We start from the raw sequence: 53,680 nt of genomic DNA, 5'->3' as shown, positions 1-53,680 counted from the left end.
GCGCAACCGGACCGGTGGGTCGGCCGACAACATCGACCAGACCTTCACCGTGAACCTGTCCAGCGAGGTACGCAACGGCACCTGGAACCTGCGCGTCCAGGACGCCGCCAGCGCCGACACGGGTTACATCAACAGCTGGACGCTGACCCTCTAAACCATTGCTGCAGATCACGGTTATGCATGCTTCCCGTGCCACTTTTGACATGCGTAACCGTGATCTGCAGCTAGAAGCGGGCGTCAGAGCCAACCGCGACGTGCCGCGATGACGCCGGCCTGGAAGCGGTTCGCCGCACCGAGCAACTCGTGCAGGCGGCTGATCCGGCGGCGCATCGTGCGTACGGACCAGCCGAGCTGACGGGCGATCGCCTCGTCCTTCAGACCACTGACCAGGAGGGTCAGCAGGGCGCGGTCGTCTTCGGCGAGCGGGTCCTCGGCCGGGGCGTCGAGCGGCACCGCCTGCCGCCAGGCCAACTCCCAGTAGTCGACCAATGCGTCGAGCAGGGTGGACGGCCGGATCACCGCGGCGCGTACGCGGGTGAGGTCGAGCGACAGCGGCATCAGCGCCAGGCGGCGGTCGGCGATGGCGACCTTCACCCGCAGTCCGGGGAGCACCCGGGCCTGCTCCCCATGCCGGACGAGCTCGCGGATGTCGCCCAGTACGCCGGGCCACTCCAACGCCTCGGGGGCGTAGATCGCGCGGTACTGCACGCCCCGGGCCATCGCTGTCTTCTCTACCGGATTGGAGGTGGTCAGGGCGTACGGGGGGCGGTCGAGCGTGATGATCTCCTCCCGCGCCTCCTGCTGGAGCTGCACGAACCAGCGGCCCAACGCCTCACTGCCGTCCGCGATCTCGATCTCCTCGCCGCGTCCGCTGTGGGCCGAGGCGAACAGAGCCGAGAGCCGGGCGGCCGCCGCCTGCACCTGATCGAGCTCCGCCGCCCGCGTACGCACCAACGCCGTCACCGCGGCCTGTGGTTCGATCGCGGCGTACCGACGGCGGGCGCCGGCGAGCCGGCCGACGAGTCCCTGCTCCCGCAGCCGATCGAGGGCGCGCGCGATCCGGTCGGCCGAATGCCCCAGATCGGCCGCGAGGTCGGCCGGGGAAGCCTGATGCCGAGCGAGGATCGCCCGATAGACCTCCTCGTCGAAGGGGTCGACACCGGCCGCGGTCAGCTCTCCAGACATGGGCAAGATCTTGGCCCACGTGTGCCACCGGCAGCAATGGGCCAGAGCAAGATCTTGCCCGGCCACCCCGCTCGTCGGTAGGCACAACACCCATGAGGTCCACCCCACCCCGATCCCTCGCCGTCGCCGTGAGCGCGGTCCTGGCGTTCGGCGGCCTGTCGGCGTACGCGCCGACCGGTTCCGCCGCCGCGCCCGACCCCCTGCGACGGGTCATCGTCACGCTGGACGGAGCAGCCGCCGCGACTGCGGCCCCGGCCGGCTCCCTCCGCAACGCCCGGGGCACTGGTGCCGACCAGGTCGGCCAGGCTCGCCGGGCGCTGTCCGACCGGCAGCACTCGTTCCTCGACGCCGCCCGGGGCAAGGGCGTGCATCCCAAGGCGGAGCACCAGTTCACCCTGCTCGTCAACGCGGTCGCGATGACAGTGCCGGCGTCGGAGGTCGCGACGCTGGCCAAGCTGCCGGGCGTCACCGGCGTCTACGACAACCTGCCTGTCCGTGCGTACACCGACGTCAGCGTGCCGCTCATCGGCGCGACCGACGTCTGGCAGCAGCCGGACCCGAGCGGTACGCCGGCCACCGGCACCGGCGTCACCGTCGCCGTGATCGACAGTGGCGTGGACTACTCGCACCCCGACCTCGGCGGTGGCTTCGGCCCCGGGCACAAGGTCGTCGGCGGCTACGACTACGTCAACGACGACGCCGATCCCATGGACGACAACGGCCACGGCACGCACGTGGCGGGGATCATCGCGGGCAAAGCCGCAGCGCCCGGTGGGATCACGGGTGTCGCACCCGGTGCACGGCTTCTGGCGTACAAGGTGATGAATGACCAGGGCTTCGGCGAGACCGAGGACATCGTCGCGGCGATCGAGGCCGCGAGCGACCCCGCGAACCCGAACCGCGCGGACGTGATCAACATGAGCCTGGGCGGGTACGCGGACGGCTTGGACCCGCTGGGCCTCGCTGCCTCGGCGGCCAGCGCGGCCGGGATCGTCGTGGTGGCCGCGGCCGGCAACGACGGACCCGGCGCGATGTCGGTCGGCAGCCCAGCCGCGGCGGACGGCGTGATCGCGGTCGGCGCGTCGGTGAGCAACCTGCGCCAGCCGGTGGTCTACCGCGACGGCGCGAAGGTGCAGACCTACCGCGGGCAGATCTCGGCGAACCCGGCGGCGAGCCCGGTGAGCGCGCCGGTCGTCAGTATCGGCTACGGAACGCCGGAGGAGATCGACGCAGCCGGCGACCTGCACGGCAAGATCGCCCTGCTCAACGGGCACGTCGCGCACGACTTCAACGACCTCTGGCAGGAGCAGATCGACCTCGCCAAGGACCTGGAGAAGCGCGGCGCGATCGCGCTGCTCGGCGGCCAGGACGCGGGGGGCGGACCGGTCTTCGCCGCGACCTCGGGCGTCCCCGCGACCGCGTCCACCGGCAAGATCGCCGCGCGTCTGGGCGTGACGGAGTCCGGTGACCTCTACCGGATGGACTCCATCGTCGTGCTGGGCATGGACGAGACGCAGTATCCCGAGCTGGCCGCGTTGCTGGCGCAGGGACCGTTGACGCTGCAAATCCGCAGCGAGGACGCGACCGACCAGATCGCGTCGTTCTCCTCGCGGGGCCCGTCGTTGCGGTGGGGGCTCAAGCCGGACATCGTCGCGCCTGGCTACGAGATCCGCTCGACCGTCCCGACCAGCATGTTCGGGCCGGGCCAGTACCGCCTGTCCGGCACTTCGATGGCCGCTCCGCACGTGGCGGGCGCGGCGGCGCTGTTGCGCCAGCTGCACCCGGACGAGTCAGCCTCGCAGCTCTCGGCATCGCTGATCGGCTCGGCGAAGCCCCTGGCGGAGTCACCGACGACTGTGGGGGCGGGCCGGTTGGACGTAGCGGCGGCAGCTCGGTCGGTGCTCTCGGCGACCCCGTCGACCCTCTCGTACGGGCTGGCTGACCTGTCTGCCGGCACCGTCGGTGGGACTCGTTCGGTGGCGCTCCACAACGAGTCGGCGAAGGCGGTGTCGGTCCGCTTGACGGCGAGCAGCCGGGACGTCTCGGTCAAGCCGGATCAGGTCACCGTTCCGGCCGGCGGCACGGCCACCGTGACCGTGACGCTGAAGGCGAAGCGGCCGACGGCCGACACCGAGATCTCCGGCTACGTCACGGCGACCTCCTCGGCCAGCCGGGTCACCATCCCGTACCTGCTGGTCGTGCACCCGTTGGTGGTGCAGGCATCGCCCGACCCCAGCGATGGGCATACGACCGTCTGGGTGCAGTCGTGGACCGGGTTGACCGCACCGCCGGTGATCACAGTGGACCGTCCGCGGGGCCGGTCGTACACCGTGAGCACTCGGCAGAATCCGTCCGGTGGCTACCTCGCCACCCTGGACGAGTCCGCTGACGGGGCGTACGCCGTCACGGCACAGGCCACGGCGGTGTCCGGCCAGCGGCTCATCGGCTGGGGCGGCTTCGAGGTGACGCCCGAATCCACCCGGGGTGCCGCCTGGAAGCCGATCGGGCCCTACAGCGGTGGTGGCTTCCTCGCCACCGGGCCGTCCGGCTCGGGCATCCTGGCCACGGAGAACACCACGTCACCGTGGGTGACCGGCGACCAGGGCGCGACCTGGACGCAGTCCGCGCGGCTGCCGATCAGCGGAGCCGGGGGCCTGCTGGAGCCGGTCGCGGATGCGAACAATCCCGACCGCATGTGGTACGCCGTCAACGATCCCATGTCCGGTGGGCGGATTCTGCGTACCGATGATCGCGGCAAGACCTGGGAAGCGCTGCCGCTGCCGCCCAACGGCTGGATCGGGCAGCTTACCGCCGACCCGCAGACCAAAGTGCTGGTCGCCCTCGTCGGGGACAGCCAGCTGCAGGTGAGCTGGGACGGTGGCGACAGCTGGACGGCGTACGACACCGGGGTGGCCGAGCCGGTTACCAAGATCGGCCTCAGCCAGGGCGATCTCTACCTGGGCACGACGGGCGGCGTCTGGAAGCGGCCCGGCATCGCCGGTGCGGCGGTCAACGTCTACGCCAACACCCGGTACGTCTCGCAGCTCGTCGCCGACGACGGCATGGTGGCGGTTCTGGTCGGGCAGACCGGCGTGGTGGGCTCGCACGACGGCGGCCAGACCTGGACCACCCTGTACGCCAAGTCGTTCGGCCCGTACGAGCTGCGCCAATCCGGCGGTGACCTCTACGTCATCACCTTCACCGGCGACGGCCTGATCGGGCACGATCACGGGCGTACCTGGGAGCGGATCGCACCGCCGTCGCGGGCGTCGATCGACCGCGACTACGACCGCTGGGGGCAGTCGACGGTGGTCACCAACACCGCCGGGGTCTACACCCTCGGTTCGGACGGCTACCGAAGGCTGGGCGTGCAGTCGGCCAGTGTGACCGATCTGGCCGTCGCCGGGTCGGACCTCATCGCCGGGACCGGCAGCGGGATCTACCGGACGGCGATCCCGGCGGCCAGTCCCGAATGGGGCGCGGCCGACGGCGAGGGCTACGTCGGGGCGGAAGTCCCACTGGTGGCGGTCTCGCCGCAGGACCCCAAGATCGTGTGGAAGGTCCGGACCAACGCCTTCGGCGGCTTCGACGTGGACCGCAGCGGCGACGGCGGCGTCACCTGGGAGACCAAGGGACATCAGGAGGGCATCCCGCTCGCCCTGCTCGTGCACCCGGCCGACCCGGACCGTGTGTCGGTCAGCTGGGGCCGCATCGACGCGGTGGCCACGTTCAGCACCGTCGACGGCGGCCAGACCTGGAAGAACCTCTACCAGGACCGGTACGCCACGGCGCTCGCCGGCGACCCGGCCAAGCCGAACCGCATGTGGTACGGCACCCCCGAAGGGCTCTACCGGTCCGACGACGGGGGTGTGACCTCGACGAAGGTCCTCGACGGGCAGGTCAACGCGATCTCGTTCGACGGTCGCCGGATGGTCGTCGGCGGCGACACGCTCCGGGTCAGCACCGACGGCGGCACCACGTTCCGCGCCGGCGACGCCGGGCCGCTCGACCTGTGGGTCTCCGACATCGTGCAGGTCAACGGCGTGTACTACGCGGCGACGACCAGCTACTCGGCGTACGGGGTGCTCAAGGGTGGCCGGGGCGTGTTGCGCAGCACCGACGGTGGGCGTACGTGGCACAACGTGTCGAACGCGCTCCAGAACCTCGACGTGCTGTCGCTGGCGGCCAGCGCCGACGGGCAGTGGCTGTTCGCCGGTACGCGCAACGGCGGCGTCCACCGGCTCGCACTGCGCTGATCGGGGTTGGGCGCTGGATCAGGGTTCACGGTCGAATCTTGCGCCAAGATTCGACCCAGAACCCTGATCCAGCGCCCAAAAAGCGCAGCGTCAGAGGAGGGCGGCGTACGCACCGGCCGACCCGACGAGGGAGTCGTGCGTACCGATCTCGGCGATCCGGCCGTCCCGCATGACGACGATGCGATCGGCGGTGCGGATCGTCGACAGCCGGTGCGCGACGACGAACACGGTACGCCCGTGGACCAGCCGTTCCAGGGCCTGCTGGATGAGCCGTTCGCTCTGGGTGTCCAGGGCGGACGTCGCCTCGTCCAGGATCAGGATGCGGGGGTCGCGGATCAGCGCGCGGGCGATCGCCAGCCGCTGCCGTTGCCCGCCGGACAGCCGGGCCCCGCGTTCGCCGACGACGGTGTCGACCCCGTCGGGCAGGGCGTCGATGAAGTCCAGCGCGTTGGCGTCGGCCAGCGCCTCGCGTACGCGCTCCAGGGGCACTTCGGGCAGCCCGTAGGCGACGTTGTCCCGGACGGTGCCCTCGAAGAGGATCGGCTCCTGGGGTACCACCGAGACGAAGGTCCGGTACGACCGCAGGTCCAGCTCCTGCATGTCCCGCCCGTCGAGCAGGATGCGGCCGGAGGTGGGCCGCAGGAAGCCGATGACCAGGTTGAGCACAGTGGACTTGCCGGCCCCCGATGCGCCGACGAAGGCGATCCGTTCACCCGGCGAAACCGTGAGGGTGAAATCCCGGACCGCCGCACCCGATCCGCCTGTGTATGCGTACCCGACGGATTCGAACGAGACCTCGCCACGCACCTGGGTGACCTTGACCTTGGCTTCGTTGGTCTCCAGGTCCGGCTCTTGCAGCACCTCGCCGACGGACCGGACCGATTCGAGGCCCCGGACGAAGACCGGGCCGAGACTCATGAGCCCGGTGGTGGCCGCGGTGAGGGTGCCGAAGAACGCGCTGAGCATCACGACGTCGCCGGGCGTGATCCAGCCCGAGTACGCCGCGAGCGCCGCGCCGGTGAGGCAGCCCGCGCCGAGAACGTTGAGCGTCGTCCAGGCGAGCGCGCCGAACCGGCCGTTCAGCACGTCGACCCGCAACCCCGCCTCGAAGACCCGCCACAGCGTGCCGTCGACCCGGCGCAACGCGGCCCGTTCGAGACCGTGTGCGCGAGTGATCGGGATGAGGGTGGTCATCTCGGAGACGCGCGTCGACAGCTGCTCGACCTCGCGGCGGAACCGTTCGTTGTCGGTACGCATCCGCCCGCGCAACTTCATCGCGAGGAATGCGGCGCACGGGACGATGACCAGGAAGACCGGCAGGAACGCGGGCGCCCGGAAACCGATGACGATCAGGCCGCCGAGCAGCATCATCGCGGCGCTGAGCCCGGTGTCGCCGGTCTGCTGGACCATCTGCTCGACGTTCTCGACGTCGCGGATGACCTTGTTCTGCAACGCCCCGGCACTCATCCGGGAGTAGTAGCCGATCGAAAGCTGCTGCATGCGGTGGCACAACGCGGATCGCAACCGGGTGCCCATGCGGCGTACGCTGCCCGCCCAGCAGCGGACATAGAGGACGTGGAACGGATAGTTCAAGCTCAGTGAGGCGATGAGCAGACCGGCCGACAGCCACAGCTCGCGGACCGGGCGGTGCTGGACGACGACGTCGATGAGATTGGCGGTCACGAGCGGCAGCAGCCAGGTCGGGCTGTGCTTGAGGGCGAAGGCGAGGACGCCGAGCACGAGCCGGCGGCGGTCCTCCCTCAGCAGGTACGCCACACTGCGTACGGGGTGTTCGCCGGAGTAACGGTGATCAAGGGGGTCGGCGTGTGCGGACACGACGTCGATCTTCACCCGCGACCGACCCGGCCCGGCAAGGGCCGCCCCGTGTTTCCGCACACCCGTCCCGTGTTTCCGCACACAAGGACCAGCTCGCGCCGCCCGAAGGGTGGACCGGACTACAGCGCGTCGGCCAACTGGTCGAGCAGAGCCACGAGCTGGTCGCCGGTCGCGGTGTCGAGCTGGCCGTCGTCGACCAGATCGGTCACCTTCTTGCGGAAGTCGTCGATCTTCCCGCCCGCGTCGTCCGGCTCCTCGTCGACCTTCTCCCGCAGATCCGACAGCTTCCGTTGCAGGTCACGTGCCCGATTTGCGGGGAGATCGGCGGCCGAGACCACCGCCGCGATCTCGTCCAGCAGCTCGTCCGGCGACTTGGACTCCGCAGTGGACGGTGATGGGCTCGGTTCCGCCGAGGGCGAGGTGGCCGACGCACTGGAGTTCGAGCCGGAGCCCTGCGGTGGAGTGGTCGGAGACCGATCCAGGAAGCTGTAGACCAGCATCGCGACGAGCAGGACGACCAACGCGCCGCCGGTGACGAGGAAGGCCGGGAGCAGCCACGAGCGCCGGGCCGGAGCCGGTGGCAACGACGCGACCATCGTCGGCGGGGTCTGCGTTGCTGGGACCGCTCTTGCGACGCCCGCGGCGAACGGCCGGGACGTGCTCGACAGGTCGGCGGCCAGCTCGGCGGCGCTCGGTCGCCGAGCCGGATCGGTGGACAGGCACGCCATCGTCAGGGCGGCGAGCTTGGCCGGAACCCCGGGCCGGTCGATCGGGCGTACCTCGGCGGGCGGGGCGGCGAGCGCTTGCTGCCAATCGGCGTACGCCCGCGGCGGGTGGCCGGTGAGCAGCTCGTAGAGCACGACTCCGAGGGCGTACACGTCGGCGGCCGGGGTGGCCGTCCCGGGCTGCATCCGTTCCGGCGCGGTGTAGGTGGGCGTGCCGATGAGCCGCCCGCCGTCCGCGTCGGGACCATGCGCGAGCGTCGCGATGCCGAAGTCCAGGATCTTCACTCCGGCCGTGGTCAGCATGATGTTGCCCGGCTTGACGTCGCGGTGCACCACACCCAGCCGGTGCGCCTCGGCCAGACCCGCCGCGACCTGCGCTGCGATCGAGGCGGCCTCAGCAGGTGGCAGGTGACCGGAGCGCAGCCGGTCGGCCAGCGTCGGACCCTCGACGTACTCCATGACCAGGTACGGAATGTGCCCGTTCGCGGTGGGCACCTCGCCGTAGTCGTGCACCTGCGCCACGTTCGGATGGGCGATCCGGGCGATCGCGCGGGCTTCTCGCAGCGTCGCCTGCCACAGCGTCGGATCGGCGGCCAGCGAGGCGTCGAGCGCCTTCACCGCGACGGGGCGGCCGAGCACGGTGTCGGTCGCGCGCCAGACCTCCGACATCCCGCCGCGTCCGATCAGTTCCCGCAGGATGAACCGCTCGTGAATCCGTTGGCCTGGGGTGAACGCGGACATGGCGGACAGTCTGCCCGGCGGATCAACGTCCGCGCCACTCGGGCGGTCCCGCCGCCGTTTCGCCCGGCTTTGGCGCTGGCGGCTTGGCGCTGTCGGCTTGGCGCTGTCGGCTCTGGCGCTGGATCACGGATCTGGGTCGTATTCGGCCCAAGATTCGACCCGGATCCGTGATCCAGAGCTAGCGACCAAGGGTCAGTGCGGTTTCCACGGCCCAGTCGACCGCGGCCGCGATGTCGCCCGCCGGGTACCGGACCGCCCGAATAGTCCGATCAGCGGCGATCACGAGGATCAGCCGCTTCAGCCGATGCCGCTCGCCCGCGCGGAACACGGGCAGGCGCAAGGCCGCGGTCAAGCGCAGGTCGACGTCGCTGAGCAGGGTGAAGGGCAGGCTCTCGGCCGTCGCGAAGACCAGCTGCTCGTCCGGCCGCTGCGTGCTCACCCCCCGCACCGCGATCCCCGCTGTCTCCAGGCGGGGATACGCCGTGCGGAAGAGCCGGTTCTCGAGAGTGCAGCCGACCGCCCCGGGTATCTCTCCCCACCCGGACGGCAGGGGAGTGGGCGTACCGGTCGCGGGATAGGTGAAGACGACGGCGGGTCCGGCGAGGGCGTCCGTCTCGATGCCGTCGGTCCCCGGCAGCCGGACCACCGGTGCCACCACCCCGACCAGATCGCGTACGCGTTGAGCGGTAGCGGAATCCTCGTCGTCGGTGGCGGTGAGGGAGCCGTCCCCGAGGAGCCACCGGTCGCCCCAGTCCTGCAGCGCGACGACCACCCCCAGGAGATCACGGCCGGCCGCCGTCAGTTCGTACGCATACCGCACCGGCGCGGTCTGATACGGTTCCCGCCGCAGTACGCCGTCGGCGATGAGCCCGGTCAGGCGTTCGGTGAGGACTTTGCGAGAGATGCGCAGCTCGGTCACGAGGTCGTCGAAACGCTGGTGGCCACGGGCGATGTCGCGCAGAATGAGCAGGCTCCAGCCGTCGCCGAGGACATTGACCGTTTGGGCGACCCCGCACGAGGCGTCGGGCGACCAACTGTTCCGCGGCATGTCATCTCCGAGCCGACGAGTGGGTTCCTGCGGGGAACCTACAGCATCGGCGAGGGGCATCGACAGTAGCCGGTCGGTCTGACGCCAGCTGACCCGCGCGGACGGCAAGTGTAACGTTCCTGTGACGATGCCGCGGGCTTGACAACTGACCCGAGATTCAGCCGCTTTCCACTGTAGGCCCCCATCTGTCCTGCGCAGACGATGAGTAGACCTAGTCAGTCAGGCGGCGGGTCGGCGAATGGGCCAGTGATGATCACGAGATCATTATTCGACTGATTCGTGATTGATCCGTTACTCAAAACCTCGAAGCTGAGCGTTAGCTTTGCGCAAAGGCGCGGGGGACGTGGCTGTCAACGGAATTCCCGTCGGCCGCTCTATGTACGTCGGCTGGAGGTGCTCCGTGGAACCGGTGATCACTGGGACCGAAACACTGACCGAACCGCCACAGGTCGGGGTGACGTCGGGCCCCGCCAAACCGGGACCGTCCGTGAGCCGGTCGCCCACGCGGATCGCGTTGGAGCGGCTGCGCAAGGACAAGGTCGCCATGACCTGCCTGGGTATCTTCGTGTTCTTCGTGCTGGTGGCCATCTTCGCGCCGTTGCTCGCCAAGCTGGAGGGTCAGGACCCGACCAGCTACAACTTCGACCTGATCGACAAGCGCACGACCTTCCCGTACTCGGGAGCGAGCAGCGACCACTGGTTCGGCGTCGAGCCGCGCCTCGGCCGCGACCTGTTCGCCCGCTGGGTCTACGGCGCCCGGCCGTCGCTGCTGGTCGCCGGCATCGTCACGGTCGTCACGACCATCCTCGGCGTGGTGCTGGGACTGATCGCCGGCTTCTTCAGCGGCTGGATCGACCGGGTCCTCTCCTGGGTCATCGACTTCATCCTGAGCCTGCCCTACCTGATCTTCGCGATCGCGACCCCGGCCGTCATCATCTCCGTGATCTACGGCGGTTCCGAGGGAACCTCACCCGAGCAGGTCGCCCGGGTCCGGTTCATCTCGCTGATCCTGGTCCTGTCCTTCTTCGGCTGGGCCGGCCTGGCCCGGCTCATCCGGGGTCAGGTCCTCTCCCTGCGGGAACGGGAGTTCATCGCGGCCGCGCGCGTCCTGGGCGTACCCACGCGCCGGGTCCTTTTCCGGGAACTGCTCCCGAACCTCATCGCGCCGATCGTCGTCTCCGCCTCACTCGCCCTGCCCGGTTACATCGTGGCCGAAGCGGGTCTCACCTTCCTCGGCGTCGGGTTGATGGACCCCACGCCGTCCTGGGGCGTCACCATCGCCTCCGCGCAGAACTACTACGACACCTACCCCTTGTGGCTGTGGGTGCCCGTGCTAGGCATCACGATCCTCGTCCTCGCCCTGAGCCTGCTCGGCGATGCCGTCCGTGATGCGTTCGACCCCAAGACCCGCCGCTAGTCCGGGTCTGGCCATCAAAGAGATAAGAGGTGACAACTCGTGAGGCGACTGAGAACAACCGTCGTCGTGGGCGCGGTCATCGCGCTCGCCGCGGTGGGCTGTAGCCCGTCGAAGAGTGGGCCCAGTGGCACCGACCCGACCAGCAAGATCGGTGCGGCGGAGACCGCGATGGACCCGGACGCCAAGGGTCCGGCGCCGGAGGTCGCGGGGGCCAAGAAGGGTGGGACCCTGACGGTCTACTCCCAGTCGACGCCCAACACGTTCGACCCCACCGACGTCTACTACGTCGACTCGAACGAAATCGGCAAGCTGATGTGGCGTACGCCGACCCAGATCGCGCTGCGCAACGGCAAGGCCGTCCTGGTCCCCGACATGATGGACCTGGGCACCAAGTCGGCCGACGGCCTGACGTGGACCTTCAAGACGAAGGGCACGTTCAAGTACGAGGACGGCAGCGAGGTCAAGATCGAGGACTTCGCGTACGCGATCAAGCGGTCGTTCGCGCACGACCTGTTCTCCAACGGCCCGACGTACCAGCTGACCTACTTCAAGGACGGCGACAAGTACAAGGGCCCGTGGGCGAGCGGTGACGCGTACTCCGGCGTGGAGACCCAGGGCACCGACACCCTGATCATCCACCTGGCCAAGCAGTTCAACGACCTGCCCTGGTACATGACCTTCCCGATGTTCACCCCCATCCCGAAGGCCAAGGACACCAAGGACAACTACAAGAACAAGTGGATCTCGACCGGCCCGTACATGCTCGACTCGTACACCCCCGGTACGCAGCTGAAGCTGAAGAAGAACCCGAACTGGGACGCCGGCACGGACGCCGTTCGGCACCAGTACGTCGACGGCTGGGACTTCAAGTGGGGCGTGGACGACGTCGCGAACCAGAAGCAGGTTCTGGCCAGCGCCGGCGCTGACGCCGCTTCGCTGAACTACGCGAACATCGACGCTTCGCTCATCCCCGACATCGAGGGTGGCAAGAAGAACCAGCTCGTTCAGGGCGACAGCCCCTGCAACATCGTCTTCCAGATGGACACCCGGAAGATCCCGCTGGAGGTTCGCAAGGCGATCGCCAAGGCGTACCCGTACGACCAGATCTGGCAGGCCGCCGGTCTCAACCCGTACATCGCCGAGCCGTCGACGACGATCCTGCCGCCCAGCGTGGCCGGCTACAAGAAGTACCAGCCGATCGCGGACCTGACCGGTGAGGGCAAGGGTGACCCTGAGGGCGCGAAGAAGCTGCTGGAGGCCGCCGGCAAGCTCGGCTTCGAGGTGAGCTGGTACTACGACAACACCAAGCCGATCCCGCAGCAGACCACCCAGATCCGTAAGGAGGCCCTCGAGAAGGCCGGCTTCACGGTCAAGCCCGTCGGTGTCACCACCGCCGAGCTGCGCAGCAAGCTGTCCGACTACGACGCTCCGGTCAACACGGGCCAGTCGCCCGCCGGCTGGTGCTCGGACTGGCCGACCGGTGGTAGCTGGTTCCCGGTGCTGTTCCAGTCGCACAGCATCTCGGACGGCTCCAGCTGGGGCATGCTGAGCGACAAGCAGCTCGACTCGGAGATCGACTCGGTGGCGAACCTGCCGGGCGACGAGTCCACCAAGAAGTGGGCCGAGCTCGACGAGAAGATCATGGGGATGTACATCGCCATCCCGCGGTACTACGACAAGCTCGCCTTCGTCGTCGGTACCAGCGTCGGCGGCGCTGAGGGTGACGGCACCATGGGTATGCCGTTCTTCTGCAACATGTACGTCAAGTAAGTAGTTCCACGCCCGGCCGGCGTCCTTCGGCGCCGGCCGGGTTCATCCCCCGAAAACCCACTGAAATCCCCTGCTCAACGCCAACCTGGAGGCAGCGGTGCTCCTCTACATCCTGCGGCGGCTCGCCAGCGCCGTCTCGGTCATATTCGTGACCCTGGTGGCCACCTTCGGGCTGTTCTATCTGGCGCCTACCGATCCCGCCGGCGTCATCTGCGGTCCGAAGTGCACTCCCGCGCGCTACGAGGAGATCTACAAGAGCCTGCATCTGAACGAGCCGTTCTATCAGCAGATGCTCGGCTACTTCCAGGGCCTGTTCGTCGGCCGGACGTTCACCTCCGGCGGCGTCACCATCGAGTGCTCGGCCCCGTGCCTGGGTTACTCGTACGCGCTCGGCCAGCCGGTCACGAAGCTGCTCGGCCAGGCCTTGCCGATCACCATCTCCATCGTCTTCGGCTCCGCCATCGCGTACCTGATCATCGGGGTCGCCGCGGGCACCTTCGCCGCGCGCCGCCGGGGCACCTCCCTCGACCGGTTCATGGTCGGTGGCACGCTGGTCGTCGGCTCGGTCCCGTACTTCGTCGTCGCCCTGGTCGCGGCGCTTTACGTCCCGCAGTTCCTGCCCTTCATCCCGAAGGCCCACTGGACGCCGCTCACCGAGAACCCCCTGAGTTGGTTCGCCGGACTCCTCCTCCCATGGCTCGTGCTGGGCATCGTGAACAGCGCCTCCTATACGCGATATTCGCGAGGGTCGATGATCGAGTCGCTCGGCGAGGACTATGTGCGGACGGCGCGGTCCAAGGGCATCACCGAGCGCCGTGTCGTGTACCGGCACGCCCTGCGGTCGGCCATGACGCCGATCGCCACGATCTTCGGTTTGGACGTCGCCTTCGCATTGACGGGTGCCCTGTTCACCGAGACGATCTTCGGTCTTCCCGGACTGGGTCTCCTCACCCTCCGGGCGTTCAACCAGTACGACCTGCCGGTCCTGATGGGTGGAGCCCTGATCGGCGTCGTCGTCCTCGTACTGATCAACCTGCTGGTCGACCTTCTCTACACGGTCCTCGATCCCCGGGTGAGGCTCGCATGAGCGAAATGTGGGGTGACGCGGTCGACGCGTCCACCATCTCCGGCGGCGGCGCCACACCGCAACCGCGTGGACCCCAGACCGTCGTCCGAGGCCCGCGGGCCGAACGCGCGGCCGTTCAGGGTGAGGGCGAGCCCTACCTGAATCTGCGGGATCTGACGGTGGCGTTCCCGACCGCCGACGGCGTGGTCAAGGCGGTGCAGGGCCTGACGTACTCGCTCGAGCTCGGCAAGACGCTGGCGGTCGTCGGCGAGTCCGGTTCGGGCAAGAGCGTGTCCAGCATGGCGATCATGGGTCTGCACGATCCGAAGAGCACCCGGATGACGGGTTCGATCCGGCTCGGCGGACGCGAGATCGTCGGGCTGCCGCCCGAAGAGCTGCGGCACGTGCGGGGCAAGGCGTCGGCGATGATCTTCCAGGATCCGCAGTCGTCACTGCACCCGTTCTACAAGGTCGGCGATCAGATCGTCGAGGCGTACCAGGCGCACAACAACGTCTCCAAGCGGGTGGCCCGCAAGCGGGCCGCGGACATGCTGGGCCGGGTCGGCATCCCGAATCCGTCGCGTCGGCTGGACGACTTCCCGCACCAGTTCTCGGGCGGTATGCGCCAGCGCGTGATGATCGCGATGGCGCTGGTCAACGACCCGAAGCTGCTCATCGCGGACGAGCCGACCACGGCCCTGGACGTGACCGTGCAGGCGCAGATCCTGGACCTGATCTCGGACCTGCAGCAGGACTTCGGCTCGGCCGTCCTGTTCATCACCCACGACCTCGGCGTCGTGGCCGAGATCGCCGACGACGTGCTGGTCATGTACGGCGGTCGGGCGGTCGAGCACGGCACGGTCAAGGACATCCTGGGCTCGCCGCTGCACCCGTACACGTGGGGTCTGCTGGAGAGCATCCCGGCGGTGTCGGGCGAGTCGACGCGGCTGCACCCCATCCCGGGTACGCCGCCGAGCCTGCTGAACCTGCCGACCGGTTGCTCCTTCCACCCGCGGTGCGAGTTCCGCAAGCGGGTGCCGGACGACCTGTGCACGAAAGAGCTGCCCGATCTGGTGGCCCGGACGGATCAGGCGGGCCGGGTGTCGCGGTGTCACCTGCTGCACCCCGATCTGATCTTCGCCGACGAGATCCTGCCCCGGCTGCCGTGAGAGGAACCCGATGACCACGACTGTCGAACCCCAGGCGGAGCCGGCCGAGGTCGCCCCGGTCAAGGGTGCGCCGCTGCTGGAGCTGCGGGATGTCGTCATGCACTTCAGCGTGCGCGGCGAGGGCCTGCTGGGGGCCAAGGAGAAGGTGCGCGCCGTCGACGGCGTCTCGCTCACCCTGCATGAGGGCGAGACGCTGGGCCTGGTCGGCGAGTCCGGGTGTGGCAAGTCCACCACCGGCCGGCTGATCACCCGGCTGCTGACGCCGACCTCGGGGCAGATCCTCTACAAGGGACACGACATCGCCCGGCTGAAGGAGAAGGAGCTGCGCCCGTTCCGCCGGGAACTGCAGCTGATCTTTCAGGACCCGTACTCGTCGCTGAATCCGCGGCACACGGTGGGCGCGATCGTGGGTACGCCGTTGCGCGTACACAACATCGTCCCCAAGGGCCGGGAACTGAGCCGGGTTCAGGAACTGCTCGAGGTCGTCGGCCTCAACCCGGAGCACTACAACCGGTACCCGCACGAGTTCTCGGGTGGTCAGCGGCAGCGCATCGGCATCGCCCGGGCGTTGGCCATGCAGCCCAAGGTGATCGTGGCCGACGAGCCGGTGTCCGCGCTCGACGTGTCGATCCAGGCGCAGGTCATGAACCTGCTGGAGGATCTGCGCAAGGAGTTCGGCATCGCGTTCGTCTTCATCGCGCACGACCTCGGCGTGGTACGCCACTTCTGCGACCGGGTCGCCGTCATGTACCTCGGCCGCATCGCCGAGCAGGGGCCGCGCGACGACGTTTACGGCACGCCGCATCACCCGTACACCCAGGCGCTGCTCTCGGCCGTGCCGGATCTCGGTGTCGTCCGTGGTACGCCGCCGAAGGCGCGCATCCGGCTCACCGGCGACGTCCCGAGCCCGATCAACCCGCCGTCCGGCTGCCGATTCCGTACGCGGTGCTGGAAGGCCGAGGAGATCTGCGCGACCGTCGAGCCGCCGTTGGAGGAGAAGGTGCCTGGGCTGGCTGCGGCCTGCCACTTCGCCGCTCCGCCGGAGCGATCGATCGTCGCCGAGATCCAGGCGGACTGACCTCGCGAGACGTCCTCCCACGCGCCCGTCCCTTTTGCCGCTGATCCGCCATTTTGCGGGATAAAAGCCCCGCAGATTGGTTCAATGGGGCTGAGGGAAGGGAGCGGGGGATGTCCCACGAAGTCACGATCGGCGACCTGCGGGCCAGCCGCTGGAACGTACCCGATTTCGACACGGTCTGGCGCGGACTCGATCCCGCCCAGGTCGGCCGGTTCATCCGGGCGATTCATGCCGACGTCGCTCAGGCGATCTCCGGCTACGAGACGGCGCTGGCCGTCGCGGAGGAGGAACGCCTGCGGCTGGAGACCGAAGTGCTCCGGTTGCGTGGCCCGGTCGCCCCGGCGATCGAGCCGAGTATGGCTGAGGCGGATGTGGCTGAGGCGACTGTGGCCGAGATACCTGACGTGACGGCAGAGGTTGCCACCGAACCGGAGTCTGCGGAGCCTTCATCGGCACCAAGTCGTCGCCGGCGGCGCGAGGCGGCTCCGGCCGCGGCTTGAGCCGAGTTCGATGTTCCGTTCGGCCTGAGTGACCAGGGTCGGTTGCAGAAATCTGCAACCGACCCTATTTGGTCTTGCCCGGTTCTCCGGCGCTTGACACGATGCCACCCACATCCGCCGCCGAGTGTGGGAGGTCTTTGGTGCCGCAGTCCGTTGTCGCCCCGCCGGTACCGTCCTTGACCCGGCTGGGTCTGTCGGTCCACGCCGATCTGGTTTTCCGAACCCTCGCCAGGTTCGGCGTCCTGACGGCGACCGAGGTGGCCGGCTCGCTCGACCTGCACGTCCCGCGCGTCACGGCGGCGCTCGACGAACTCGTCGCGGCGGGCGCGGTCGAGCCCGGCAGCGGCGGACCGGTGGATCGAACGTGGCGAGCCAGGCCGATCGATCAGGCGATCGCGGCCGTCATCTCCTACCGCGCCCGGTCCCGGATGAAGGCCCGGCGGCTGGGTGTCCAGCTGGCGCGCCTCGAAGACCTGGTCACGCTGCCCCGACGGGTCTCGCAGGAGACGTATACGGAGATACCCGGGATCGATCCGGTACGCGCTCGGATCGCCGCACTCAGCGCGTCGCAGAACCACGAATTCCTCTCCATGAACCCCGGTACGCGACACGACGAGGCGGCGGTCCGGGCTGCCCGGCCCGTAAGTCACATGCAGTTCGTCCGGGGAGTCTCGGCTCGATCGCTTGAGGTGCCCCTCCCACCGTCGGCCGACGATCCGACCGTGGAGCACGAACGCGAGGCCAGGGCCTACGGCCGACGGTTCCGAGAGCTCGACGCCTTACCCGTACGCATGCTCGTCTTCGATCGCCGTACCGCGATCCTGCTGATCGATCCCGCCCATCCGGGCGTCGGAGCTTGGGAGATCCGCGATGAACCGGTCGTGGCCAAGCTGGTGGAGATCTTCGAGGCGCACTGGGAGCGAGGGTACGACCGCACGCGAGATTGGATTCCCCCGATGACGATGAGTCCCCGCGAACGCGATGTCGTCGCGCTGATGGCGGCCGGCCATACCGATGCGACGATCGCCGTCACACTCCGGGTCAGCGTCCGGACCGTCGCCTACACGCTGAGCGGCCTGATGGAGCGCTATCAGGCCAAGAACCGCTTCCAGCTCGGCCTGCTCCTCGGCGCGCAGGCCCAGGTACCGCCCGCCGACCCCGACGGGACCGAGGAAGGAACCCCTTGATCGCATCCGTTGTCCGGCGGCTCGGCATACTGCTCGCGCTGTTGGCCGCCGCAATGATCGGCCCGGTGGGAACGGCTGAAGCCGGTATCGTCGTGCCACCCAAGCCCGACTACTACAGCTGGATGAGCTGCCTGGACGGCACCGTCACCGGGAGCTTCACGACGATTTCCGCCTTCGATGAGGACGGGCGCGTTCGCCTGAACTTCATCGGCGACGTCCACGGCTGCCAGGCACCTCGGGAGTACGACGTCTACGGACTGGCGTACTACCGTGCCGACGGCGCCGCTGGTGTGTGGCTCCGGCAGTACTTCAGCGCCGAGAGCCACTTCGACTCCGGGACCGCGATCTTCGGCGTACCGGCGGACACGGTGGGCTTCTGCCTGATCGCCTCCCCAGACCAGCGTCTGGACTGCTATTCGATCGAGGAGAGCGTCGTCGGGAACCTGACGTTGCACGAGATCGGCGGACGCATCCCGGTGACCGATCCGCGAGTCGCCGTCGAGTTCTCGGTGGACATGACGGTGTATCCGTCGGGGGAACCCGGCTGCGACACCTGCTGGCCTTAGGGATTGCACGTTCCTGCAATCCGACGCCGATTCCGCGACCGAGGCCGGCCATCTGTGTGAACCTTCGCCTAGACGCCGGTGGGGGTCGCGGTCACGGGGGCTGGCGAACCACATCGGGCGCTACGACACCTGCGCCGGACCTCGACCTCGAGATCCGGCGCAGGCCGTTGTACTGCTCTACGGAGCGCAGGCGGTTACGAGTTGCCACCCATCTTGTCGAGGCCGGATTTCACGGCGTCCGAGCCGCTGTCGATCTTGTCGGAGAACTTGCCGCCGGACGCGCTGTCGGCCGCGTCCGCAGCCTTGTCGACACCGGCCTTGGCCTTGTCGGCCATGCCGCCTGCGGCGTCCTTCGCCTTGTCCATCATGCCGCCGCCGGCGTCGCTCGCTTTGTCCTTGGCGCCGTCGGCCGCGTTCTGCGCGTCATCGCCGTCCATACCGAGCATTTCCTTGGCCTTGTCGAGAATGCCCATCTCTGCTGCCCCCTCCAGTGGCGTCGCCGCTCACTCGGCGCTCGCTATTGGTGACAGTACGTGATAGGGAATCCGTCTCACGTTGCGTCTCGGGAAAATCCGGCGGGACGATGATGCCCGAATAGGGACGATCGTCGCAGGTCACCGTGCCGGCCACTGCCACGGCGGCTCATCCAGCCGGCCCTGCCCGGCCACAACGGTCCGGCCGTCCTCCTTGATCAGCTCGACCGCCCGCAGGTCGATGACGTACTGCTCGGCGGCCAGCCCAAGCGCGGCCGCGAACGGGCGCGAGTGCGTCACGACGACGGTCTGCGTACGGCCCGCGGTGGTCAGTACGAGATCGGCGAGGGGCCGGAGCAGATCAGGATGGAGGCTGGTCTCCGGCTCGTTGAGCACCATCAGCGCCGGGGGCCGAGGAGTCAGCAGGGCGGCCACCCAGAGCAGGAAGCGCAGCGTGCCGTCGGAGAGCTCGGCGGCGGTCAACGGGCGCAGAAGGCCCCGTTGACGCAACAACAGCTCGAAGCGGCCGTTCTCGACGCGTACCTCGATCCGGCTACCCGGAAAAGCCTGGTCCACCGCTTCGGCCAAGGCGTCTCGGTCACCGGTCTCGCGGATGGTCTCCAAGGCGGCGGCCAGATCGCTGCCGTCGGCCGACAACACCGGCGTACGCGTGCCGACTCCGGCCGCCCGGGCAGGCGCGCCCGAGTCCGTCCGGACGTGGTCGTAGAACCGCCACGAGCGCATCTGTTCGCGTACGCGCAGGACGTCGGGCGCTCGCTGTGGATCGGCCACCTCGCTGAGCATGCTGTCGAACGGCTGCACGTGCGCCACCGCGTCGTCCCATCGGCCTTCGGCGTCGCGGACGCGCACGACCGGTCCGTTTCGCTCGGTCAACGTCGTCGCCGGACGCAGGACCGGACCGGTGAAGACGGCCTCCCGCTTGATCTCGGGGTCGAGGGCGAATGCCGAGTCCTCACCCTTGGGCAGGCCCAGGTCCATCGCGTAGCCGAACTCATCGCCGGCATACCCCAGCAGAAGGCGTACCGGCCCGGTGCGGACGGTGCCTTGCAAGGGATGGCGTCCCGCGCGTACCGATCGGCTGACCTGTTCCGGTCCGGCCCACAGCGTCGAGGGCAGACCGCCCTCGCGGGCCAGCGCCGCGACCGCGCCGTTGCGGGCGGAATCGGCGAGTAGCCGTAGCGCCCGGTACAGGCTGGATTTCCCGCTGCCGTTGGCTCCGGTGACCACGTTCACGGTGCCCAGCGGAAGCACGAGGCGGCGTAGAGATCGATAGTTCTCGACGGCCAAAGTGGTGATCACCGATCCAGGGTATCGGGCGGTCATATCGGTCTCCATCAAAACCACAGCTCACGTGCCGTTAGCCTGGCTACGCTCCAAACATGACGCGGCAGACCGAACCCGGCGACGGGTACGAGGACGACGGACTGTTCCGGACGGTGATGTTCGGTTACGACACCGCTCAAGTGGACGATTACGTGAACGCCATCTGCGATGAGCTGAACGTCCTGGCGGTCGCGGTGAAGCGGCTGACTCCGGTCGAGGAGGAGCTGGCGGCGGCGCATACGGAGATCCGGCGTCTGCAGGGCCAGGTCTCGTCGGCCACCCCGAGTGCGGCGGCCAGCGCACGGATCACCCACATGCTGCGGATGGCCGAGGACGAGGCAGCGGTGATCCGGGCGGAGGCCGACCGGATACTCGCGCAGGCCCGGCAGGACGCCGACGCCATCCGGCGAGACGCCGAAGTGGACTGCGAACACGTCGCCGCCGCCCGGCGGCGCGAGAATCAGCAGGCTCGTGAGGACATCATCGCTGGAGCGCGTACCGAGGCGGCCCGGATCCTCTCCGACGCCAATCTGCGGAGCGGCAATCTCGCCGTCAGCGCGATCGTCTCCGTCAACGGGCACAACGGTTCTGCCAACGGCAGTGCCAACGGGTCGGTCAACGGGTCGGTCAACGGGTCGGTCAACGGCAGCGCCAAGAAGAGCAGCCCCGCCAAGGCCGGTTCGCCCAATGCCGGACCGGTCAACGGGAGCGGCCCGATTACGACTGGTCCGGCGGCCGGTGGACCGGCGAACGGGCCGGTGAAGGGCGTGGCCAAGGTGCCGGCCAGGAAGAACCCGCCGAAGAAGCGTACGCAGTCGCCTTAGAGCGCTTCGGCGGCGACGCGCAGATCGGCGACGAGGCCACGGAACATCGCCTCGCGATCGTCGGACCGGAGAACGGCCGACGGATGGATGGTCGCGACCAGCGAACTCGGCTCGGCGGGGAAGTCCTCCGGCCGGTCGGCGGCGTCGGGCCAGGGGAGCAGCTGACCCCGCGACTCCGTCACCTTGAACTTCGCGCCCAGCAACGCCTTGGCGGCCGAGGCGCCCAGCACCACCAGTACGCTCGGCCGCAGTACGGCGAGCTCCTGCACGAGCCAGGGACGGCAGGCCACGATCTCGGCCCGATTCGGTGTCTTGTGGATACGCCGTTTGCCGCGTTCCGGCGGCACGAACTTGAAGTGCTTGACCGCGTTGGTGACGTAGATGTCGGATCGCTGGAGACCGGCCTCGGTGATCGCCCGGTCCAGCAACCGCCCGGCCGGGCCGACGAACGGCTCACCGGCCCGGTCCTCGACGTCGCCCGGCTGCTCGCCGATCATGACGATCCGTGCGTCCGGCGGGCCCTCACCGAAGACGGTCTGCGTCGCCGCCCGATAGAGGTCGCAGCCGTGGCATCCCTCGGCCGCCGTCCGCAAGGCAGCCAGCGAACCCGGGTCGTCGGGCAGATAGTCCTCAGCCCCCATCAGATCCGCATTCCCGCCCCACCCGGCAGGCAAACCCGTAGATTCGCAGCATGAGCACCACGCTGCTGGATCTCAAGCTCGACCGGGCGTTCGGGCACCTGGACGTCAACGCCAACGGCCACATCGAACACGACGACGTAGTCGCCTTGGTGGCCCGGCTCGTGGCCGGATTCCGGGAGACACCGGCGAGCCCGAAGGCCAAGGCCCTGGCCGACGGGTTCGAGGAGTTCTGGCAGTCGCTGCTCATCGCGGTGGACGCCGACGGAGACCGGAAGCTGACGCCCGAGGAGTGGAACCTCGGCATGGTCCGGGCGTTCATCGACGCCGATAGCGGTTTCGACCGTCATTTCCGACCCGCCGTCGAGGCGGTCCTGCGGCTGGCCGACGCCGACGAGGACGGCCGGCTCGGCTTCGAGGAGTTCCAGACCATGCAGAAGGCGTTCGGCACCCGGCCGAAGGAGGCTCGGGAGGCCTTCGACCACCTCGACGCCGACGGCGACGGAGCTCTGACAGTCGAGGAATTGATTACCGCCGCCCGTCGTTACTACACCGGTCAGGGCGGGGCAGCCGGAGACTGGCTCTTCGGAAAGATCGGCTGACTTGAGTAGTGACAAGTTTCCGGCAAAGGCGCCGGGGGTACGATGCCGCGCATGTCCGAGCCGCGCAACGCCAGAAGTGCGCTGAACCTGCGGCTGGTCCTGGCGAGCTTCGGGTTGATCTTCACGCTCCCACTGGCCGTGTGGGCGGCCGTGGCGGGGTATCCGGTGCCGGCGCTCCTGCTGGGCGCGCTGGCCGTGATCGCCTTCATCGACCTGCTCGTGATCCAGGCTCGCCGGCGTCGACGGCACCGTGACGAACCGCCCGGTACGCATCACTCGCTGTTCGAATAGCGGGTCCGGCGTGGCGCGACGGGGATCACAGAAAACAAAGGACGCGTACGCCAAGATCGGGGAACATACCCGTCGGCGACTTTGTTCGTTAAGCCACCCAGACCATGTGGGGAGGAGGACAAGCAATGGCCACCATGACTGACTACGACGCCCCGCGGCGTTCCCTCGGCGACCTCGAGGAGGACAGCCTGGAGGAACTCAAGTCGCGTCGCACGTCGGCCCAGTCGCCGTCGGTGGATGTCGACGAGACGGAGGCGGCGGAGGGCTTCGAGCTTCCGGGGGCGGACCTCTCGGACGAGGAGCTCACCGTGACGGTCGTCCCGATGCGGGCCGACGAGTTCCGCTGCTCGCGATGCTTCTTGGTGCATCACCGCAGCCAGCTCGCCAAGCAGAAGGGCGACGAGCTCATCTGCTCCGAATGCGCCTGATCACACAGGCGTGACGGCCCCCGGCCGATGACGACCACGCGGCGGCGATCGGGGCGCAGACGATCAGGCGTGGAGGACCGCGACACCGTCGACGCGATCCTCAGCCAGATCCGTCAGCGCCCGATCCGCTTGGCTCAAGGCGTACCCGATGGTGTGGACGCGGAGCCGGTGCCGCGCCGCGAGGGAGAGGAACTCGCGGCCGTCGTCCCGGGTGTTGGCCGTGACGCTGCGCAGCGTGCGCTCATAGAAGAGGTGCTGCTCGTAGCGCAACGGCGGAATGTCGGAGAGATGGATGCCGGCGACGGCGAGGGTGCCACCGCGGTCGAGCGCCGCCAACGCGACGGGGACGAGATCCCCGACCGGCGCGAAGAGGATCGCGGAGTCCAGCCGTTCCGGCGGCCGCTCGCCTGCGCCCGTCGCGGACGCCGCGCCGAGCGAGAGCGCGAGTTCCTGCGCGGCCTTGGACCGGGTCATCACGTGTACGCGCGCCCCGAGCGCGATGGCGAGTTGCGCGGTCAGATGAGCCGATCCGCCGAACCCGTAGACGCCTAGTACGCCGCCTGGCGGAAGCGAACTCAGCCGCAACGCGCGATAGCCGATGATCCCGGCGCACAGCAGGGGTGCGACCTCCTCGTCCGGATAGTTCTCCGGCAGGTGGTACGCGTAGTCGGCGGGAGCGACGGCGTACTGCGCGTACCCGCCGTCGGCGTCCCAGCCGGTGTAGCGGGAGTTCGGGCACAGGTTCTCCGCACCGCGCTCGCAGTACGCACACTCGCCACAGGTGTGGCGTAACCACGCGACTCCGGCCCGATCCCCGAGTTCGAAGCCGTGGGTGTCCGGTCCGAGTCCGACGACTTCGCCTACGATCTCGTGCCCCGGTACGACGTGGGCCCGATGCGGTGGCAGATCGCCCTCCGTCACATGCAGATCGGTGCGGCACACCGCGCAGACGCTGACCCGGATGAGCAGCTCACCCGGGCCGGGCTCGGGCACCGGCCGTTCGACCAGCCGCAGTGGACCCGTACGCATCGGCCCCGGGTGGGCGACCTCCCAGGCCGTCATCTCCATGAGCCCATCCTGCGCCCCCGAGCGCCGTCAGCGCGTCAGACCCGGCGACGGCCGGCGAATCCACATTCCACCCGGTGGTACCACTCGATGTCGGCGTCGCCTTCAAGCCAGCACCAGAGCACCGCCCGGCCGTCGCGTACGCCGGGGAAGTCCAGGAGGACCGGTGCGTAACCCTTGATCTGGATCTCGTGCTCGGCCAGCTCTTCCAGCAGCGCGTGCAGCCGAGCCTCCAGCGCCTTGGCCTCGGGCAACCCGCCGAGCGGGCTACTGCCGTCGGTCGCGAGGTCGGCTTGCAACTCGGCCAGATCGGCCCGGGCTGCGATCAGCTCGTCGACGCGCGGGCGGACTTCGGCGTACCGGCGTCGGGCCTCCTCCAGCGTGAACACGCCCTCATTATGGGTCACAGCGGCGCGTACAGACCCCGGGCATGGTCGGTCCACGGCCGGTCGCCACCGCCTCCAGCCGCTCCGCGCCGGTCAGTGAGATGTGCGGGCGATGCTTGCCGTGGGTCAGGTCGCTCAGCGTGGGGACACCGGCAGCTTCCAGAGCATTCCACACATTTCGTACGCGTTGTGTAGGGACCGGGTCGAGGTAAAGCTCCAGCGCAGCGACCACGACACGCACAGTACTACTCCGTTCGAGTGATGACGGCGTGGCGCTGCGTCGGTCCTGGAAACCCCCCTATACGGACCTTAGCCTCCAAAGCTTAGAAGTCATATCAAGCAGGGTGGTAACGGTGCGTACTTCATGGTTGGCCCGGGCGGCGGCGATCGCCGCGACCGGCCTCATATTCCTTCTCGTCGGCGCGCGGCCCGCGCTCGCCGCTGACGTCATCCCGATCAACCCCGGTAACGTGCCGACGACCGCCTCCGGCTTCGGTACTCATCAGTGCGGCGACTTCGGCGATGGGCCCCTGCCCGACCAGGACATCTGGGTCTTCGTGCTGCCGAACCCACCGGCTCAGGGTGACTTCGTCACGGTCACGGTGACCTTCAAGGACCAGTCGAACGTCCTGCACGAGGTGAACGCGACGGTCGTGATGGTGAACGGGACGAGCAAGGCCTGGGCCGCCACGCCGGCCGGCTGGACGTTGACCGGCGGCACCGCGAGCATCACGGGCACCGGCACGCCGGCCGAGAACGCGCACTTCAACCTGACGCACACGTGCCCGGCGAGCGGCTCGCCGAGTCCCAGCCCGAGTTCGAGCAGCCCGAGCCCGAGTCCGAGCGTCAGCATCTCCCCGCTCGGCGGCTCCGAGTCGCCGTCGACCAGCGCGTCCACTTCGCCCATGGGCTCGCCTGGTCCCTCGGAGTCGACCACTCCGGGCCAGTCCACCAGCGCCGCGCCCGTGCCGAGCGGCTCGGTCAACACCGGTGGCGGTGGCAGCGCGGTCGGCATGAGCAGCGTCTTCCTCGGCGGAGGTGCGCTGCTCGGCGCGATCGCCGGCATCGGTTTCCTCCTGCTGGCCCGCCAGCGCCGTGACCTGGCGTAACGGTTCGCCTGACCGGGGGACCGGGCATCGGCCCGGCCCCCGGCCCGCCACGCCCATGGCAGCGTCCCGTCGTGCCGACCGCCGCGGCACGATGTTCCGGGTCGGCTGGTGGCTGGCCTGCGTGGCGCTGATGGTGACGGGTGGCTGGGGCATCGGCCAGCTCGTCACGGCCGCCCACAAACCGGGTACGCCGCCGCCGCTCCCGGCCCAGGTACTGGCCCTGCCGTCGGGCGGTCTCGCCCAGGCCGGAACCGGGATCTCCCCGATGGGCCGCTCGATCCCACGGAAGATCATCATCCCGAAGATCGGGCTGCGGGCGTGGATCGAGCAGATCGGGCTGCGTCCCGATGGCGCGATCGCGACCCCGTCCTTCGAGCGGGCCAACCACGCGTCCTGGTACAAGCTCGGGCCGACGCCGGGCGAGGCCGGTGCCTCCGTGATCATCGGTCACGTCGACACCAAGAAGAGCGTGGGCGTCTTCTACTACCTGACGCGACTGCGGCCCGGCGACGAGATCGAGGTCGAACGGGAGGACCGGACCACCGCCGTCTTCACGATCGAGTCGATGCAGTCGTTCCCGAAGGCGGCCTTCCCGGCCGACCGCGTGTACGCCGGTGGCTCGACGCCGGAGCTGCGGCTGATCACCTGCGGAGGGCGCTACAACCCGGCCGCCCACTCGTACTCCGACAACATCGTCGTCTTCGCGCGGCTGACCGGCGTACGCCCGCCGCCGCCTCCGCAAGTTTAGATCGACTTCTCTGAATGATAACTCGACTTTTAAAAAGTCGAGTTATCAATCATGTCGAGGCTCTACACCGGAGAGTGATTCGGGCTTGACCCGGCGAGGCTGATCACCAACCATCGGCACAACGGGTCAATACGGACAATTCTTTCGAGGTGATCGGGCATGACGAAGGTGTCCCGGCGAGCCGCCCTCGGCGGTGGGCTCGCGCTCGCAGCCGCGCCGTTTTTGCTGGCCGGGTCGCCGGTCGCGGCCGCCCGTCCCCGAGCGGAGTCGGGTATGCAGGGCCCGGTACGCCTCGGCGTCCTCACGCATACGACCGGTCCGCTGGCCGCGTACGCCCAACGGCAGCTGCTCGGTGTGCGTACGCGGGCCGATCAGGTCAACTCCGCCGGTGGGCACGGATCGGCACCCGAGATCGAGTTGCTCGTACGCGACGCGGGTGCGGACGAGAAATCGGCGGCTTCGGCGGCTTCGGCGTTGCTGGACGAAGGAGTGCACGCCGTTGTCGCGGCGACCGCGCCGTGGCTGGCCGACGCGGTTTCCGGCCAGTGCACGCTCGGCTGCGTACCGGTGATCTCTCCGGCGACGGGGATCGTCCCGACCAATCCGTACGCCTTCCAGTCTGCTCCGTCGGCGGCCCAAGTTCTGCGTACGCTGATGAAGGCGGCGCAGGCGGCCGGATTGACCAAGCTGGCCCATCTGGCGACGGACAAGCTGGCGTCACCGGCGATCGTCGAGCTCGTCCAGACCGAGGCGGCCAACCGAGGGTTGAGCATCGCCGGCTTCGAACCCGTCGCCGTGGACGCCACCGACCTGAAGGACGCCGCCGGAAAGCTCGTCGCCGCCAAGCCGGACGCGCTGGTGATCAGCGCATTGCCACCCCAGAGCGGGGCGGCGGTCCGAGACGCCCGGGCGGCCGGCTGGACGGGGCCGATCCTGCTCACTCCGGAAGGCGTGCACCCCGCTTTCCACTCGACCGCGGGGGACGCTGCTGAAGGCGTACAAGTGGTGAGTCCATGGCTGCCTGCGGCGGACTCGGCACCGGACAGCGTGCCCAACATCGCCACGGTCCGGCGCTTCGCGGGGGCCTTCGCGCCGAACGGACCCGCGAACCCGGCGGCCGGATTCGGCGCGGACGCCGTGGCGCTGACGCACCAGGCGTTCCTCGGGCACCGCGACCGGAAGATGGCCCGTGAGCAGCTGGAAAACGCTTGCTGCGTGGGGGTTTGCGGGGTCTACAACCTGACCGCCGCCGATCACAGTGGGCTGGCCGACGATGCGCTCACGGTGCTCACGTCGAAAGCCGGGAAATGGGGTATGGCGTAGTTGCAACAAACGCGTTAGAGTCTGCGGCAACGCTCGTCCGGACGGTTTCCCCCGTGATCGCCCGGACGAGCGTTCTTCATTCCGGCCGGGCCTGGCTAGAACAGTCCGGACGAGCGTTCCATGTATGTCAGAGCTCGTTGCGGACGGCCCAGAGCTCGGGGAACGGCCGTTCGTGCACGGTCTTCGCCAGCCAGCTCGCGCCGGCCGATCCGCCGCTGCCGGGCTTGTCGCCCATGACCCGCCAGACCGCGGTGAGATGCAACTGGCGCCAGCGGATGAAGCGTTCGGCGATCTCCATCAGCACCTCGCCCAGCTCGTACAGGTCGGGGTGCTCGTGTCCACTGTAGATGTCGAGCCAGGTCGTGCCGCGCCGCGTGAGGGCGGCCTTGGCCGCGTCGTCCAGGCTCGGCTCGGCGAGCTGTTTTTCCAGGTCGGCGACGACCGACGGCATCTCGGCGTGCGGGCAGACCATGCCCGGCCGCTTGTTGCCGAGCAGGAACTCGAGGTGGCGGTAGCCGTACGACTGGAAGCCCGACGCCTCGCCGAAGGCATCCCGGAACGCCCCGAACTCGTTCGGCGTCAGCGTCGCGAGGAGCTGCCACGAGCTGATCAGCACGTCCTGGGCCCCGACCGAGCGGCGCAGCGTGCGGGTCGCCGCCCGGACGTCGTCCGCGTCGAGCTGCGTGCGCGCCGTCTCCCACTCGCGGCGGAGCAGCGTGAACAACAGCTCCATCACCTGGGTGGCGACGATGAAGGAGTACTCGGCGGGGGCCTGCGTCCGCGGCGTCTGCAGGGACAGCAGCGTCTCCATATGGGTGTAGTCCGCGTAAGGGGTCGTTCCCGCGAACTCTACTTTTGGACCGCTGCCTCGTCTGCCGTAGACCATGACCCCATCAAACCGCTGTTCCGGGTGGTCTTTGAAGGGCCGTCGAAGCTCGTTACGGCGATTTGATCTTGTATTCGGCGGGCATTCGCCCGGTCGCGGTTTACGATCGTTAAGTGGACCCGGTGGACTGGCACATTCTGGACGAACTACAACGGGACGCCCGGCTCTCGTTCAACGAACTCTCGCGGCGGGTGAACCTCTCCGCGCCTGCTGTCGCCGAGCGCGTACGCCGTCTCCAGGAGACCGGTGTGATCACCGGCTACCACGCTCACGTCGACCTCGCGAAGGCCGGACGGCAGGCCACCGCGCTCATCCGGATGCACTGCTACGGGCCGACCTGCCTGCTGCGGGAACCCGCCGTGGCGGATTGGCCCGAGGTCCTGCAGATGCATCGAGTCAGCGGCGACGCCTGCTGCGCGCTCAAGGTCTCGGTGTCTTCGATGGCGGAGCTGGAACGCTTCATCGACCGGCTGGCCGGGTACGGGCGGCCGTCCACCGCCATGATCTTGTCCAGCCCCATCACGTGGCGTCCGGTCACGCCCCTCTGACCGGCCTTTGCGCTTTGGGGCGCTGGATCAGGGATCTCGGTCGAATCATGGGCCAAGATTCGACCCGGAACCCTGATCCAGCGCCCGGAAAGTCAGGTGATGCGGGAGCGAGTAAGCGGGAAGTCGCGGTAGGACGAGGAGTCGACGATCGTCCGCAGCCGGACGAAGGCGTCGTAGACCTCGGCGAAGGTCGTGTAGAGCGGAGCGAAACCGATCCGGAGCCGGTCCGGCGTACGGAAGTCGGGGATGACGCCCGCATGCTTCCAGGCCTGGCAGATCTGCCAAGCCGCCTCGTGATGCAGCGTCACGTGCGCCCCGCGCTTCGCCGGATCGCGGGGGCTGGCCAGCCGCAGGCCCAACGGAGCCAGCCACTCGTCGAAGAGCTCGATCGCGTACTGCCCGAGCTGCGCGCCCTTGGCCGCGATCCGGTCGACGCCCGCCTCCGCGGTCAGCTTGGCGCCTTCCCAGGCGGCGTACCCGCCCATGACCGGGGTGGAGCTGATCAGGAAGCGCTCCACTGTGGGCACCGGGTCGTAGTCGAAGCCCATGTCGAACTGGTTGGCCTGGCCGAACCAGCCCCAGATCGGCTGGCGCAGCGACTCCTGGAGGTCACGCCGCACGTAGAGGAAGCCGGGCGCGCCCGGTCCGCCGTTCAAATGCTTGTAGGTGCAGCCGATCGCCAGGTCCGCGCCCGACTCGCGCAGCGGCGTCGGTACCGCGCCCGCCGCGTGGCACAGGTCCCAGAGCATGATCGCGCCCGCGTCGTGCGCGGCCTGCGTGATCGCCACCATGTCCGCGATCGCTCCCGACCGGTACGCCACATGCTGCAGGCTGATCACCGCGACTTCGCCGGCGGGGCAGGCGGCGATCGCCGCGCGTACCTGGTCGGCGGTGACGCCGAGGTCCAGATCGGTCTTGATGACTTCCAGCCGCATACCGCGGGCGTCGGCGACGCCTTGGAGGACGTACTGGTCGGACGGGAAATTGTCGTCGTCGGTGATGATCACCGATCGGCCCGGCCGGGCGTCGCAGGCGGCGACGGCGAGTTTGTAGAGGTTGACGCTGGCGGTGTCGCACAGCAGCACCTCGCCCGGGTCCACCCCGAGTACGCCGGTGGCCAGCACGTCACCGGCATCGCGGGCCAGCGTGATCCAGCGGTCCCAGCCGCGGACGAGGTCGGTGCCCCACTCCTCGTCGAGCAGCTTGCGCAGCCGGTCCCGGGTGGCCAGCGGCGGGCGGCCGAGCGAGTTGCCGTCGAGGTAGATCAGGTCGGGCTCGGCGTCGGGGTAGAAGAAGCGCGCGCGGTACTCGGCCAGCGGGTCGGCGGCGTCGAGCGTTCGGGCGCGGGTCAGGAGGTCATCCACGCCGCCGACTCTACTTTCACCCTGCGGATCACGGTTGTGCATGCTGCCCGCGCGCGGGACGCTTGCACAACCGTGATCCGCAGCTGACGGGGTCAGCGGACGAACGAGTTGGTGAGGTTGGGCCGCCCACTGGTGGGGCTCAGGAACACGCCGCCCAGCCCCGGCCCGTGCAACAGGTACGCACTAGCGGACACGGTCGGGATCAGGGGGGCGTACCGGGACATGACGTCGTGATCGAGCTGGCCGTAGAGTGGCGCGGCCGCCGAGCGGTCGGTCATCGCGGCCAGCTCGTCGAGCCGGGTGTTGACGCACGGTTCGTCGAACTTCGAGAAGTTCACGCTCCATCCGGCGGCGAGGCTGCCCCCGTGCAGCAATGTTCCGAGGGTGGCGTTGCCGTCTGGGAAGTCGGCGACCCAAGCGCTGTACATCAGGTCGCAGGTCGAGTCGGTCGCGCCGATGATGCCCCAGTAATCGGCCGCGTTCAGCGGAGTCGGCGTGATCCGGAAGCCCGCCCGTTGCAGACCCGTACGCACGACGGCCGCCCCCGTGGCGTCGTCAGGCGTGTCGGGATAGCAGTACGTGAGGGTGGGCTTTCGTCCGCGCAGCAACTGCTTGGCCTTGGTCACGTCGCCGTGCCCGCCACTCGCGTACGCGTCATAGTCCAGCCAGCCCGGCATGGTGGGCGAGAGGACGGTGGTCAACGGTGCTCCGACGGCCGGACCGCCTTGGGCGTCGAGGAGCGCACCGCGGTCGAACGCCCAGTTCAGCGCCTTGCGTACGGAGACGTCGGTGACTCGGCGAGTGTTGATGTTGATGTACTTCGCGAGCCCGGTCGGGCCGGCGAGCGTACGGGTGGACAAGGCGGGATCGCCCTGGACGACGGGGATCTGGTCGGCCGCGACGTTCGCCGTCATGACGGCCGCCATGTCTGCGCCCGACGCGGTCAGCAGGCGCTGGGTCTGCGTCGCCCGGTCGACCGTCCATTCGATCTGAACGGTGTCGGCGTACTGGTGACGGAGGGGGTCGGAGGCCGGATTCCAGGCGGGATTGCGGCCGAGGGTCAGCGACACCCCGGGCACCTCGGCGATCCGCCGGTACGGGCCGGTGGCCAGGAAGGTCCGGTCGTAGTCGGCTTGGGTGTCCGCCGCCTGCGGAACCGGCGTCGTCGTCGGGAACGCCACCAGGAACGGCAGTTCGGGGTGCGGTTGGGCGAAGGTGAAGACCAGCGTCCGGTCGTCGGGGAGGCTGATTCCGGGCGGGATCGGTGATCCGGCGTACGGGCCGGTGTAGGCGCCTGAGGGATCCAGCGCGGGCTGGAGGTAGTGCGCGCCGAACGCGCCCTGGTCGCTGAAGGACCGCGCGATCCCGTACGCGATGTCGCGCGAAGTGATCGGGCTGCCGTTCTCGAACGTGATCCCGGGCCGGAGGTGATAGGTCCAGACTCGCCCGCCGTCGGTGCTCTCCCCGGCGTTCGTCGCGAGGTCCCCGACGAGTCGAGTCGGCCCGCCGTTCGGATCTTCCAGGTACGCCGTCAGCGTCCGATGGAACAGTTGCGACGACAGCTCGACGATGTCATAGATCTGCTGTGGATCGAGGTGGGCCGGAGGAGCGTCCTGCAGCCAGGTGACTTGACCGCCCGTACGCGCCCCCGGCACGGCTGGGGCGGGCGCAGGCGTCGTCCCGGCGAAGTCGAGCACGACCTCCGACGGGGTTGCCGCAGCAACGGCCGTCGCCGGTACGCCGACCAGCCCGGTCGCCACCAGCGCAAGAGCAAGAATGCGTCTCATGCGCGGACGGTAGAGCGATCGGCCGCCGATCCCGGCGTCGCTTAAGCCAGGAGTGAAGCGACCTATTGTGTGCACGGTCGCGGGCCGCTACCGTGTCGGCATCCAGAAATCGGTTACTACCGAACTGTGGGAGCCCTCATGACGTGGTCCCGACGCGACTTCCTCCGCATCTCCGGCGTGACAGCGACGACCTCCCTGGTCACTGCGACGACTCTCGGCACACCCGCCTGGGCCGCCGACGAGTACGACGCTCTCCGGCAACGCCGAGTGGACATGATCCTTGGAACCGGTTACAGCCCCACGGCCGAGCCGTACGCGACCAAGCTCGCTCAAGCGGGGCAAGTCGCGGCGGACTACCAGGCCGCGATGGCGCCCACGACCGGATCTCTCTGGCCGGACCTGCCCATCGGCACGGTCAGCGCCAACGTCACGGGGACCCTGGGCCGGCTCGGCGCGCTCGCGCGGGCGTACGCGTTGCCGGGAACCGGCCTCACCGGCGACTCCGGCGTTCTCGCCGACGTGGTGAGCGGGCTGGACTGGGTGGCCGCGCACGCGTACACCGCGACGGCGGCGACCTATGACAACTGGTGGGACTGGCAGATCGGCTCGCCGCAGTCGCTGCTCGACACGATATGCCTGGTGTACTCGGCGTTGTCCAGTACGCAGATCTCGACCTACCTCGCCGCGGTGGATCACTATCTGCCGGACTCGCTAGTCTCGGCGTACGCGGGGACGAGCACCGGGGCGAACCGGGTGGACCTGTGCCGGGGCCTGGCCCTCCGGGGTGTAGTCGGCAAGAACTCCGCCAAGATCGCCCTGGCCCGGGATGCGCTGTCGCCGGTGTTCCCGCTGGTAGTCGTGGGCGACGGGTACTACGCCGACGGCTCGTTCCTCCAGCACACCCGAGTCCCGTACGCCGGAACCTACGGCGCGGTCCTGCTCGGCGGGCTGGGGATGCTCTTCAAACTCCTGGCCGGCTCGACCTGGGCGGTCACCGATCCGAACCGGCAGCTCGTCTTCGACTCCGTCGAGAAGTCGTACGCCCCGTTCCTGTTCAACGGGCTGATGATGGACGGCGTCTCGGGCCGGGCGATCAGCCGGGGCCTGACCGCCGCCGATCCACTGCAGATCCCGCAGGACGACCACACCCGCGGGCACGGCCTCGTCGGCGGCATCCTCATGCTGGCCGACGCGGCGAGCGCGACCGAACGCGCACGCTGGCGCGGCCTGGTCAAGGGCTGGCTGCAACGCGACTACTGGAAGCCCTTCACCGGCGACCTGTCGCTGGGCATCCCGACGCTCGCCGCCGGACAGGCCGTACTCGCCGACAGCAGCGTGACGGCCATCGCGGAACCGGTGAACAGCAAGGTGTTCGGCGCGATGGATCGGGCGACGCATCGCCGGGCGAAGTGGGCGCTCGCCGTGAGCATGTGCTCTTCGCGGACGACCTACTACGAGACCGGCAACGGGGAGAACCTGCACGGCTGGCACACCGGCAACGGCATGACGTATTGGTGGGGCGACACCTTCGGCAACGGTCAGTACTCCGACTCCTATTGGCCGACTGTGGACCCGTATCGGCTGCCGGGCGTGACCGCCTCGCGCAAGGCGCTCGCCGACGCCGCCGGTGGCGCGTGGGGCGCGTCCTATCCGGCCACGACCTGGGTCGGCGGCGCGACCGACGGCACCTACTCCGCGCTGGGGCAGGACACTCGCGGCCTCCAGTCCACCCTGACCGGCAAGAAGTCCTGGTTCTGCCTCGACGACTCGGTGGTCTGCCTCGGGGCCGGCATCACCTGCACCGACGGCGTCGCGGTCGAGACCACTGTGGACAATCGGAATCTGGGTCCGGGCACGGGAAACCAGGCCTTCACGGTGGACGGCGTCGCGCAGTCCACCGCGATGGGCTGGTCGGCGACCTTCACCGGCGCGGACTGGGCCTGCCTGTCCGGCTTCGGCGGCTACCTCTTCCCTGGTGGGGCCACGGTCAAGGCGCTGCGCGAGGCGCGTACCGGGGCGTGGAGTTCGATCAACACCGGCGGGTCTACCACCGCGCTCACCCGCAAGTACCTCACGCTTTGGGTTGATCACGGGACAGATCCGGTCGGTTCGGCGTACAACTATGTCCTGATGCCGGGCGCCGACGCGACGATGACCGCCGCGCGAGCCGCGAATCCCACCGTGACCACAGTTTCGAACACCACGAGCGTGCAGGCGATCGCGGACGGTGCCTCCGGCGTGACCGCCGCGAACTTCTTCACCGCCGGCACCGCGGGTCCGATCACCGTGTCCGGGCCGTGCTCGGTCCTGGTCCGCGAGTCCGGCGGCACGCTGCGCGTCAGCGTGGCCGACCCCACCAGGTCCGCGACGACGCTCACGGTCACGATCAACATCAACGGGTACGCGACCGCGACCGGAGATCCGCAGGTGACGGTCCTGGGGCTCGCACCGATCAAGCTGCTGGTCGAGACGGGTGGCGCGCTCGGCGCGAGCCGGACGATCACGTTCGGGACCGGTTCGGCGGTGACCCCGGCGACTCCGTCCACAGTGGTCCCGATGGCCGACGCCTACGTGCGCGACGGCTCCTACGCGAGCACGAACTACGGCAGCGACTCGGCGTTGGTGGTGAAGAACGACGCGACCGGGTACGCCCGAAGGTCTTTCCTCAAGTTCGACCTCTCCGGACTGCCCGCCGCGCCGCGCCGGGCGATCCTCTGGGTCTACGGCGAGACGGCCGATTCCGCCGGTACGCACACCGCGTTCTCCGCCTACGGCGTCTCCGTCGACAGCTGGACCGAGACGGGGGTCACCTGGAGTACGCAGCCCGCGCTGGGAACGGTGCTCGACACCCGCACGATCGGCGACGTGAAGGACTGGATTCCATTGGACGTGACGGCGTTCGCCCAAGCCCAGTACGCCGGCGACCGAATCCTCACCGTGGGGCTCGCCGCGGCGGCGAAGAGTCTCGCGGTCACCCTGAACAGCCGCAGTAACACGGTCAATCCGCCGTTCCTCGAAGTGCTCTCCTAGCCCGCTTTTTGGCGCTGGCGCTTTTTGGCGCTGGCGCTTTTCGCGCTGGATCAGGGTTCTCGGTCGAATCTTGGAGCGAGATTCGACCCGGAACCCTGATCCAGCGCATTGCTAGGGGCGGGCGAGCCCGGCGACGTAGATGTCGCCGTCGTAGTACGTGTCGACGTCGCGCCCGCTACTCGCCCCGGTGGCGAGGATGCGAGCCGGATCCCGGTAGCCGCCGATCACTTCGATCCGTTGCACCGCATCGGGAATGTCGATCCGGGACTCGTAGCTCCACAGTTCGTCGGCGTCGGGCGTACCGGCGCGAAGCAGGTAGGTGTCGATCCCGGTCGCGGGGGTGGCGTACACCCGCCACGTCTGCGGACCGGCCGGCTCCATGTCGCGTACGCGGACGCCGGTCGCGAATTCGCGCGCCACCCAGCCGTCCGGCGTCCAGGTCGCGGTGTGATCGTGCAGGTCACCGGTGACGTCGATCTCCATCCAGACCACGAACGGACGGCCGTTCCGGGTCGATCCGACGAGCGAGATGTAGTCCGGCGTACGCGGATTGGTGGCCTGCAGCTCGGTCTGCGCCACCTTGAGGTACGCCTCCTGGTCGGCGTCGTCGACGGTGAAGCCGAGATCCACTCCGGTCGCGGAGTGGAAACGCAGGTCGCCGGGGGTGAACGTGGCGTAGTAGACGTTGCGGTGGTATCGGTCGTGCAGGTGACCCTCGGAACCGCCACCGGCCAGCGTGTAGACGATGTGTACCCGTTCCGGCCGTCCGGAGCCGGCCGGCTCCAGGCGTAGCTGTCCGATGTAGATCTCGTTCAGGTTGTCGGCTCGGCCGACCGGTGCGATCGCATACTTGGTCCCGGTCAGCTGGAGCGTGTTCTGCCAGGTGAGACCGTTGTCCGTCGAGCGGACGTACTTCATCGGCCGAGTGTCGGTGGGCGTGGTGTGGTCGAGGTCGCGGGTGGTCTCACGGACGAAGACGAAGATCGAGCCGTCCCCCGTCACGAACGGCATCGGATAGGTCGCCCCGTCTCCCTCCGCGATGACCTGTTCGGTCCACATCCCGTCGATCGAGTGCGGCGCGGGGGAGCGGGCGACGACCAGCTCGCGGTTGTGCATACCGCGGAAGACGAGGAGGTGGCCGTCGGGCGCCTGGACGATCGTCGGGTAGTTGTGCGAGTCCGCATCGCCGTCGCCGACCTTCACCGGGGCCGACCACGTGCCCGTCGAGTGTGCGTACGCCTGAATGTAGTTGTCCTCGTTCTGGCCGCCCCACGTGATGAAAGTGGTCTGGGCGACCGGGTCGTAGACGCCCCCGGCGACCGGCCGGCGATCCGTGCGGGCGGCGACCGAGGTCGCGGGCGTCATGACCGACATCGCTGCCCCCGATGACTGCGCGGTCGCCGTGGCGGGCGGCACGGCGGCCAGAACCACGGTGGCGGCGAGAAGTAGCCGGATGCTGTTCATAGATCGCCATCTTGCCCAGTTGTCCGTATGTCGTCAAGCATTCACATATGTGAACGGCCCCCGCACTTCCGCGCGGGGGCCGTTCGTGGAGCTGATGACCGGGCTACCTCAGGGGCGAGCCCAGTCCTCCGAGGGCACGTCGGCGAACCCGTTCTTCTGAGCCGGCGGCTCCAGCAGGTTCGGGCCGCTCTCCGACTCCGACTCCGGTGCGGGTGGCGGTTCGGTCGGGATACCGGCTTTGCGGGCCCGCTTGGCCGCCTTCCGCTCCTTGCGGCCCTCCACCATGGTGTAGAGGGTCGGTACGAGGATCAGGGTCAGCACCGTCGAGCTGATCAAGCCGCCGATCACGACGACCGCCAGCGGCTGCGAGATGAACCCGCCCTCGCCGGTGATGCCGAGCGCCATCGGCAGCAGCGCGAAGATCGTCGCGACCGCCGTCATGAGGATCGGGCGCAACCGGCGACGGCCACCCTCGACCACCGCGTCGACCACGCTGGCGCCTTGGGCCCGGTACTGGTTGACGAGATCCAGGAGCACGATCGCGTTGGTCACCACGATGCCGATCAGCATCAGCATGCCGATCAGCGCCGGTACGCCGAGCGCGGTGTCCGTCACGAGGAGGGCCAGGATCGCCCCGGTGGCCGCGAACGGCACCGAGACCAGCAGGATCAGCGGTTGCACCAGGCTCTTGAAGGTGGCCGCCATGATCAGGAAGACGATCGCGATCGCGGCGAGCAGGGCCAGCCCGAGGTTGCCGAACGCGTCCGCCTGGTCGGCGCTCGCACCTCCCACCGTGTAGGTCGCACCCGCGGGGAGCTGGAGCGTCTTGAGCTTGGTGTCCAAGTCCTGCGTCGTCTTGCCCAGGTTGCTGCCCGTCGCCGTGCCGCTCACCGTGACGCTGCGGTCGCCGTCGATCCGGGTGATCTGGGTCGGGCCGTCCACGGTGGCGACCGTGGCGACCTGGTCCAACGTCAGCGGACCGGCGATCGGCAGCTTCTTGAGCTGGTCCACCGAGGTCGGCGAGCCGCCGCCGAAGGTCAGCACGACCTGCTGCCGGCGTCCGTCCAAGGTGTACTGGCCGAGCGGAGCGCCGCGGAACACCGCGCCGACCGCCTGCGCCACCTGAGCCTCGGTCAATCCGACCGCGGCCGCCTTCTGCCGGTCGACGGTCACCTGTACGCGCGGCGCACTCGTCGAGAGGTCGCTGGCGACGTCGGTGACGTCCGGCACCTCCGACATCGCCTGGCGTACCTGGTCGCTGGCGGTCTTCAGCGCGGCCTCGTCGTCGGCCTGCACGACGACCTGCAACGTGCTCGCCGAGAAGCCGCCACCGCCGTTGCCGGCGTCGACCTTCACCTCACCGACGCCGCTCAACTTGGCGACGTCGTCGCGCAGCTTCGACTGCACGTCGTACGCCTTGGCGTCCTCCTTCAGCGTGATGCTGAAGGTCGCGGTGTTGCCGCCGCCGCCACCGAAGCCGAAGGCCCCGCCGGAGCCCACCGTCACCTGGTAGGTGTCGACGCCGTCGGTGCTCGCCACCACGGACTCGATCTTCTTCGAGGCCGCGTCGGTGACCGCGAGGCTGGTGCCGTTCGGCATCTTCTGCGAGATCGTCAGGGTGGTCTCGCCCGACTGATCGAGGAAGTTCGTCTTCAGCAGGCTCGCCATACCCATGGTGAGGAAGAAGACGAGGATCGCCGCGGTCGCCGTGATCCAGCGGCGCTTGGTGGCGAACCGGATGATCGGCACGTAGATCCGCTGCAGGATGCTGCGGCGCTCCTTCGCCTCCGCGGCTTCCCGGATCGCCTCGGCATCAGCCGAACCGTTGGCGGGCTTGAGGAACCAGTACGCCAGCACCGGGATGATCGTCAGCGACACCGCCAGCGAGGCCAGCAGTGCCACCGTGACCGTGATCGCGAAGCTGGAGAACAGCTGCCCGACCAGGCCGCCGACCAGGGCGATCGGGGAGAAGACGGCGACCGTCGTCAGGGTCGACGCCGTCACCGCGCCCGCGACCTCCTTGACCGCGCCGAGGATGGCGTGCTGCTTGTCCTCCCCGTACGCCAAGTGCCGCTTGATGTTCTCGAGGACCACGATCGAGTCGTCGACCACCCGGCCGATCGCGATGGTCAGCGCGCCCAGCGTCAGGATGTTGAGCGAGTAGTCGCCGACCTTGAGCGCGATCAACGCGATGATGACCGACAGCGGAATGGACACCGCGGTCACGATGGTCGAACGGATCGACAGCAGGAAGACCAGGATCACGATGACGGCCATGGCCAGGCCGAGGGCACCCTCGGTGGTCAGCCCTTCGATCGACTTCTCGACGTACGGAGCCTGGTCGAACACGGCGGTCAGCTGCGCGTCGCCGCCCAGCTTCACCTTCAGGTCGGGCAGCATGTCGGCGATCTCGTGGGAGATGCCCACAGCGTTGCCGTCCGGCGCGGCGAGCACCATGATGCCCAGGCTCTCCTTGCCGTTCGTCCGGGTGATGGACGTGGCCGGGGCGAGCTGCTCGGAGACGGTCGCGACGTCGCCCAGCTTCACGGGGTTGACGACGGTGCCGGGGGCGGCCGAACCCGGCCGCAGGTAGAGGTTCTTGAGGTCGTCGATCTTGGCCAACGGCGTACCGACCGAGACGGTCAGCGTCTTGTCGCCGTCGGGCAGGGTGCCGGCCGGCATCGCGATCCCGTTGACCTTCAGCACGTTCATCAGGTCGGCGACGGTCAGCCCCGCTCCGGCCAGCTTCGCCGGGTCGGGCGCGATCACGAGTTGCGCCTGGCGCTCACCGGTGAGCTGCGCCTCGCGTACGCCGTCGATGCCCTGGATGGCGGGGATGACGTCCTTGGTGATCTTCTCGGCGAGCTGGCGTTCGTCGCCGCCGTTGCTCGCGCCGAGGATGACGACCGGGAAGTTGTCCGTGCGGAATGCGAAGACCTGCGGGTCCACGCCGTCCGGCAGGGTGGCCGAGATCCGGCTCAGCGACGACTGCATCTTGGTCGTCGCGTCGTCGAGGTCGGTGCCGAAGTCGAACTCGATCTGCACGGTCGAGACGCCCTCGGAGGAGGTGGAGGTGACCTTCTTGAGGCCCGGCGTGCCTTGCAGGGCGTTCTCGATCGGTTCGGTCACCTGGGTGGCGACCACCTCGGGGGCGGCGCCGGGGTAGGCCGCCGAGACGAAGGCGGCCGGGAAGTCGAGGGAGGGGAAGAGCTGCTGCTTCAGCTGAGGAATCACCATGAGGCCGAACGCGGTGACGATCACCGCGATCAGCGCGGTGAGCCCGCGGTTGGCGAGGCTGAGCCTCGAGAAGAACGACATTGTCAACTCCGGGGGTCCGGTGGGCCCGACCCGTTTAGTTTGCCTGAAGCTAATATTTAGCGTTTCACCGGGTTACTGTTACGCTTCTCCTGCGCGGGGGCCGACCAGCACAGGAGTAGCGGTGACCAGCAAAGACGCGGCAATCGCGCGGATCATGGCCGGTCAGCGGCAGTTCCAGTTGGCGATGGCGCGAGATCGATCCAACCCGTTCTTCGCCGTCAACCTGACGATGTCGCAGCTCAAGATCCTCTTCGCTTTGCGGCTGCACGGCGGCCAGGGCGGGCACGAGCTCGCGGTGAAGATGGGGGTCAGCCCGGCCACCATGACCGGCATCGTCGACCGCCTCGTCGCCGGGCGCTACGTCAGCCGCCGGGAGGACCTGCAGGACCGGCGCGTACGCCGAGTGGAGCTGACCGAGCGCGGCACCCAGGTGGTGGACGACATCATGACCGTCGGCGAGGAGCACTCCCGCCGTTTGCTCGCCCGCCTCAGCGTCGACGAGCTAGGGGTCGTCGCGGACGCGATGGACATCCTCGGCCGGGCCCTCGCCGAAGACGCCCGGTTGGAAGACGCTCTCAGCGGTGGGTCCGACGCTGCGGAATCGGCTGCGGAATAGCTCGCAGAATGGGCCGAACGGAGGGCCCATCAGCGCCGGACCCTGGCATATTCTGTGCCATAGCCCATGACCTTGTATGGGTTCTCATAACGCCGCTGACCTGCTGGTTCTCACCGACGGATCTCGTCGAGGCGGCAGTGGAAGGCACCCATTCGCGAGTGCTTCCGCACACTTTCGCGCCCGAATCCCGGGTGGCAATACCGCATGCCGTTCCACGTCTTTTCTGGAGGCATCATCATGCGCCGGTTCATCGTCGTACTTGGCGCTCTCGTCGCGGCCGTCGTCCTCGCAGCCCCGCCGGCGTCGGCCGGCAGCCCGCACTTCGTCACCGTGTCGGCGTCGAGTTCGGGCAGCTCCCTGACCGTCAGCGGGAAGGAGGCCGGCCTCGGCAACGAGTCCCAGGTCCACATCGTCGTCAGCGCCACCGCGCTGTGCGTCAACAAGGGTGGCCACCACCCGAGCGCCGAGAACAAGGGAAGCTTCTCCGCCGACGGCACCTTCCCGGTGCAGAACGGCCGGGCGAACTTCTCCCTGACGATCGTCGCGAACATCTCGCCGCCGTGCTCGCCGCCGATGACGCTCACGTGGACGAACGTCACCGTCACCGACACCACGAACGGAATCTCGACCACAGCCTGAGTTCCCGCGACTCCGTGACCGACCCGCGGCTCGGTCCCGGCACCCAAGATCGTCGGGTGCCGACGATCAATGCACTAAACCGTTCACGATTGTCGGCATCCGACGATCAAGGGCGTGTGGCGCGCCAAGAATGTCGGGTGCCGACGATCATGAGGACGAGCGGAGGTCGGCGATTCGGCCCGGGATCTCCATCGCGGGTGTGAGCATGATCCCGTGACCTCGTCTACGCTGCTCACCCTGCTGTTGATCACGATCGCGGCGGTGGCTTCGCCGATCGTGGTGGACCGGCTGTCGCGCTGGATCGTGATCCCGACCATCGTCGTCGAACTGATCCTCGGCGTACTGGTCGGACCGTTCGTGCTGGGGTGGGCGAAGGTCGACGACATCATCAGTGCGCTGTCCAGCCTCGGTCTCGCCGTGCTCATGTTCATGGCCGGCTACGAGATCGACTTCGGGCGGCTCCGGGGGCGGCCGTTGACGCTGGCGGTCACCGGGTGGTTGTGCTCGCTGGCGGTCGGGCTCGGGATCGTCGCGCTGCGTACGGGGTTCTCGCTGAAGACGATGGTCATCGGGCTGGCCCTGACCACCACCGCCTTGGGCACGCTGCTGCCGATTCTCCGCGACCGGGGAATGCTCGGTACGCCGTTCGGCAACCGGGTCATGGCGGTGGGCGCGATCGGGGAGTTCGCGCCGATCGTGGCCATCTCGGTGGTGTTGACGACGGACAACCCGGTGCACTCGATGGTGCTGCTCGGGGTCTTCGCCACGATCGCCATCGGCGCCGCCCACCTCGCCCGGCAGCCTCCGTCGCCGCGGATGTCCCGGCTGGTCATCCGGACTCTGCATACCTCGGCTCAGCTGGCGATCCGGCTCATTCTGCTGGTGCTGGTCACGATGGTGTGGCTGGCGTACCGGTTCGAACTGGACACCCTGCTCGGCTCGTTCGCGGCCGGCATCGTCGTACGCCTCGCGATGCGCCCGGCGTCGGAGCAGCTGACCCATCAAGTCGAGGCCAAGCTGGACGCGATCGGATTCGGCTTCCTCATCCCCATCTTCTTCGTGGTGAGCGGGATCAACCTGAATCTCGGGGCGCTCTCCTCGATCGAGGGACTGCTGGCCACTGCGCTGTTCGTGCTGGCGCTGTTCGTCGTCCGGGGGGGCCCGATCTTCCTGATCCACTGGCGGGACCTGCCCGGCGTACGCGATCGGCTGTCGCTGGCGCTGTTCGGTGCGTCGGCACTGCCGCTGATCGTGGTCATCACCACCATCGGCACGCAGGACGGCGTACTGACGACTCCACTGGACGCGTCGCTGGTGGCGGCGGGCGCGCTGTCCATCCTGATCTTCCCGCAGGTCGCCATGCGCCTACAGCGCGGCAGTACGCAGGAGACCGGCGCGTCCACACGGGACGCACCGGTCTCCCTGCCCGCTGAGCCCGAGGCTCTGTAGGGCGTGGTGTTACCGGGTCAGGTCGTAGACGGTGACGCCGCCGACCGTCTCGGCGGTGAAGTTCTGCGTGACCCAGCTCGCGATCTGCGACGCCGAGTTGCTGCCGCCGTTGGACATCCCGCCGAATCCGCTGCCGCCGAGGAAGTAGTGGATCTTCTTCTGCTCGACGAGTTTCTGGAAGTCGGCCAGCGAGATCGACGGGTCGCTGCCGTTGAAGCCGCCCAGGCTCATCACCGGCTCACCGCTGCCGAGCTGGTAGCCCGCCGCGTTCTGCGAGCCCACCGCCGCGCCGGCCCAGGCGTACTGATCGGCATCGGTCTGCAGCAGCTTGACCAGCTCGCTGTCCGGCGTCGACGCGGCGAGCAGGCCGCCCGCGCCGCCGCCCATCCGGAAGCCGCCGTCGGTGCGCGTGCCCGTTCCCGGGAACCCCATCTGGCCGTTGCCGGGCTGGACCGCGCCATTCTGCGTACCCATATTGGGCGGCTGCAGGCCCCCGTTGCCGAAGCCGCCGCGCTGACCGCCACCACCCATCCGGCCGCCGAAGCCTGAGCCTTGCACCGACGGGCCCGCGGTGGGGATCGAGCCGGTATGCGCGGTCGCGGCGGTGTCCAGCGCGTAGGCTGCGGGGCCCGCCAGGCCGACCGCGATGCCCACGGCCGCGACCACTACGGCCACGCGACGCCAGCGCAACCAGGGCAACGCGAGGAGCGCCGCGGCCGCGAGCAATCCCACTACGACCACACTGGTACGCAGCCAGGGCACGAAGTCGGCGCTCCGACCGAGCAGCACGCTGGACCAGACTGCAGTGACCGAGAGCGCGGCCGCGAGGATCGAGCGAGCCATGACATGCGCCCGGTGTTGCCAGAGCGAGACCGCGCCGATGCCGATGAGCGCGCCGATCGCGGGCGCGAGCGCGACGGTGTAGTACGCGTGGAAGATGCCGGCCATGAAGCTGAACGTCCCGGCGGTGACCAGCAGCCAGCCACCCCAGAGGAGCAGACCGGCCCGCATCCGGGAGGTACGCGCAGCTCGCAGGCTCAGCAGCAGGCCGCCGATCAGGAAGATCACTGCGGCCGGGAGCAGCCAGGCGACCTGGCCGCCGATCTCGCCGTCGAACAGCCGGGTGAGGCCGGTCGAGCCCCACATGCCGCCGTTGCCGCCGCCACCGCCGCCGACGCTGCCGACCTCTTCACCGGTCAGCCGGCCGAAGCCGTTGTAGCCGAGGGTCAGCTCGAGGATGCTGTTGGACTGCGAGCCGCCGATGTACGGGCGGGACGACGCGGGCCACAGCGACACGATCGCGATCCACCATCCGGCACCGGCGATCATCGCGCCGAGCGCGGCCAGCAGCTGCCATACCCGTTTCCAGAAGCCGACCGGCGCCGCGATCAGGTAGACCAGGCCGAACGCCGGGACGACCAGCAGCGCCTGCAGCATCTTGGCGAGGAAGGCGAAGCCGACGAGCCCACCGGCCAGCAACAGCCACCTCGTCTTGCCCTGCTCCACCGCCCGGGTGACGGCGTACGCCCCCGCGACGAGCAGCAGAACCAGCAGCGCGTCGGGATTGTTGAACCGGAACATGAGCACTGCGACCGGCGTCAACGCCATGACACCGCCCGCGAGGAGGCCCGCTGCCGGACCGAACCAACGGCGTACGGCTGCGTAAAGCACGCCGACTGCGGCGACTCCTTCCAGCGCCTGCGGAACGAGGATGCTCCACGAGTTCACGCCGAAGATCCGGGCGGAGATCGACATCACCCACAACGACGCGGGCGTCTTGTCGACGGTGATGAAGTTCGAGGAGTCGAACGAGCCGAAGAACATCGCCTTCCAGCTCTGCGAACCGGCTTGGACCGCGGCCGAGTAGTACGCGTTGGCCCAGCCGGACTTGCCGAGTCCCCAGATGTAGAGGACGCCGGTCGCCATCAGCAGGGCCAGCAGCGCCGTCCGCTCCCATCTCGGCTTTCTCCGCTCCGCCCGCCCGTTCGTCGGCTCGGGCACCACGGTCGGCGTCTCTTGCACGCGGTCTTCTGCGATGGTCATGCACCCAGGCTGGGCTTTCTCCGTGGGCGGCTGGTCGGACCGGCCTGTGCGCCACCTGAGAACTTCCCTTAGCGCTGCGCTTTGGCTTGGCGCTGCGCTTTCGCGCTGCGGTTTGGCTTGGCGCTGCGCTTTCGCGCTGGATCAGGGTTCTTGGTCGAATCTTGGGCGGGATACGACCCAGATCCGTGATCCAGCGCTCGAAATGAGCGGGCTACTTGTTGAAGGCGCGCAGGAAGGCCTCCGCGAGCGGAACAGCGGAAGCGGTCGAGTCGCCGCCGTTCTCGACGAACACGGCGAAGGCGATGTCGCCCTGCCAGCCGACGAACCAGGCGTGCGTGTGGGCCGGGTTCGCGTCGAACTCCGCCGTCCCAGTCTTGCCGCTGACTGGGCCGCCGGGCACATCCGCCAGCGCCTTTCCGGTGCCGCTGGTGACGACCTCACGCAGGGCCGGGCGCAGTTGGTTGAGCGTACTGGTCTTCAGGGTGGGGCCGTCCTCGGCGACCGCCGCCGGAGCCGGGTCGAGCAGGAGGATCGGCTGCTTCCACTTGCCCCGGGCGACGGCTGCGATCGCGCCCGCCATGGCGAGTGGGGAGACGATCGTCGTGCCCTGACCGAACGCGGCCGCAGCGCGCTCTGCGGCCGAACCACCCGAGGACACCGCCCCGGTGAAGCAGTCGACGCCCATGTCCCACTTGGTGCCGAGGCCGAGCGCGGTGCCGGCGGCGGCCAGCCCGTCCGGGCCGAGCTTCGGGGCGAGCGACGCGAACGCGGTGTTGCAGGACTTCGCGATGTCGGTGTGGAACGGGACCGCGCCGAGCTCGAAGTCGTGCGCGTTCTTGAAGACGCGCCCGTCGACCGTGAACGTCTTGGGGCAGTTGACCACGGTGTTCGAGGTGACCGAACCGTTGTCGAGGACCCCGTACGCCGTGACGACCTTGAACGTGGAGCCCGGTGGGACCTGGGCGAGGAACGCCAGGTTGTCGCCACCGCCGTCGGGTCCGTTGGCGACCGCCACGACGTGCCCGTCACTGATCCGGATCGCGACGATCGCCGTACGCCGATCGGTCTTGGTGGCGAGGGCGGCGTCGGCGGCGTTCTGCGCCTTGGTGTCCAGCGTGACCTTCAACGGCTGGCCGTTGACCGCGTCGGTGTCGTAGACCTGCTGTTCCCGGGTCGTCCCGGTGGACGTCTTGCTAGTGATGACGACCTGGAAGCCGTCGGTTCCGCGCAGCCGCTCGTCGTACTTCTTCTCCAGCCCGAACAACCCGACTTGGTCGCCCACCTGGTACTTGCCCGGGTTGGCGTCCATGATCTCCTTGGTCACCTCGCCGACCGAGCCGAGCAGAGCCCGTCCGAAGACTCGGGTCGGGGCGAGTTCACGGGTCTCTTCCCGGAACACCGTGCCGTCCAGGTTGCGGATGTCGTTCCGGATCTGGTCGTACGCCTCCCGCCGCAACGTCACGAGTTCGACGAAAGAGTCCGGCTTGGCGGCTTTGACGCGCTCGGCCAGGTCGCCGAGGTCCACCGCCACCTTGATCGACTTGAACGCGGCGTCGAGCAGGGCGGTCAGCGCGGGCAGGTTGGTGATCTTCCGCGGTTCGACGCCGACCACGACCACCGGCCGGGACGAGATCATCGCCTCGCCCTTCTCGTCGACGATGCCGCCGCGCTGGGCCTTGATCTGCTTGGTCGCCAGCGATGCCCCCGGCTGGAGATCCGGGTGCACGATCTGTGGCTGCCACACCACGTTCCAGGCGTCCTCGCCGTTGACCTTGCCCTTGGTGAGCTTCACTTCCGTGGAGTACTCCCAGTGAGCGCCGTCCGGCAGCGTCCAGTTGAGGTGCAGTTTCCCGGTCGCAGAATCCTTGGTGGTCGCGGGTTTGCCCTCGGACTTCACCGTGGGCGGGGTCAGCGTCCCGGCGTACGCCTTGAGTTGAGTGGCGACGTCTGTGCCCGAAACGGTCTTGTTATCCGGATCGACGAACGTGACCTTGTCGCCCCAAGAGCCCGGCCAGCCGGCGGCGAACGCGTCCAGCGCCGAGCCCGGCTCGGGTTCCTTCGTGCAAGCGGCGAGCGTGGTGGCCGCGAGGACCGCGGCGAGCGTGACGGCGAGCAGGCGGCGCGAGGGGGCTGACATGACGACCATTCTGCGCGAAGACCGCCAACTAGCGCAGCCGCGTATCCCCGGTGTGCGGGTGTCGCCCGCGTTGTGCGATCCGGCACGGCCCGTAGGCGGTTGATTGAGTGGTCCCGGCTAGGGTGGAAGGGACAGACGAGCCCACAGCGTGGTGGGTGAGGGGAGCGGTTGTGATGTCACCAGAAGGTGGCCTGCTGAGCGGCGAAAGCGTCGACCTCGACGCCGAATCCATGGAAGAGGTCGCGGACGACTCCGCTGATCTCGACGACGATCTGCCCAACGCCGAACGCCTCGTGGCCACCGCGGTCGCGCTGGCCGGCGAGGATCTCGACACCGCCCAGCTGGTGGGCCGCTATTGGCGGTTCGCCCCGGACGAGGAGCTCGTGGGCCAGACTCCCAGCGCGATGCTCGCCGCGGTGCGCGCGCACCGCGAGCTGGCGGCCAGCCGCGTCGCCGGGGAGCTCAAGCTGCGCATCGCGCTCACTCCCGACGGCCATCACACGGCCATCGAGATCGTCACCGACGACATGCCCTTCCTCGTGGACTCCATCACCGCGGCCTTGTCGGCCCGCAATCTCGACGTGCACATGCTGGTCCATCCACTTCTAGTGGTACGCCGAGAGCAGCTGGGCGAGCTGGTGGAGGTCTGTGCCGACGTCGAGCCCGACGACGCGATCGCCGGCGACCAGATCGAGAGCTGGATGCGGATCGAGACCGACCCGATCCGGGACGCGGTCGAGACCGAGCAGGTCGGCGAGGAGCTGCGCCGGGTGCTGACCGACGTGCGGGAAGCCGTCGAGGACTGGCCCAAGATGCGCGCCCGTGCCCTGGCCTTGGCCGACGATCTGTCCACCGCCGAGTTGCCGGTGCCGGACAAGGACATCACCGACTCGGTCGAGCTGCTGCGCTGGCTGGCCGACAATCACTTCACGTTCCTCGGGTTCCGTGAGTACAAGCTGGTCGAGGGGCATCTGCTGACCGCTGTCCCGGGCACGGGGCTGGGCATACTGCGCAACGATCAGGCGCACCCGCGCGAGCTCGCCTCGATGACGCCGGAGGCGTACCGCAAGGCGCTGGAGAAGCGGCTGCTCATCATCACCAAGGCGAACTCCCGGGCGACGGTCCACCGCTCGGCGTACTTGGACTACATCGGCTTCAAGACGTTCGACGCCGCCGGCCAGGTCGACGGCGAGATCCGGTTCCTCGGACTGTTCAGCTCGGCCGCGTACCGGGGCAGTGTCCGGGATCTGCCGGTGGTCCGCCGCAAGGTCGCCGAGGTGCTCGACCGGTCCGGGCTCAGCCCGCGCAGCCACTCCGGCAAGGATCTGCTGGAGATCCTGGAGAGCTATCCACGCGACGAGCTGTTCCAGATCAGCACCGAGGACCTCTACCAGGCGTCGGTGGGCGTACTGCGGATGGCGGGGCGGCGGCAGTTGCGCGCGTTCCTGCGGCGCGACGCGTACGGCCGGTTCATCTCGTGCCTGGTCTACCTGCCGCGCGACCGGTTCACCACCCAGCACCGGCTCGCCATGCAGGAGATCCTGCTGCAGGAGCTGCACGGCGTCGGGCTCGACTACACCACCAAGGTCACCGAAGGTCCGCTGGCCCGAGTGCATTTCATCGTCCGGGTCGATCCGACGGCTCCGCCCGGGGCGATCGACGCCGACGCGCTAGCGGAGAAGCTCGCCGAGGCCACCCGGGCCTGGGACGACGACTTCAAGCTCGTCCTCGCCCGCAAACTCGGCGACGAGCAGGCCAAGTTCCTGTTCGGCCGGTACGCCGACGCGCTGCCCGAGACGTACAAGGACGGGTACAACGCGTACGAGGCGATGCAGGACCTCGCCAAGCTGGAGTTGCTGGAAGAACCCGGTCAGCTCGAGCTGCACCTGTTCCGCCGTCGCAAGGACGACCGGGACGTCCGGTTCAAGATCTTCCGATTCGGCGAGCCGATGGTGCTTTCGGCGGTCCTGCCGGTGCTGCACTCGCTCGGCGTCAGCGTGACCGACGAGCGGCCCTACGAGATCCACCGCGAAGACGGCCGGGTCTTCGTCTACGACTTCGGCCTGCAGCTGCCCGAGAACTCCCGGGAGATGGCCGAGGTACGCGCCCACGTCGAGAACGCCTTCGCCGCCGCCTGGCGGGGTGAGGCCGAGATCGACGGGTTCAACGAACTCGTGCTGCGAGCCGGGCTCACCTGGCGGCAGGTCGTCGTGCTGCGTGCGTACGCGAAGTATCTGCGGCAGACCGGGACGGTCTACACGCAGGAGTCGATGGAGCAGACCTTCATCGCGTACCCGCAATTGGCGGCCGCGCTGGTCGCGTTGTTCGAGACGCGCTGCGACCCGCAGCTGAAGCTGTCCGACGAGGACCGGTCGACTCAGGGCAAGGAGCTGATCGCCTCGATCAACCGGCAGCTGGACGCGGTCACGAGCCTGGACCAGGACCGGATTCTGCGGCACTACCTGACGCTGATCCAGGCCACTCTGCGGACGTCGTTCTTCCAGAAAGGCGCCGACAGCCGCCCGAAGTCCTACGTGGCCTTCAAGCTCGACCCGCGCGCGATCCCCGAGCTGCCCGCACCCCGCCCGAAATACGAGATCTTCGTGTACTCGCCGCGGTTCGAGGGCGTGCACCTGCGGTTCGGTGCCGTCGCCCGGGGCGGTCTGCGCTGGTCCGACCGGCGCGACGACTTCCGCACCGAGATCCTCGGCCTGGTCAAGGCGCAGATGGTGAAGAACGCCGTCATCGTGCCGGTCGGCGCGAAGGGCGGCTTCGTGTTGAAGCAGGCCCCGGCGGCGACCGACCGCGATGCCTTCATGGCCGAAGGCGTGGCCTGCTATCGGTTGTTCATCTCGGCGCTGCTGGACGTCACGGACAATCTCGACGCCGGCAAGGTCGTGCCCCCGATCGACGTCGTACGCCACGACGGCGACGACACGTACCTCGTGGTCGCGGCGGACAAGGGAACGGCCACGTTCTCCGACATCGCCAACGAGATCTCGCTGAGCTACGGATTCTGGCTCGGCGACGCCTTCGCCTCCGGCGGTTCGGCCGGATACGACCACAAGAAGATGGGCATCACCGCCCGCGGCGCGTGGGAGTCGGTGAAGCGCCACTTCAGGGACTTGGGCAAGGACATCCAGAACGAGGATTTCACCGTCGTCGGCGTCGGGGACATGTCCGGCGACGTGTTCGGCAACGGAATGCTGCTGTCGCAGCACATCCGGCTGGTCGGCGCGTTCGACCACCGGCACATCTTCGTCGACCCCGATCCCGACTCGGCCAGCTCGTGGGCCGAGCGGAAGCGGCTGTTCGACCTGCCTCGATCGTCCTGGGCGGACTACGACGCGTCGCTCATCTCCGCCGGTGGCGGCATCTTCCCGCGTACGGCGAAGTCGATCGAGGTGTCCCCGCAGATGCGGGCGGTCCTGGGCCTGCCCGACACGGCGACCTCGATGAGCCCGACCGAACTGATGAAGGCGATCCTGCTCGCCCCGGTCGAGCTGTTCTGGAACGGCGGCATCGGCACCTACGTCAAGGCGACCACCGAGTCGCATGCGGAGGTAGGCGACAAGGCGAACGATTCGATCCGGGTCAACGGCGCTCATCTGCGCGCGACGGTGGTCGGCGAGGGCGGCAACCTCGGCTGTACGCAGCGCGGGCGGATCGAGTTCGCCCAGACCGGCGGGCACGTCTACACCGACTTCATCGACAACTCGGCCGGCGTGGACTGCTCCGACCACGAGGTCAACATCAAGATCCTGCTGTCGGCCCAGCCGGAGCTGAGCCTGGAAGACCGCAACCTGCTGCTCGCCGAGATGACCGACGAGGTCGGCGAGCTGGTCCTGCGCGACAACTATCAGCAGGCGACCGCCCTGGGGACGGCTCGTTCGCAGGCGCATTCACTGCTGCCCGTGCACCGGCGGCTGATCACCACGCTGGAGCAGTCCGGCCGGCTCGACCGGGCGTTGGAGGGGCTGCCGACCGACGACGAGCTCGCCACCCGCTTCACGGCCGGTCAGGGGTTGGCCACGCCGGAGTTCGCGGTGCTCATGGCGTACGTGAAGATCGGGTTGGAGGAGGACATCCTCCACTCCGATCTGCCCGACGAGGAGTGGACTCACCAGCTGCTGTCGGACTACTTCCCGACGCCACTGCGAGACCGGTGCACCGACGCGATGGCGCAACACCCACTGCGGCGGGAGATCGTCACCACGGCGATCGTCAACGAGGTGGTCAACCGCGGCGGGATCTCGTTCGTCTTCCGCGCCATGGAGGAGAGCGGCGCCCACGCGGCGGACGTGCTGCGGGCGTACGTGATCGTCCGGGACGTCTTCGACCTGCCCCGGTTGTGGGCGGCGGTCGAAGAGCAGGACAACCGCATCCCGACCGATGCGCAGACGATCATCTACCTCCAGGCGCGGCGGCTGCTCGACCGGGCGGTGCGCTGGCTCGTCCAGTCGCGTCGTCAGCTGGACGTCCCGGCCGAGATCGCGCGACTCCAGCCCGGCGTCGCAGCGCTGCTGCCCCGGCTCAAGCGCCTGTTCCTGGGGGTCGAGCGGGACGCCCTGGCCAAGCACTCGCAGAAGCTGGTGGAGCTGGAGGTCCCGACCGAGCTGGCCGAGTGGGGCACCCAGATCCTGCACAGCTTCGGCCTGCTGGACGTGGTCGAGGTCGCCCATCTGACCGGCCGCGACCTCGACGAGGTGGCCGGGGTCTACTTCGTCTTGTCCGAGCGGTTCCGCGCGGACGACCTGCTGACGAAGATCTCCCTGCTGCCCCGCGAGGACCGGTGGCAGACGCTGGCCCGGATGGCGCTGCGCTACGACCTGTACGCCGCCCTCGCCGCCCTCACCTCCGAGGTGCTCGCCGCGTCCCCGGACGCGTCCGACCTCACCCCGGAGGAGCGAGTCAACCAGTGGGAGCAGGTCAACGAGGCGTCCATCACCCGGGCGTTCAACGCGATCGGGGAGTTCGACAGCTCGCGGGCCGACCTCGCCGCGTTGTCGGTGCTCCTGCGGCAGATCCGCACGCTCGTCATGCGCTGACCCCTTCCTCCAACGCTTTCGGCCGCGGTCGCCCACTCGCGTTGATCATGAACCTAGGGTTCCCTTCGGGCCCAGAACCGGACCATAGGTTCATGATCAACGCGACGGGGTGGGGTGGGCTACCCTGAGCGAATGGTGGCTCGATATCTCGCGGTCGGCGCGATGGCGGTGGCGTTCCTCGCCGGGTGCTCCTCGGGAGAACCGTCCGCCTCCCCATCGCCGTCTGCGTCGGCGTCTCCTTCCTCGTCTTCAGGTGGCAGCCCGACTCCGGGGGCGGGGTCGCCGACCCCGAGCCGGCTGTTGCCCTCGACGAAGACGCCCGCGTCACCGAAGGCGGGCACAGTGCTGACCGGGACCGTCGTCAAGTCCGAGGTGGAAGGCGGCTGCCTCGGGCTGAACGCCGACAACGGCAAGACTTACCAGCTCATCGGCACCGCCGACCTCGACGTGCTGACTCCGGGCGCGCGCGTACGCGTCACCGGCCGGGTTCGCGACGACATCGCGACGATCTGCCAGATCGGAACTCCGTTCGAGGTCGCGTCGGCAGAACGTCTCTGACCATCACCCAGGTTGATCGGCTACCGTTCGCTGCATGACGATCGCTCTGGTCACCGACTCGACGGCGGGCCTGCCCGCGGAGTTCGCCGACCGGATCCGGGTCGTTCCGCTGGCGGTGGTCATCGACGGCGTCGCCCGGGCCGAAGGCGTCGAGGTCTCCTCGTCCGAGGTCGCCGCCGCGCTGCGCAATCCCAAGCTCACCGTCACGACGTCCCGGCCGGCCCCGGCGGAGTTCGCCGAGGCGTACCAGGCGTTGCTGGACGGCGGCGCGTCCGGAGTGGTCTCCGTGCACCTGTCGGCCGCCCTCTCCGGTACGCACGAATCCGCCGAACTGGCCGCCCGTGAGTTCGCCGGCCGCGTACGCGTCGTGGACTCCCGGTCGACCGCGATGGGCCTGGGATTCCCCGTTCTCGCGGCGTTCCAGGCGGCGGGTTCCGGCGGCGATCTCGCTGCGGTCGCCGAGGCGGCCGCGACGGCGGTGACCCGGACGGAGACCTACTTCGTCGTGGACACCCTCGAACACCTGCGTCGGGGCGGCCGGATCGGAGCGGCATCCGCCCTGGTCGGCACGGCGTTTGCGGTCAAGCCGATCCTGCACGTCGTCGACGGCTCGATCGTCTCCCGAGATCGCGTACGCACGACTTCCCGGGCGCTGGACCGGATGGTGGAGTTGGCCGTCGCCGCGGCCGGTGATCAGTCCGAGGTGGACGTCGCCGTCCAGCACCTCGACACCCCGGAACGTGCCGAGCAGATCGCCGCGACCGTACGCGACCGGCTGGGCAGTCGCCTCCGGGCGCTTTACACGACCGAGGTCAGCGCCGTGATCGGCGCACACGTCGGGCCCGGCGTCGTCGGAGTCATCGTCCACCGCTGAGCCGCCACTCCCGCCCGCATCGCCGCGCGCCCGCTGGACCGCCGCGCGCCCGCCGGACCGCCGCGCGCCCGCTGGACCGCCGCGGATCGTGAGCGCTGACTACGCGGGTGGTACGCCATCGACGTGATCATGGCGGCGATACGT

Annotated in this window: 41 protein-coding genes; 25 read left to right on the top strand and 16 right to left on the bottom strand. The window is 68.8% G+C overall.

Features of this window, described 5'->3' with window-relative positions:
- Positions 1–154 (top strand): proprotein convertase P-domain-containing protein (locus tag HOV77_RS33830; protein ID WP_290870218.1); only part of this gene is annotated, 154 nt, incomplete at its 5' end.
- 83 nt (positions 155–237) lie between these two features.
- Here the strand turns inward: HOV77_RS33830 and HOV77_RS33825 are convergent.
- Positions 238–1,185, bottom strand: coding sequence for a helix-turn-helix domain-containing protein (locus tag HOV77_RS33825; RefSeq protein WP_290870212.1), 948 nt, complete (start codon positions 1,183–1,185; stop codon positions 238–240).
- A gap of 92 nt (positions 1,186–1,277) precedes the next feature.
- On the opposite strand from HOV77_RS33825, the gene HOV77_RS33820 reads away from it, so the two are divergent.
- A complete protein-coding gene (locus HOV77_RS33820) occupies positions 1,278–5,441 on the top strand; it encodes a S8 family serine peptidase (protein WP_290870209.1) in 4,164 nt (1,387 codons plus the stop codon).
- Between the two features lie 90 nt (positions 5,442–5,531).
- Here HOV77_RS33820 and HOV77_RS33815 read toward each other — a convergent pair whose 3' ends face one another.
- From HOV77_RS33815 to HOV77_RS33805, 3 genes are all read right to left on the bottom strand, one after another.
- Positions 5,532–7,277 (bottom strand): ABC transporter ATP-binding protein, encoded by a 1,746-nt coding sequence (locus HOV77_RS33815; RefSeq protein WP_290870206.1) that lies wholly within the window; start codon positions 7,275–7,277, stop codon positions 5,532–5,534.
- A 119-nt stretch (positions 7,278–7,396) separates the two neighbouring features.
- Positions 7,397–8,743: a serine/threonine-protein kinase gene (locus HOV77_RS33810; RefSeq protein ID WP_290870203.1), complete on the bottom strand. Its 1,347-nt coding sequence runs from the start codon at positions 8,741–8,743 to the stop codon at positions 7,397–7,399.
- Positions 8,744–8,921: 178 nt separating this feature from the next.
- Positions 8,922–9,791, bottom strand: a complete 870-nt coding sequence (locus tag HOV77_RS33805) for a winged helix-turn-helix transcriptional regulator (protein WP_290870200.1) — start codon at positions 9,789–9,791, stop codon at positions 8,922–8,924.
- A gap of 487 nt (positions 9,792–10,278) precedes the next feature.
- Between HOV77_RS33805 and HOV77_RS33800 the strand changes: the two genes are divergently transcribed.
- The 8 genes from HOV77_RS33800 (at position 10,279) to HOV77_RS33765 (ending at position 18,544) form a co-directional block, all read left to right on the top strand.
- Positions 10,279–11,208, top strand: coding sequence for an ABC transporter permease (locus HOV77_RS33800; protein ID WP_290870198.1), 930 nt, complete (start codon positions 10,279–10,281; stop codon positions 11,206–11,208).
- A gap of 39 nt (positions 11,209–11,247) precedes the next feature.
- Positions 11,248–12,978: an ABC transporter substrate-binding protein gene (locus tag HOV77_RS33795; RefSeq protein ID WP_290870196.1), complete on the top strand. Its 1,731-nt coding sequence runs from the start codon at positions 11,248–11,250 to the stop codon at positions 12,976–12,978.
- A gap of 97 nt (positions 12,979–13,075) precedes the next feature.
- On the top strand, positions 13,076–14,065 hold the full coding sequence (locus HOV77_RS33790) for an ABC transporter permease (protein WP_290870194.1): 990 nt from the start codon (positions 13,076–13,078) through the stop codon (positions 14,063–14,065).
- On the top strand, positions 14,062–15,213 hold the full coding sequence (locus tag HOV77_RS33785) for an ABC transporter ATP-binding protein (RefSeq protein WP_290870191.1): 1,152 nt from the start codon (positions 14,062–14,064) through the stop codon (positions 15,211–15,213). Before HOV77_RS33790 ends, HOV77_RS33785 begins: the two co-directional genes overlap by 4 nt.
- 10 nt (positions 15,214–15,223) lie before the next feature.
- Positions 15,224–16,291 (top strand): dipeptide ABC transporter ATP-binding protein, encoded by a 1,068-nt coding sequence (locus tag HOV77_RS33780; RefSeq protein ID WP_290870188.1) that lies wholly within the window; start codon positions 15,224–15,226, stop codon positions 16,289–16,291.
- Between the two features lie 110 nt (positions 16,292–16,401).
- The gene (locus HOV77_RS33775) at positions 16,402–16,791 is read left to right on the top strand and encodes a hypothetical protein (protein ID WP_290870185.1); all 390 of its coding nucleotides are present in this window, start codon (positions 16,402–16,404) and stop codon (positions 16,789–16,791) included.
- Between the two features lie 140 nt (positions 16,792–16,931).
- Positions 16,932–17,978 (top strand): LuxR family transcriptional regulator, encoded by a 1,047-nt coding sequence (locus HOV77_RS33770; protein ID WP_290870181.1) that lies wholly within the window; start codon positions 16,932–16,934, stop codon positions 17,976–17,978.
- Positions 17,975–18,544 carry a hypothetical protein gene (locus HOV77_RS33765; protein ID WP_290870178.1) on the top strand — a complete coding sequence of 190 codons (570 nt, stop codon included), beginning with the start codon at positions 17,975–17,977 and terminating at the stop codon, positions 18,542–18,544. Before HOV77_RS33770 ends, HOV77_RS33765 begins: the two co-directional genes overlap by 4 nt.
- A 194-nt stretch (positions 18,545–18,738) precedes the next feature.
- Here the strand turns inward: HOV77_RS33765 and HOV77_RS33760 are convergent, their stop codons facing one another.
- Positions 18,739–19,017 (bottom strand): Rv0909 family putative TA system antitoxin, encoded by a 279-nt coding sequence (locus HOV77_RS33760; protein ID WP_290870175.1) that lies wholly within the window; start codon positions 19,015–19,017, stop codon positions 18,739–18,741.
- 141 nt (positions 19,018–19,158) lie between these two features.
- Entirely contained in the window at positions 19,159–20,337 is a 1,179-nt protein-coding gene (locus HOV77_RS33755) for an AAA family ATPase (RefSeq protein WP_290870172.1), read from the bottom strand.
- 80 nt (positions 20,338–20,417) lie between these two features.
- Between HOV77_RS33755 and HOV77_RS33750 the strand changes: the two genes are divergently transcribed.
- The gene (locus HOV77_RS33750; protein ID WP_290870170.1) at positions 20,418–21,185 is read left to right on the top strand and encodes a DivIVA domain-containing protein; all 768 of its coding nucleotides are present in this window, start codon (positions 20,418–20,420) and stop codon (positions 21,183–21,185) included.
- On the opposite strand, the gene HOV77_RS33745 is transcribed toward HOV77_RS33750, so the two are convergent.
- Positions 21,182–21,826: a UdgX family uracil-DNA binding protein gene (locus HOV77_RS33745; RefSeq protein ID WP_290870167.1), complete on the bottom strand. Its 645-nt coding sequence runs from the start codon at positions 21,824–21,826 to the stop codon at positions 21,182–21,184. The genes HOV77_RS33750 and HOV77_RS33745 overlap by 4 nt on opposite strands.
- Before the next feature lie 50 nt (positions 21,827–21,876).
- Here HOV77_RS33745 and HOV77_RS33740 point away from each other — a divergent pair, with 50 nt between their 5' ends.
- The 3 genes from HOV77_RS33740 (at position 21,877) to HOV77_RS33730 (ending at position 23,144) form a co-directional block, all read left to right on the top strand.
- Positions 21,877–22,425, top strand: coding sequence for an EF-hand domain-containing protein (locus tag HOV77_RS33740; RefSeq protein ID WP_290870164.1), 549 nt, complete (start codon positions 21,877–21,879; stop codon positions 22,423–22,425).
- A gap of 42 nt (positions 22,426–22,467) precedes the next feature.
- A complete protein-coding gene (locus HOV77_RS33735; RefSeq protein WP_363261435.1) occupies positions 22,468–22,716 on the top strand; it encodes a DUF6343 family protein in 249 nt (82 codons plus the stop codon).
- Between the two features lie 134 nt (positions 22,717–22,850).
- A complete protein-coding gene (locus HOV77_RS33730) occupies positions 22,851–23,144 on the top strand; it encodes a DUF4193 domain-containing protein (protein WP_290870215.1) in 294 nt (97 codons plus the stop codon).
- A 63-nt stretch (positions 23,145–23,207) separates the two neighbouring features.
- Here the strand turns inward: HOV77_RS33730 and HOV77_RS33725 are convergent, their stop codons facing one another.
- Both HOV77_RS33725 and HOV77_RS33720 read right to left on the bottom strand, forming a co-directional pair.
- Positions 23,208–24,212: a zinc-binding alcohol dehydrogenase family protein gene (locus tag HOV77_RS33725; protein WP_290870157.1), complete on the bottom strand. Its 1,005-nt coding sequence runs from the start codon at positions 24,210–24,212 to the stop codon at positions 23,208–23,210.
- Positions 24,213–24,247: 35 nt separating this feature from the next.
- Positions 24,248–24,598 carry a DUF2203 domain-containing protein gene (locus HOV77_RS33720; protein WP_290870154.1) on the bottom strand — a complete coding sequence of 117 codons (351 nt, stop codon included), beginning with the start codon at positions 24,596–24,598 and terminating at the stop codon, positions 24,248–24,250.
- A gap of 350 nt (positions 24,599–24,948) precedes the next feature.
- On the opposite strand from HOV77_RS33720, the gene HOV77_RS33715 reads away from it, so the two are divergent.
- The 3 genes from HOV77_RS33715 to HOV77_RS33705 all read left to right on the top strand — a co-directional run bounded on the left by HOV77_RS33715 (position 24,949) and on the right by HOV77_RS33705 (position 27,775).
- Positions 24,949–25,704: a hypothetical protein gene (locus tag HOV77_RS33715; RefSeq protein WP_290870151.1), complete on the top strand. Its 756-nt coding sequence runs from the start codon at positions 24,949–24,951 to the stop codon at positions 25,702–25,704.
- A 55-nt stretch (positions 25,705–25,759) separates the two neighbouring features.
- Positions 25,760–26,452 (top strand): class F sortase, encoded by a 693-nt coding sequence (locus HOV77_RS33710; RefSeq protein ID WP_290870148.1) that lies wholly within the window; start codon positions 25,760–25,762, stop codon positions 26,450–26,452.
- Between the two features lie 159 nt (positions 26,453–26,611).
- Positions 26,612–27,775 carry an ABC transporter substrate-binding protein gene (locus HOV77_RS33705; protein WP_290870145.1) on the top strand — a complete coding sequence of 388 codons (1,164 nt, stop codon included), beginning with the start codon at positions 26,612–26,614 and terminating at the stop codon, positions 27,773–27,775.
- 127 nt (positions 27,776–27,902) lie between these two features.
- Here HOV77_RS33705 and HOV77_RS33700 read toward each other — a convergent pair whose 3' ends face one another.
- On the bottom strand, positions 27,903–28,661 hold the full coding sequence (locus HOV77_RS33700) for a tryptophan 2,3-dioxygenase family protein (RefSeq protein ID WP_290870142.1): 759 nt from the start codon (positions 28,659–28,661) through the stop codon (positions 27,903–27,905).
- 113 nt (positions 28,662–28,774) lie between these two features.
- On the opposite strand from HOV77_RS33700, the gene HOV77_RS33695 reads away from it, so the two are divergent.
- The gene (locus HOV77_RS33695; protein WP_290870139.1) at positions 28,775–29,209 is read left to right on the top strand and encodes an Lrp/AsnC family transcriptional regulator; all 435 of its coding nucleotides are present in this window, start codon (positions 28,775–28,777) and stop codon (positions 29,207–29,209) included.
- 92 nt (positions 29,210–29,301) lie between these two features.
- Here HOV77_RS33695 and HOV77_RS33690 read toward each other — a convergent pair whose 3' ends face one another.
- Complete coding sequence (locus HOV77_RS33690; RefSeq protein ID WP_290870136.1) at positions 29,302–30,573, bottom strand: aminotransferase class V-fold PLP-dependent enzyme; 1,272 nt, start codon at positions 30,571–30,573, stop codon at positions 29,302–29,304.
- Positions 30,574–30,665: 92 nt separating this feature from the next.
- Complete coding sequence (locus tag HOV77_RS33685; RefSeq protein ID WP_290870133.1) at positions 30,666–32,360, bottom strand: ABC transporter substrate-binding protein; 1,695 nt, start codon at positions 32,358–32,360, stop codon at positions 30,666–30,668.
- Between the two features lie 138 nt (positions 32,361–32,498).
- Between HOV77_RS33685 and HOV77_RS33680 the strand changes: the two genes are divergently transcribed.
- Positions 32,499–35,390: a polysaccharide lyase family 8 super-sandwich domain-containing protein gene (locus HOV77_RS33680; RefSeq protein WP_290870130.1), complete on the top strand. Its 2,892-nt coding sequence runs from the start codon at positions 32,499–32,501 to the stop codon at positions 35,388–35,390.
- Positions 35,391–35,501: 111 nt separating this feature from the next.
- On the opposite strand, the gene HOV77_RS33675 is transcribed toward HOV77_RS33680, so the two are convergent.
- Both HOV77_RS33675 and HOV77_RS33670 read right to left on the bottom strand, forming a co-directional pair.
- The gene (locus tag HOV77_RS33675; RefSeq protein WP_290870128.1) at positions 35,502–36,854 is read right to left on the bottom strand and encodes a BNR-4 repeat-containing protein; all 1,353 of its coding nucleotides are present in this window, start codon (positions 36,852–36,854) and stop codon (positions 35,502–35,504) included.
- Between the two features lie 108 nt (positions 36,855–36,962).
- Positions 36,963–40,172, bottom strand: coding sequence for an efflux RND transporter permease subunit (locus HOV77_RS33670; RefSeq protein ID WP_290870126.1), 3,210 nt, complete (start codon positions 40,170–40,172; stop codon positions 36,963–36,965).
- Positions 40,173–40,293: 121 nt separating this feature from the next.
- Here HOV77_RS33670 and HOV77_RS33665 point away from each other — a divergent pair, with 121 nt between their 5' ends.
- The 3 genes from HOV77_RS33665 to HOV77_RS33655 all read left to right on the top strand — a co-directional run bounded on the left by HOV77_RS33665 (position 40,294) and on the right by HOV77_RS33655 (position 42,876).
- On the top strand, positions 40,294–40,788 hold the full coding sequence (locus HOV77_RS33665; RefSeq protein ID WP_290870124.1) for a MarR family transcriptional regulator: 495 nt from the start codon (positions 40,294–40,296) through the stop codon (positions 40,786–40,788).
- A 237-nt stretch (positions 40,789–41,025) separates the two neighbouring features.
- The gene (locus HOV77_RS33660) at positions 41,026–41,427 is read left to right on the top strand and encodes a hypothetical protein (protein WP_290870121.1); all 402 of its coding nucleotides are present in this window, start codon (positions 41,026–41,028) and stop codon (positions 41,425–41,427) included.
- 213 nt (positions 41,428–41,640) lie between these two features.
- A complete protein-coding gene (locus tag HOV77_RS33655) occupies positions 41,641–42,876 on the top strand; it encodes a cation:proton antiporter (protein ID WP_290870118.1) in 1,236 nt (411 codons plus the stop codon).
- A 9-nt stretch (positions 42,877–42,885) separates the two neighbouring features.
- On the opposite strand, the gene HOV77_RS33650 is transcribed toward HOV77_RS33655, so the two are convergent.
- Together HOV77_RS33650 and HOV77_RS33645 are read right to left on the bottom strand one after the other, a co-directional pair.
- On the bottom strand, positions 42,886–44,919 hold the full coding sequence (locus HOV77_RS33650) for a glycosyltransferase family 39 protein (RefSeq protein WP_290870115.1): 2,034 nt from the start codon (positions 44,917–44,919) through the stop codon (positions 42,886–42,888).
- A 211-nt stretch (positions 44,920–45,130) separates the two neighbouring features.
- Positions 45,131–47,056: a penicillin-binding transpeptidase domain-containing protein gene (locus tag HOV77_RS33645; RefSeq protein ID WP_290870113.1), complete on the bottom strand. Its 1,926-nt coding sequence runs from the start codon at positions 47,054–47,056 to the stop codon at positions 45,131–45,133.
- Positions 47,057–47,229: 173 nt separating this feature from the next.
- Here HOV77_RS33645 and HOV77_RS33640 point away from each other — a divergent pair, with 173 nt between their 5' ends.
- The 3 genes from HOV77_RS33640 (at position 47,230) to HOV77_RS33630 (ending at position 53,536) form a co-directional block, all read left to right on the top strand.
- A complete protein-coding gene (locus HOV77_RS33640) occupies positions 47,230–52,104 on the top strand; it encodes an NAD-glutamate dehydrogenase (protein WP_290870110.1) in 4,875 nt (1,624 codons plus the stop codon).
- Between the two features lie 132 nt (positions 52,105–52,236).
- Complete coding sequence (locus HOV77_RS33635; RefSeq protein ID WP_290870107.1) at positions 52,237–52,662, top strand: DUF5818 domain-containing protein; 426 nt, start codon at positions 52,237–52,239, stop codon at positions 52,660–52,662.
- A 34-nt stretch (positions 52,663–52,696) separates the two neighbouring features.
- Positions 52,697–53,536 (top strand): DegV family protein, encoded by an 840-nt coding sequence (locus HOV77_RS33630; protein WP_290870104.1) that lies wholly within the window; start codon positions 52,697–52,699, stop codon positions 53,534–53,536.
- Positions 53,537–53,680 lie beyond the last annotated feature (144 nt).

Origin of the sequence: Hamadaea sp., assembly GCF_013362815.1 — a bacterium.
In the GTDB taxonomy this organism is placed as follows: domain Bacteria; phylum Actinomycetota; class Actinomycetes; order Mycobacteriales; family Micromonosporaceae; genus Hamadaea.
This window is presented reverse-complemented; position numbering and strand designations above follow the sequence as displayed.

Excerpts from the sequence above, each read along its gene's own strand:
- HOV77_RS33760 (WP_290870175.1), bottom strand. The coding sequence starts at position 19,017 with ATGGGCATTCTCGACAAGGCCAAGGAAATGCTCGGTATGGACGGCGAT.
- HOV77_RS33670 (WP_290870126.1), bottom strand. The coding sequence starts at position 40,172 with ATGTCGTTCTTCTCGAGGCTCAGCCTCGCCAACCGCGGGCTCACCGCG.
- HOV77_RS33740 (WP_290870164.1), top strand. The coding sequence starts at position 21,877 with ATGAGCACCACGCTGCTGGATCTCAAGCTCGACCGGGCGTTCGGGCAC.
- HOV77_RS33825 (WP_290870212.1), bottom strand. The coding sequence starts at position 1,185 with ATGTCTGGAGAGCTGACCGCGGCCGGTGTCGACCCCTTCGACGAGGAG.
- HOV77_RS33730 (WP_290870215.1), top strand. The coding sequence starts at position 22,851 with ATGACTGACTACGACGCCCCGCGGCGTTCCCTCGGCGACCTCGAGGAG.
- HOV77_RS33780 (WP_290870188.1), top strand. The coding sequence starts at position 15,224 with ATGACCACGACTGTCGAACCCCAGGCGGAGCCGGCCGAGGTCGCCCCG.
- HOV77_RS33675 (WP_290870128.1), bottom strand. The coding sequence starts at position 36,854 with ATGAACAGCATCCGGCTACTTCTCGCCGCCACCGTGGTTCTGGCCGCC.
- HOV77_RS33705 (WP_290870145.1), top strand. The coding sequence starts at position 26,612 with ATGACGAAGGTGTCCCGGCGAGCCGCCCTCGGCGGTGGGCTCGCGCTC.
- HOV77_RS33785 (WP_290870191.1), top strand. The coding sequence starts at position 14,062 with ATGAGCGAAATGTGGGGTGACGCGGTCGACGCGTCCACCATCTCCGGC.
- HOV77_RS33650 (WP_290870115.1), bottom strand. The coding sequence starts at position 44,919 with ATGACCATCGCAGAAGACCGCGTGCAAGAGACGCCGACCGTGGTGCCC.
- HOV77_RS33745 (WP_290870167.1), bottom strand. The coding sequence starts at position 21,826 with ATGGGGGCTGAGGACTATCTGCCCGACGACCCGGGTTCGCTGGCTGCC.
- HOV77_RS33725 (WP_290870157.1), bottom strand. The coding sequence starts at position 24,212 with ATGGAGATGACGGCCTGGGAGGTCGCCCACCCGGGGCCGATGCGTACG.
- HOV77_RS33810 (WP_290870203.1), bottom strand. The coding sequence starts at position 8,743 with ATGTCCGCGTTCACCCCAGGCCAACGGATTCACGAGCGGTTCATCCTG.
- HOV77_RS33805 (WP_290870200.1), bottom strand. The coding sequence starts at position 9,791 with ATGCCGCGGAACAGTTGGTCGCCCGACGCCTCGTGCGGGGTCGCCCAA.
- HOV77_RS33750 (WP_290870170.1), top strand. The coding sequence starts at position 20,418 with ATGACGCGGCAGACCGAACCCGGCGACGGGTACGAGGACGACGGACTG.
- HOV77_RS33710 (WP_290870148.1), top strand. The coding sequence starts at position 25,760 with ATGGCAGCGTCCCGTCGTGCCGACCGCCGCGGCACGATGTTCCGGGTC.
- HOV77_RS33685 (WP_290870133.1), bottom strand. The coding sequence starts at position 32,360 with ATGAGACGCATTCTTGCTCTTGCGCTGGTGGCGACCGGGCTGGTCGGC.
- HOV77_RS33645 (WP_290870113.1), bottom strand. The coding sequence starts at position 47,056 with ATGTCAGCCCCCTCGCGCCGCCTGCTCGCCGTCACGCTCGCCGCGGTC.
- HOV77_RS33660 (WP_290870121.1), top strand. The coding sequence starts at position 41,026 with ATGCGCCGGTTCATCGTCGTACTTGGCGCTCTCGTCGCGGCCGTCGTC.
- HOV77_RS33635 (WP_290870107.1), top strand. The coding sequence starts at position 52,237 with ATGGTGGCTCGATATCTCGCGGTCGGCGCGATGGCGGTGGCGTTCCTC.
- HOV77_RS33640 (WP_290870110.1), top strand. The coding sequence starts at position 47,230 with ATGTCACCAGAAGGTGGCCTGCTGAGCGGCGAAAGCGTCGACCTCGAC.
- HOV77_RS33630 (WP_290870104.1), top strand. The coding sequence starts at position 52,697 with ATGACGATCGCTCTGGTCACCGACTCGACGGCGGGCCTGCCCGCGGAG.
- HOV77_RS33775 (WP_290870185.1), top strand. The coding sequence starts at position 16,402 with ATGTCCCACGAAGTCACGATCGGCGACCTGCGGGCCAGCCGCTGGAAC.
- HOV77_RS33735 (WP_363261435.1), top strand. The coding sequence starts at position 22,468 with ATGCCGCGCATGTCCGAGCCGCGCAACGCCAGAAGTGCGCTGAACCTG.
- HOV77_RS33700 (WP_290870142.1), bottom strand. The coding sequence starts at position 28,661 with ATGGTCTACGGCAGACGAGGCAGCGGTCCAAAAGTAGAGTTCGCGGGA.
- HOV77_RS33680 (WP_290870130.1), top strand. The coding sequence starts at position 32,499 with ATGACGTGGTCCCGACGCGACTTCCTCCGCATCTCCGGCGTGACAGCG.
- HOV77_RS33820 (WP_290870209.1), top strand. The coding sequence starts at position 1,278 with ATGAGGTCCACCCCACCCCGATCCCTCGCCGTCGCCGTGAGCGCGGTC.